Consider the following 54,771-nt stretch of genomic DNA (forward strand, 5'->3'; position numbering starts at 1 on the left):
CCCGCCCGTGGCGCGCTCGGCACCCGCCTGCACGCCCACGTCGAAAGCGGCCGCATCCGCCTGGTGACCGGCTTCTTCACCCACACCATCGAGCGCGACGGCCGGCAGGTACGGGTGCTCAGCCGCGACCCGTCCGGCGCCGAGCAGGCCATCGTCGCCGACCGCATCGTGGCCGCCACCGGCTACCGGCCCGACCACACCATCGCCGGCGAACTGCGCCTCGACCTCGATGCGGTCCTCGGCTCCACCCGCGCGCTGGCACCGCTGATCGACCCCAACGCGCACTCCTGCGGCACCGTCCCGCCGCACGGGGCCGACGAGCTGGCCCACCCCGAGCCCGGCTACTACGCCGTAGGCGTCAAGAGCTACGGCCGCGCCCCCACCTTCCTCATGGCCACCGGCTACGAGCAGGCCCGCTCGGTCGTCGCCGCCCTGGCCGGCGACTGGGCAGCCGCCCGCGATGTGCAGTTGGACCTGCCCGAGACCGGGGTGTGCTCATCCAACCTGGCCGAAGCCCAGGAACAGCGGGTCGGCCTGGCCACCGGCATCAGCGGCGGCCTGCTCGGCACTCCGCTCGCACTGGCCGACGTCTCCGCCTCCAGCGGCGGCAGCTGCTGCGGCTGACCACCAGCCGAACCCGAAAGGCCGAACATGTCCGACGGACACCCCACCGCGGCACAGAAGGAAGCCCTGCAGGTGATCTGCGACCATGAGCCGCTGCCCACCAACCAGCTGAGTGAACACCTGCTGGCCGCTCGCGCTCCCAGCACCAACCCCGGCTACGCTCCGGCGATCGCCCGCATGGCGGGAACGCTCGCCTGGCGGTTGCAGGCCCAGGGCTTCATCACCGAGACCCGCGCGGGCACCTGGACGACCACGACCGATGGCCGAACGCTGATCGCCTGCCCGGCATGAGGTCCGACACCGAGACCGCCGCCCCCGGCATCGAGGGCGGCGGTCGGCCGCGTCCCGGCCATGGATGGCAGGTGGTGGCCGCGCTGGCCGTCACCCAGACCATCGGCTACGGCGTGCTCTACTACGCCTTCTCCGTCTTCCTGGCCCCCATGTCCGCCGACCTGCACGCCTCCAACGCGCAGATCGCCGCCGCACTCACGCTGTCCATCCTGATCGCCGCCCTGTGCGCGCCGCTGGTCGGCCGCTGGCTGGACGCCCGCGGCGGGCGGGCCCTGATGACGACCGGATCGGTGGTGGGCGCCGTGGCAGTGCTGGCCTGGTCGCGAGTGGAGAGCCTGCCGCAGCTGTACGCGGTGTTCGCGATCGTCGGCGTGGCCTGCTCCATGGTGCTGTACGAGGCCGCCTTCGCCGTCATCGTCTCCCTCAACGCCGGCAACGAGCGGGGCCGGGCAAGCGGGCTGCTGGCGCTGACCATCGTGGCCGGGTTCGCCTCCTCGATCTTCCTGCCGCTCACCGGGCTGCTGGTGGACCGGTACGGCTGGCGCACGGCGCTGGTGATCCTGGCCGTGGTCTACGGGACGGCGGCGATCCCGCTGCACGCCCTCGTGGTGCGCCGCCGCGCCGCCACGGCGAAGTCGGTGGCCGAAGAGCGGGCCGGGATCGTCAAAGCGGCCACCCGTCGGCGGCCGTTCTGGTTGCTGGTGATCGCCTTCACCGCCAACGGCGGCGCGGTCGCCACCGTGGCGGTACTGCTCATCACCTACCTGATCCACCTCGGCCACCCGCCCGTGCTGGCCGCCACGTTGGCCGGGCTGCTGGGCGTGCTGTCGGTGACCGGAAGGCTGATCACCACCGGTCTGCAGACCCGGCTGCCCGCCGCCCTCATCGCCGCCGCCATCTTCGCCCTGCAAGGGGTGGCCGTCCTGCTGCTGCCACTGATCGGGCGCAGTGCAGCGGGCGCGATCGGCGCGGTGCTGCTGTTCGGGCTCGGCTTCGGCATCGCCTCCATCACCCTGCCCCACCTGCTCGTCGGCCGCTACGGCACCGCCGCCTACGCCTCGCTGGCCGGCCGCATCGCCGTCTTCTCCGTCGCCGACAAAGCCCTGGCCCCGCTGGGGGCGGTCGCGCTCGCCCAGGCCGCCGGCTACAGCTGGGTGATGGGCGCGGTGGCCGCCGCGTGCGCGATCTCCGCGTTCGCGCTGGTGGCCTACCACCGCCTATAATTTAGACAGACTTCGAATCAGGAGAGGTTGTCATGACCGTCCCAACCGGCCAGTGCTGCGCCCCGATCGCCCGCGAACCGCTCGCCGAGGAGACCGCCGCCGAGCTGGCCGGCATGCTCAAGGCAGTCGCCGACCCGGTACGGCTGCGCCTGCTGTCCATGATCGGCTCTCACGCCGGTGGCGAGGCGTGCGTCTGCGACCTGACCGGCACCTTCGACCTGACCGCGCCCACCATCTCCCACCACCTCAAAGTGCTGCGCACGGCGGGACTGATCGACGGCGAGCGGCGCGGCACCTGGATCTACTACCGCATCATCCCCGAGGCGGTTAACAGGCTCGGCGCCCTGTTCACCCCGCTCACCGAGTCCGCTCCCCAGCCTGCTGCAGGACGCACTGAGCTGGAGTTGCTCCCCGCATGACGGCCGCCCCCCGGCCGGTCGACGTCCTGGTGATCGGCGGCGGGCAGGCGGGCCTGGCGGCCGGCTACTACCTGCGCCGCGCGAAAGCCGACTTCGTCATCCTCGACGGCCAGGAGGCTCCTGGTGGCGCCTGGCAGCATGCCTGGCCGTCGCTGCGCCTGTTCTCACCCGCCCAATACAGTTCGCTGCCCGGCCGGATGATGCCCATCCCGCCCGGCGGCGGCTACCCGAGCGCCGCCGACACGGTCGCTTACCTGGCCGACTACGAACGCCGCTACGACCTGCCGATCCTGCGCCCGGTGACGGTGCGTGCGGTGCGGCGCGGCGAGGGCCACCTCCTGGTCGAGACCGGCCACGGCATCTGGCAGGCCAAGGCCGTGATCAGCGCCACCGGCACCTGGTCGCGCCCCTACATCCCGCACTCCCCCGGCATCGGCGACTTCGGCGGCGAGCACCTGCACGCCGCCGGCTACCGCGGCCCCGAGCCGCTGCGCGGCAAGCGGGTGGTCGTCGTCGGCGGCGGCAACTCCGCCGCCCAGCTCCTGGCCGAGGTGTCCACCGTCGCCGACACCATCTGGGTCGCCCGCCGCCCGCCCCGCCTGCTCCCGGACGAGATCGACGGCCGCGCCCTGTTCGACCTGGCCACCCGCCGCCACCGCGCCGCGCAGGCGGGCGAGCGGGCCGAAGGCATCGCCGACCTGGGCGACATCGTCGCGGTGCCGCCCGTGCGGGAGGCCCGCGACCGTGGCGCGCTCAAGGCCGAGCCCATGTTCGCCCGCGTCACCTCCCGTGGCGTTGCCTGGGTCGACGGCAGCACGCTGGCCTGCGACGTCATCGTGTGGTGCACCGGCTTCCGGGCCGCCCTAAGCCACCTGGCCCTCTTGCGCCTGCGCGGCCGGGACGGGCCCATCCCCACCCGCGGCACCCAGGCCATCGGCGAGCCCCGCCTGCACCTGCTCGGCTACGGCGACTGGACCGGACCCGCCTCGGCCACCCTCATCGGCGCCGGCCGTACCGCCCGGCAGCTGGCCGCCGAGATCACCGCCCAGCTGTAGTGCGATTCGCTGCGTACCCGGACACAACCTCGCCCTAATTAGACTCTCGTCTATCTTGACGAGCGTCGAATCAGCGTGAGATCGTGGCAGCTGCTTAGACATCCATCTAATTTTGAAGCGGGGTGGGCCATCCGCTCTGCTCGGTAGGGAAACACGATGACGAACCAGATCAGCGGCGGCTTCCTCGGCGACCTGGACGAGGCCTTCACCCCGCCCGCCGCCGGAGGCTGCTGCGGCGCCCCCTCCACCTCCGCCGGGGAGCCGTCGGACGTCGCCGGGCAGGCCACGGAGCTGACCGCTGCGGCGACGGCCTGCTGCGGCAGCACGGATGCCGCCAGCCAGGCCGCCCAGCGCGGTTGCTGCGGCCAAGCCCCGGCTCCGGCCACCACCCAGGCCGACGTCCAGAACGCCACTGGATGCTGCGGATGACCACCGCGACACCCCACTCCCACCAGGCCCGGCCGGACCTGGCAACCCTCGTGGAAGCGGTGTCCGCCGCCCGCATGCAGGCCACGGTGCGCGAGCTGGCCGACGAGCGCTACGCCGGGCGGCGCGTGGGCTCGCCCGGCGGCCGCGCCGCCGCCACCTGGCTGGCTGAGCAACTTGGCGCGCTGGGCGCCGAGGTGCAGCCGTCGGAGTTCGAGGTGGCGGGCGTGCGCGAGCTGTATGAGACGCCCGTGCTGGAATGGGCCGGTGTCGGGCAGACGCGGCGCCTGGAGCACCGCCGCGACTTCGTCGAACACCTGGCCTCCGCCGAACTGCCGCACCCGCGCTCCGCTCACCTGGTCAAGGTCCCCGAGACCGGCTCCCCGGCCGGCTCGGGGAGTGGCCTGCGCGACCGGTGGATCCTGGCCGACGCCCCGAACTGGGCACGAGCATGCGAGCTGGCCGAGGCACATGCCGCTGCCGGAGTGCTGACCGTGCGCGGCACCGACGCGGAAGGCTGGATGCCCAAAATGATCGCTGGGCCACCCGTCCGCACGGCGCCCATCATCGCCGTGCACCCCGAGGTGCACCGGCACCTGGCCGAAGCGCTGGACGGCGGCCCGGTCCAGGTGACCGGCTCGATGCCGCTGCGGCAGATCGCCACCCGAGGCCGCAATGTCTACGCCCGCTTCCCGCACCCCACCGGCGCAGACGGAGACGGGGACGAGGGCCGGGTGCGGGTGCTGCTGACCGCACACTACGACGGCGTCGGCGATGACCCCGGCCAGAGGCTGCCCGCAGCCGCAGACAACGCCTCCGGAGTAGCCGCGGTCCTGGAAGCGGCCCTTGTGCTGTCAGCCGCGCAACCGCATCCCGGGCTGGAGCTGGCGGTGGCGTTCCTGGACGCCGAGGAGGCCGGCGCGTGGGGCTCGGCCCACCACGCCGCCACGCTGCCGCCCGACACCCTGGTCATCAACCTGGACGGGGCGGCGCAGCTGCACCAGGCCGCCTCCGTCGAGGCGGGCGGCCCCGCCCATGCCCTGCTGGCCACCCTGGACCAGGCCGCCCGCCTGACCGGCGTGCCCCTGCGGGCGGGCGCGATGGCCTCCGACAACCGCCGCTACGCCGCCGCCGGGCTGGCCGCGATCGGCATCGGCATGGGCATGCCCGGCTACCAGACCCCCGCCGAGACACCCGACCGTGTCGAGGCGGACACCCTCAACGCCGCCGCCCGCCTGCTGGTGGCCACCGTCTGCGGGCTGTCACGCTCACTGAGGGCCTGACCTGGCCTCTGAGAGCGACCCGTTCCTCGCGGAGCTTGGCGCGATACTTCATCAAGGCACCGACGGGAGACGACGCCAGGCCGGGTATGCCTGCCGGGAGGCCGCCGCGTGATCCGCGCGGCGGCCTCCCGGCGGAGACCGGTTACCGCTCCCGAACGGCCTGCGGCGCGAGCTCGTCCAGCAGGTCACGGACCATCAGTGTCGGCGTGCTCGGCGCCCGGCAGCCGCTGCCGCCGAACGATCACCTCGGCGAACAGGGCAATGGCCTCGCGCGCCATCTTCTCCGCCGGGATGATGGCCGCGCGCGCCGCCGCTGACCGCGATGCGGGCGGCGGAGTCGGCGCGGTCATGGCGGCTCACAGATCGCCATCGGGTGACTCGCACGGGACGTCGGTACGGGCACCACGGCGGTGGTCTCCCCCCAAGGCAGCTACTGCGAGGGCAGCAACTCGTCGAGCAGCCTGTCGATCCGGGTGCGGATCTCCTCGCGGATCGGCCGCACCGCCTCGATGCCCTGCCCGGCGGGGTCGTCCAGCTTCCAGTCCTCATACCGCTTGCCGGGGAAGATCGGGCAGGCGTCGCCGCAGCCCATGGTGATGACCACGTCGGAGGCCTCGACCGCGTCGACGGTGAGGATCTTGGGCTGCTGATCGGTGATGTCGATGCCGACCTCGCGCATCGCCTCGACCGCGACCGGGTTGACCTGCTCGGCGGGCGCCGATCCGGCGGAGCGGACCTCGATGCGGTCCCCCGCCAGCTGGGTGAGCCAGCCGGCGGCCATCTGGGAGCGGCCGGCGTTGTGCACGCAGACGAACAGCACACTGGGCTTCTCATTCATATGACGACCCTTTTCTCAACGGCATGATCAGGCGCCGGGCGGTGGCGGTGAAGGCAGGGAGGTTGCGGAAACGGCGCCGAAAGCGGCACCGCAGAGCAGGGCGATCAGTATGTTGCGGACGAGCAGATAGACGATCATCGTCCACAGTACGGCGGCGATCACACCCCAGGCGAGCCGGTGTCCACTCGCCCAGCGCAAGAAGGCCACCAGCGGTCTCACCGTGCCGGCTCCTTGGGTGCGTTGGTGAACAGACGGCGGCCGGCCAGGCTGACGTAGACCAGAGCGACCAGGACGGGTACCTCGATCAGCGGGCCGACCACCCCGGCCAGCGCCTGGCCGGAGGTGACACCGAAGACGCCGATCGCCACGGCGATGGCCAGTTCGAAGTTGTTGCCGGCGGCGGTGAAAGCGAGCGTGGTAGAGCGCTCGTAGCCCAGGCCGATCGCCTTCCCGGCCAGGAACGAGCCGCCCCACATGAGAGCGAAGTAGACCAGGAGCGGCAGCGCGATGCGGGCCACGTCTCCGGGCTGGGAGGTGATCGTGTGGCCCTGCAGGGCGAACAGGACGACGATGGTGAACAGCAGCCCGTACAGGGCCAGCGGGCCGATGCGGGGCAGGAACCGGCTCTCATACCACTCGCGGCCCTTCCTGCGCTCACCGAGCCGACGTGACAGGTATCCGGCGGCGAGGGGGACGCCAAGGAAGATGAGCACGTACTGGGCGATGTCCCAGGCCGACACCTCCAGCGCGGCCTGCTGCAGGCCAAGCCACCCCGGAAGCACCTGAAGGTAGAACCAGCCCAAGGCGCCGAACGCGACCACCTGGAAGATCGAGTTGAGCGCGACCAGAACGGCGGCGGCCTCGCGGTCGCCGCAGGCCAGATCGTTCCAGATGAGCACCATGGCGATGCAGCGCGCCAACCCGACGATGATCAGTCCCGTGCGATACTCGGGCAGATCCGGCAGGAGCAGCCACGCCAGCGCGAACATGATGGCCGGGCCGAGGACCCAGTTCAGCACCAGCGACGCGACCAGCAGGCGCCGGTCCCCGGTCACCGTGCCCAGACGGTCGTAGCGGACCTTGGCCAGCACCGGATACATCATGAGCAGCAGGCCGAGCGCGATCGGCAGCGAGATCTCACCGATCTTCACTGCTTCCAGTGCCGTGTCCAGGCCCGATACCAGCCGGCCGAGCAGCAGCCCGGCGGCCATCGCCGCGATGATCCAGACCGGCAGGAATCGATCGAGCGTCGACAGCGCGCCGAGCACACCAGGAGCGGCAGGGGCGGCAGGGGCGGCCTCGACGGGGCGAGCGGACATGCGGTCGTTCTCTCTCACGCGGTGACAGGCACGGTCAGCAGGGCCGACAGCTCACCGAGCGTCTCGGGCACCAGCCGGTAGTACACCCACGAGGCACGCCGCTCTGAGGTGAGCAGCCCGACCTCCTTCAAGACCTTCAGGTGATGGCTGATGGTCGGCTGGGACAACTCGAACGCGCCGGTGATATCGCACACGCACACCTCCCCGCCCGCACGGCTGGCCACGATCGACAGGACGCGCAGCCGCACCGGATCACCCAGCGCCTTGAACACCCGCGCCACACCGGCGGCCTGCTCGGCGTCCAGCGGTTCACGGGCCAGCGGCGGACTGCACTCCAAGATCTCCAGCAGTTCCATCAGCTCTCCTGGTATAGATACATGTCGAACTCGACTCCCATCTATATTGACACACATCTAAGCGTGCTTCGGGCGCGTACCCGTGGAGCCGCTCATCTCTTCCAGGCGAACCCGCCCTATGGGGCACGCGTACCTGCCTGGAGCGATATCGGGGCCTCACCGCCGCATGGTCGGCCATCAGCCGCTCAGACAGTGCGGGCCGTCGGGCCTGTGATGAGCCCCACCCTCGCCGCCCTCGCCTGGCGAGACCGGCGCGTAGGCGCACGGACGCTTGAACGGCCGCAGGAGGCGGACCCGGAACGCCAAAGGCTCATCAGGCGTGAACGGAGGTGCTCCGCCGTTCGATGAACAAGACATCCCACCACCGGCCGCAGTGCTGCCCCACACGCTCGCGCGTACCGACCACCCGGAAGCCGAGGGCTTGATGGAGACACAGGCTGACAGCGTTCTCCGGGAAGATGCCGGACTGGATCGTCCACATGCCCGCGTCCTCGCTGGCGGCGATGAACGCCGACAGCAGCGCCTTGCCGATGCCGTGGGCCTGGCAGCCGGGGTGGACGTAGATGCTGTGCTCAACCACGCCCACATACACCGGACGGGACGACACCGCCGAAGCCGCCACCCAGCCGAGCACCTCTCCGGAGTCGCCATCGGTCGCCACATACCGCAGATGCGGCAACCGGCTCGCGGTGAAGCCCTCCCAGCTGGGCGCGGTGGTCTCGAAGCTGGCCTGGCCGGTGTCCAACCCGGCCTGGTAGATGGCCAGCACTTCGGCGGCGTCGCTCTCGCGCATCGGCCGGATCTCCAGGCCGGGCCCGATGGCTGGCTTGACGGCCTGGACGATCGCCGAGTGCACCCCGTCGCCGTGATCGGCGCTCAACGTGATGGCGATCTTAACAAAGCCGGCCGCGGCCAGCAGGTCCCGGTACTCCTGCACGGCGAGCGACCCGGCCGCGCAGCCAATGCGCTGCTCGGCCCGCTGCCGCGCCTGCTCGTCCAGGACGTGCGCGGTGACGACGTCACTGACACCGAACCGGCCACCGGGCCGCAGCACCCTGAACGCCTCGACCAGCACCGCCGCCTTGTCATCCGACAGGTTGATCACGCAGTTGGAGATGACCACGTCGACCGCGTGGCCGGGCAGCGGGATCTCCTCGATCGTGCCGCGCAGGAACCGCACGTTGGACACGCCCGCCTGCTCGGCGTTGCGCCGGGCCAGCTCCACCATCGCCGGGCTGGCGTCCAGGCCGAAGACGGTGCCGTGCGGGCCGACGCGGCGGGCTGACAGCAGCACGTCGATGCCGCCACCGGAGCCGAGGTCGAGTACCGTCTCACCGGCGCGCAACTCGGCGACGGCGACCGGGTTTCCACACCCCAGGCTGGCCCGAACTGCCCCGTCGGGAAGCGCCGCGGTGTCGTCGTATCCGGTCGGGCCGAAGCCACCGTCTGCGAAGGCCGCGGGGTCGCAGTCGGTGATGCGCTGCCCGGTGAGCGCGGTGCGGGCCAGGGCGGAGTAGTGGTCGACGATCTCGTCGTGGGCCATGAGATCTCCTCAGTCGCAGACCGGCGCGGCCGGCACGGGGTTGCCCATCACCACGTCCGCGGCGGTGGGAAAGCAGCTCACGCAGCTCTCGTTGATCCGGTACAGGCTGGAGGTGCCCCGCTTCTCGACCAGCACGAACCGCACATCGGCCAGGATCTTCAGGTGGTGGGAGACGGTGGACTGACCCACGCCGGAGGCGGTCACGATCTCGCCCACGCTCATCGGCGCCCGCCGTCGCGCCAGCAGCGACACGATCTGGATCCGGGTGGCGTCGGCCAGGGCTTTGAACCAGCTGGCGTACTCCTCGGCCTCCGCGCGCGGCAGCGGCCCCTGCTTCTCATCCATCGTCAATCGACGATATTCGATGATTCGGGAAGACGGAAGCCCATCGTTCGTGATGGCACAGGGTCGGCATCCGTGCGCCGAAGGGTCCACAGCCGGAGCCTCGCCGTGAGGTGGCGTGGCGCCGCTACGGCACGTCTGTCGCGGCGCCGCGGCTCGGGCCAGGGAGGTCCGACCGTGAGCTGTTGCTCGACCCGGACGTGATCGATGATCCGTATCCGTTCTACCAGCGGCTGCGCACCCAGGCACCGGTGTGGCAGGTTCCCGGTACCGGGGTGTTCACGGTCAGCACCTATGAGCTGGTGACCGAGGCGGCGACCCGGGTCGAGGACTTCTCCTCCAACATGAAGTGCCTGCTCTACCGAGACGACGCAGGGCTCCCGGCCACTTTGGCCTTCGGTGATGTCGGTGTTCAGACGCTCGCCACCGCCGACCCGCCGTTGCACGCCCTGCACCGCAAGACCGTCTTCCCCGAACTGGTCGCCAAGCGCATGGCCGCCCTCGAACCCGGCATCGCCGGCCTCGCTCACACCCTCGTGACCCAGGCCCTGGAGCGCCCGGCCGTCGAGTTCATGACCGAGATCGCCAACATCGTGCCGATCACCATGATCAGCCGTCTCATCGGCTTCCCCGACGCCGACACCGGCCGGCTCCTGAACGCCGCGTTCGACTCCACCGCGATGCTCGGATCGACCCTGTCCCACGCCGAGCTCCTGGAGCGCATCGGCCGCACCGGGCAGATCCAGACCTGGCTGACCGGGCAGCTCACCCAGGCGATGCGGCAGCCGGGCGAGGACCTGCTCGGCGCGGTCGCCCGCGGTGTCAACGAGCAGGTGTTCGGCACCTTCGAGGCCACCGTCATCCTGCACACCCTGCTCAGCGCCGGCGGCGAGTCGACCATCAGCCTGCTCGGCAACGCCGTCCGCCTGCTGGCAGAACACCCCGGCCTGCAACGGCAGCTACGCGAAAACCCGACCAGGTCGCCACGTTCGTCGAAGAGGCGCTCCGCCTCGAACCCCCGTTCCGGCACTTCATGCGCTCGGTGCCGCACGACACCACCCTCGGCGGAGCCGACATCCCGGCCGGCTCGACGGTCCTGCTGCTGTGGGGCGCCGCCAACCGCGACCCCGCCGAGTTCCCGCGGCCGGACGACATCGACCTCACCCGACAGGTGCCACGCCTGCACCTGTCGTTCGGGCGCGGCATCCACCACTGTGTCGGCGCACCCCTGGCACGGGTCGAAGCACACACCGTCCTGACCGTGCTCCTGGAACACACCAGCGACATCACCCTCGACCCCGACCACCCGCCCTGCTGGGTCAACAGCCTCATGATCCGCCGCCACCAGCGGCTCCCCGTGCGCCTCACCGCCCGGTGACCCGCACCCCGGAACCCAGCGCCCATGGCACTGACCACATCGGAAGCCCTCATGAGTGAGCTGGAAAGACCACAGAACGTTGTTGTCGTCATCGGCGCCGGCGGCATGGGCCTGGCCATCGCGCGCCGTCTCACCGCCGGCCGGCGGCTGCTGCTCGCCGACCACTCCGGCACCGCCTTGCAAGCAGCCGTGAGTGTCCTTCGCGATGAGGGGCACCTGGTCGAAGGCCATGCGGTGGACGTCTCCGACCGGGACGCGGTCGAGAAACTGGCCCGCGCGGCCGGGGCCGCGGGCCGTATCGACGCCGTGATCCACACCGCCGGTGTCTCGCCCGTCAGCGCGACCAGCCAGCAGATCTACGACGTGGACCTGCTCGGCACCGCCCACGTCATCGATGCCTTCCACACCGTCGCCACCCCTGGCACCTGCCTGGTCTGCATCGCCAGTATGGCCGGCCACCTCGCAACGCCGACCGCGGATCTGGAACGGCACCTCGCGACCGCACCCACCGACCAGCTCCTCCAGCACAAGGAACTCAACCCTCAAGACCCTCCCGAAATGGCCTACATCACCGCCAAGCGCGGCAACCAGCTGCGTGTCCAAGCCGCCGCCCACGCCTGGGGACGCCGAGGCGCACGACTGAACACCATCAGCCCCGGCCTGATCTCCACCCCGATGGGCGCGCAAGAACTCCAAGGTCCCGTGGGCGCCTACATCCAGTCGATGATCGACCTGTCCGGCGCCCGCCGCACCGGCACCCCAGACGACATCGCCGCCGCAGTGGCCTTCCTGACCAGCCCGGACTCCTCCTTCATCACCGGCAACGACCTCCTGATCGACGGCGGAGCGATCGCCGCGCAACGATGGAACAGCCATGACCGGCCTTCAGGGTCGGGGCTCATCTAGCTGTGGCGAGCCGCGAAACAGGCAGTGATCCCGCGTTCTACCTGGGACTTTCTGGACCGTGGATGATGCGGTGGATGGTGGAGCGGATGAAGCGGCGTACGGGTTCGGGCAGTTTGGGCTGCTTGTTCTTGAGCTTGCCGTTCTTGCTGGCCAAGGCCGGGCACAGATGGCCCGGGTGGCGTGCTGGCCGGTGGCTTCGAACGTGTCTTCTGGCCCCAAGGGAACGAGTCCTCTGGCCCCAGTACGCGATCTTAAGCACGGGCGGCGCCGAAAGCCGATGGAACATCGTCCCCAGGCGCATGGCCGCGAAGTCGGGATCGTGCGCGGCGAGCGAGGTGGCGGCGTCCGGACGTATGTCCGCCTCCAGCAGGCGGATCAGCACGACGTGGGTGTGGCCCAGGAGATAGAGCCGAGCTGGGGTCAGGACGAGGACGACGCTGACCGCGAGTCTGGGGCGGCGCCGAACCGCGGGCGCATCAGTCGAGGACGTGATGCGTCGATGGGGGCGGCAGGGTGGTCGGAGCCGGACGCAAACCGTCGATGAGGAGTGCGAGGTATCGCTTGCGGTCGGCGCCGTCGGGATCATCGGGATGCACCGTGGCGAGGGTCATGACGACGACCGCGGCCAGGTCGCGGGCCCGCAGCTCCGGCCGTACGAGGCCGGCGTCGATGGCACGGCGCAACAGCCGTTCCGTCGAGTGGGCGCAGCGGTGAAAGCTCTCGACACCGATCGCGTGCGTCTCGCGGGCGAGCGCGAGTATCACCTGCCGTCCGGCGAATACGTCGACGGTGGCCTCGAGCGAGCCGATGAGATCCAGCCACGGGTTGTCGGTCTCCACTGCGGTGACCGGCTCGATCTCAGAGGTGAGGATGTGCTCAAAGACAGCGCGCACAAGCTGGTCACGATTGCGGAAGCGCCGGTAGAGCGTTGCCACGCCGATGTCGGCACGCCGCGCGACCTCTTCGAGGGTCACGGTCGGCCCGGCTTCCTCAAAGGCCCGGCCGGCCGCGACAATGATCCGCTCGTAATTACGCGCGGCGTCTACTCGCAAGCCCTGGCCTCCTGTTATCGCCATTTACGCACGTTAACAGCTGCGTCGTCCAGCTCGCGTTCTCGATCATTCACCACGCGCAGTGCCGCATACGGGCACTGCGCGACGGCCCTGACGCAGGTATCACGCTCAGCCGCGACCTTGATTTCCGTCTCACCAGGTGACGGGAAGTGTGTGCAATCCATAGATGACGTGGGAGGAGCGAAACTCGACTGCCTCGTACGGCACGGCCAGGGCGAGTGCGGGAAAGCGTCGCAGCAACGCCGGGAAGGCGATCCGCATCTCCATCCGGGCCAAGGGCGCTCCCAGGCAATGGTGCACGCCGTGGCCGAACGCGACGTGGCCGGGCGCACCACGGGTGATGTCGAGCCGGTCGGGGTTGTCGACGAGTGCCGGGTCGCGGTTGGCACCGGGCAGCGCCACTACCACGCGCTCGCCCGCGGGAATGGTGTGGCCGGCGATCTCCACCTCGGTCGTGGTGGTCCGGGGCACCCCCGCGGGCACGATCGACAGCCATCGCAGCAGCTCTTCAACCGCGGGTTCCACCTGTGCCGGATCGTCGCGCATCATGGCCAGCTGCTCCGGATGGCGCAGCAGCGCCAGGGTGCCGAGGCCGAGCATGTTCGCTGTCGTCTCGTGCCCGGCGACCAGCAGCAGCGAGGCGATGCCGGCAAGCTCGGCGGTGCTCAGATCGTCGCCGTGCTCGCGCACCAGCATGCCCAGCATGTCCTCGCCGGGTGCCGATTGGGCCTGTGTGACCAGGCCGGTCATGTATGCGCGGCTCTCACGTTGCAACGCCGGCCGCTGCTCCATCGGCAACGAGGTGTCGAGCAGGCGGGCGGTGCGGTGCTGGAACTCCGCGCGGTCGGCATAGGGCACGCCCAGCAGCTCACAGATCACCAGTGACGGCACCGGCAGAGCGAAGGCCGACACCAGATCGGCGGGCTTGCCGGACCGCTCGAGATCGTCGAGAGCGGCGTCGACGATCTCGACGATCCGGGGCTCTAGCCGGCGCATCCGGCGCACGGTGAACTCGGGGGTGAGCATCCGGCGCAGCCGCGTGTGGTCGGGTGGGTCGAACGCGAGCAGCTGCCCGGCCCGCATCTCGGCGAGCTCCTCGTCACTCAGGGTGGGGCCGCCCGGCCGCGCGAACGGTTGTGTGCCGGCGTTGCTGAACCGGGCCGAGTCCGAAAGCACCTCGCGGACGTCCTCGTACCGGCTCACCATGTAGGCGGGCATGCCGAAGGCCGTCGTCACGCGACTGACGCCCTCGGTGTCCCGGATTCGGTTGAACTCCTCAACGGGATCGAACTGCTCCCGCCGCATGTGCAGGGGGATTTCCGGTGTTTCGGTCATCGTCTGTCTCGCCTTCCCCAGCCGGGTTGGATGAACCCACGCTACGCAGCGAATCGATAGATGTCTATCACTTGATAGCTGACTATCAAATGGATCGGTGGTTGCTCTTGTGGACGGACCGTGTATCGCGGTAGATCATTTAGACCGCCACCCTCACCTCAGACCCCGGAGACGACCATTCGAAGATCAACTAGAAGGTTTACACCGCGCCGCTGGACAACAGCAGCCCGACGCGCGGTCCGTCAACGGCCAAGTGCGTGTGGCCCTGGTGCGGGTCGCGTGAAGCGCGGGCTTGGTAGCAGCTCCGGCATCATCTAGGCTGAGGTCGAAAGAGAGCACTCTTTCACCCTTCGCACCATCTGGGGATTGCGCGTATCGCGATCTTCGTACCGTCCTGACCCTGCGGTGCCAAGGTGACGCGGCCCGGCAGCCGGCCAGGCGTCAACGTCTGTGGTCGGGGGCCCGTCTGGTTCGCCTCAAATCTTCATGTGATGCCTGCTGAAAGTGGGCGACATGACAAGGCTCGACATCAGCACCGTGCACCATCCCGGCCACTTCGCTCACCCCGGCCATACCGTCTTGTCCATGGTGGGCGAGCTGGACGCCATGTCCAGGGCCGAGCTGGAACGCCTTCTGGACCGGTTGTGCAAGGACGGTCACCATCGCATCATCGTCGACGTCTCGGAGCTGACCTTTTGCGACAGCGGCGGACTGCGGCTGCTCCTGCTCAGCACGCAACGCTTCTTCGCGACCGGCGGCTGGTTCCGGTTGCGCGGCCTCAGCTCGGTGTTGACTCGCCTGGCAGGCCTCCTGCGGGTGCGCCGGCAGGCCGTCGCCGACGGACCGTCCACCTACATCCTCGCCAGCGACATCCTGGCCGGCTATGTCCTGGGCAGCACAGACGCCGAGGCGCGGTGCGACTCGGCCAGGTAAGCGGTGCCGTGCAGACGGGCGGTGGTGTGCTTGGCCGGCATCCAGCCTGATGCGGATCAGCTGGCCCCCGCCCCTGACCGTCGCCGGCGCGCAGACGGTGAGGGCCGATGAACACGCAGCGTTCCGCGGCGGTGTGGGAATCGATCATCACCTCTGCTCGCGGTCATGGCGCACCGGTCACCCTGGAGACGGTCTGCGTGGTCTGCGCCAGGACACTGGATGCGCACGGGGTCGCGATAGCCCTGGCTGGTCCGCCGATGGACTATGAGCCGTTGTGTGGAAGCAGCCCGGCCGCCTATGAGTTGATGGTCGCCCATGCCACCCTGGGCGAGGGTCCAGCCGTCGCTGCCCTGGCCGATCAGCGTCCCATTCTGGCGCCGGACCTGGCCGAGCCGGAGATCCAGCGACGCTGGCCGATGTTCGCCCCGGCCGCACTGCGCGCGGGCGCACCTGCGCTCTTCGCCTTTCCGCTGCTGCTGGGCGCGATCTCGGTCGGTGTGCTGGAAATCAGCCGAGCCCGGGCGGGGTGGATGACCGCCGGTGATCTCGCCGACGCGCTGATCTTCGCCGATGCTGCCCTGCTCGTGCACATCCAGCAAACGGGCCTGGGCACCGGACCGGCCGGGGCGTCCGCCGATGGCGCGGAGATCGATGGGGCCGGCGTGGACATGGGCGGCTTCTGGCACGGCAGTGTGGAGCGGTGGGCGCAGGTGCATCAGGCCACCGGAATGATCGCCGTCCAGGCGGGCGTGGATCTGCGCACCGCGTTTGTGCGGTTGCGCGCGCACGCGTTCGCTGCCGAGCGGACCCTGCTCGATGTGGCCGACGACGTGGTGGGGCGGCGTCTGCGTTTTGTTCCGGAGCGGAGATGAAGCTCCTCATGTGCAGCTGTGAGTCTGTCGTCGGCGCCGTCGCTCTGGGCGGTATGCCATGCTGACTTCGAGGTGAGGCCGGTGCTCGATCGCAAAACCGTCCAGACGTTCGTGGAGCTGGCCGACACTCTGGTCGTCGGCTTCGATGTCATCGACTTCCTGCAGATGCTGGCCGAGCGTTGTGTGGAACTGCTGGAGGTCGACGCCGCCGGCATCCTGCTGGCTGATGCGCGCGGCTCGCTCACCCTGGTCGCGGCCTCCAGTGAGCAGGTGCGCCTGCTGGAGCTGTTCCAGCTGCAGGACGAGGAAGGGCCCTGTCTGGACTGCCACCGCGGCGGTCAGGTGGTCACCTGCGCGGATCTGCGCGCCGAGCCGCGGGTGTGGCCGCGCTTCGCCCAGGCGGCGCAGCGGGCCGGGTATGTCTCGGTGCAGGCCTTCCCGTTGCGCTTGCGTGAGCAGGTGCTGGGCGCGATGAACCTGTTCAGCCACGCGCCCGGTGCCCCATCCGCCGATACCAGCGCGGTGGCCCAGGCGCTGGCCGACGTGGCCACCATCGGCGTCACCCACGAGCGCACCCTGCGCCAGCATCAGCTGGTCACCGAGCAACTGCAGTACGCCCTCAACACCCGCGTCATCATCGAGCAGGCCAAAGGCATGCTGGCCGAACGCGCGCAGATCAGCCCGGCCGAGGCCTTCACGCTGATGCGTGGCTACGCCCGCAATCACAACGAGAAGCTGTCGGGGGTCGCCACCCGGATCATCGATCAGGACCCGCAGCTGGCCGGACTCATCCAGGCCGGTCTCAGCAGCAGCACTGGCGGCTCTGACACCTGACCCGATCGCAGCCACCTGATGAGGACGGCCCCGAGCTCGGCCCATCTACGGCGAAAGGCAAGGCCACCGGTAGCGAAGGATCAGATGTGCCGCCGTGACGGTCCCAGATGTGGCACACCGACGAGAAGGCCGGGGCACCGGAACCTGGCCGTGTCGGTCGAAGTCACCCGCCACAAAGAGCATCGATGCATGCTCATGGGAAGCCGTCTGAGCTGAGATTGATGCCTCGACCTTGGTGAACCAGGACGGCGACTGATTGCGAACGAGATGGGCGCAGCCAGCTGGAAGACGACGGCCTGGAACGCCGCCTGGACATCGCCATCGGACACGCCTCCCAGGCCCCGGCAGAGGTGACCGCCAAGCTCATCAGACTGGATCCACTCGGCGTGCTGGTGCCCGACCACCCCTTCGCCGACCTCGACGGCGTACCCGTCGCCGCCCTGGCCGGCCAACCCTTGCTGCTCGGCGAGGAGGCCCAGACACCGGAGCTCAACCAGTTCGTCCTCGCGCTGTGCCGCTCGGGCGGGTTCGCGCCCACCATCTACGAGGGCACCGTTCAGAGCACCCGCGCCGCCGCCGACCTCGTACTCCAGCACCGCTGCGTGCATTGCATCCCTTCCTCCTTCCGCACCTCCAACCGGCCCGGCACCACCTGGCGGCCTCTGACCGAACCTGCCACGCACTACCCCTGGTCACTGCTGTGGCACGCCGCCAACCCCTCCCCCACATCGCCACCGTCATCAACAGCGCCCGGCACCTGGCCCAACGGCTCGGCTGGCTGGAACCCGCCACCCGGCGGTCAGTGGCATGGGCCGGCCGGTGCCCTGACTAGCCGCGCCGTCCGGGGGTTGGGTCGCGGTCTTCGTCCAGGACGTCGGCGGCCGTCCGGATGATGAGCGGATCGGGTACGCCGACCACCTCGTGGTCCTTGTTGTCGTAGTCGAATCGGGTCAGCACGTGGCGGATGGCTTCGATGCGGGCGCGTTTCTTGTCGTTGCTCTTGATGACCGTCCAGGGTGCGTGGACGGTGTCGGTGTGCTGGAACATGTCCTCTTTGGCGTCGGTGTACTCGTCCCACTTTTGGCGGGAGGCCAGATCCATCGGGGACAACTTCCAGCGCCGGACCGGGTCGACGGTGCGGATGATGAAGCGGGTGAGCTGCTCGCTGCGGGACACCGAGAACCAGAACTTGATCAGGTGGATGCCGTCCTCGACCAGCATCTGTTCGAGCATCGGCGCCTGCCGCAGAAACTGCAGGTACTCCGGCGCGGTGCAGAACTCCATCACCCGCTCGACACCGGTTCGGTTGTACCAGGAGCGGTCGAAGAAGACCATCTCGCCGGCCGCGGGCAGGTGGGCGATGTAGCGCTGGAAGTACCACTGGGTGCTCTCCCGCTCACCGGGCTTTTCCAGAGCCACGACAGCGGAGCCGCGAGGGTTGAGATGTTCGCGGAAGCGCTTGATCGTCCCACCTTTGCCCGCCGCGTCACGCCCTTCGAAGAGGATCACCAACCGAACTCCGGTTTCCTTGATCCAATACTGCAGCTTCACCAGCTCGATCTGGAGTAACCGCTTGGTTCGGTCGTATTCCTGCCGGTCCATCTTGGTCGTGTACGGATAGTGCTCCCGCCAGGTGTCAACGGAGTGACCATGACGATCCACCAGAATCGGGTCGTCATCGTCGTTGTCGACTACGCGGAGGTTGGGAAGATCGTTGAGGAGCTCGCTAGGGGCCACCGTGTCATCCCCGCGCGGGCCGGCAGTCAGGAGCTGGTTCGCGAGGGTGTCGCCCGTGTCGTTGCTCGTGTTGTCCACGCCGCGCGCCCTACCCCGAGCCCACCGCCCGACACGCGGGAGACACGCTCTACACACCCGGCGATGAGCTGCATCGGCTCTTTCCGCCCTGCACGCCCTGCACGCCCTCCACGCCCTGCTGCATGATCGATTCATCGCCGTAATCAGGCCAATAGTCCCTGGCCAAGGTCTTCATGCTGCCTGGTCCGGGCAGCGTGCTCAGGCCGGCGGCGCGTAGTCGCTCTATGGCCGATGGCCTTCCCGGCCTGGCCCCGGGCACGGCCGGCAGTCGCCGGTGGAGTGGTGGCACATGCGCAACCTCAGGCGGGAGCCCTGCTCGCTCTGCTCGAGCTCGACGTGGTCGCACAGATGCTGGATCACCCACAGGCCAAAGCCTCCTGAGCTGGTGGGATCGACCTTGGCCGCGGCCAGATGCTCATCGCTCAGCCGTCCGGCGAAGTCGACGATGTCCACGACGATGGCGTCGGCGCCACTGCGGACGATCACCATCCCGACGGCGGCGCCGTGGTCGAGCACGTTGGTGACCGCCTCATTGACCGCGATCACCAGATCCTCCAACCGCTCATCCCGCAGACCGCCACGGTGGGCATGAGCACGGACCAGGCCGCGCATGAGCTCCAGATCGGCACTGATGGGACACCGGAGCTCGAATTCCATGCTCATGATCATTCAGCCCGCTCAAGCGGTAGTGGGAGGAACTCGAACCGTACCCGCTATCCCCGCACGAGGCGATCTGACAGCGGCGCGCCGCCGATCGACTCGCTGTCCCGGTCGTGGCAGGTTCGAGCTCGTACAGAGACGGCGGCGGGTGTGTTCCCCTTCCATCTATCGCGCATACGATGACGCCGTGATGAGCCCTCCCGGCGACGACCCGGAAGCTGCGACCGTCCTCCCGAACGTGTTGCCAGTCCCGGCCTGCGTTGATCAGACCGCGTTCGCTGCGGCGGCTGCTGCGCGGCGCATGACGGGGTGGGCACCCCGGAAGCGCCGGACACAGGGGCGCCGTCCGACATCACCTCAACGACCGCATCGACGGTGCCGTGCGAGAACTTCTTCGTCAGCTCCGGAATCTGGCCGAACGGATCGAGTTCCTCGACGGGCTCATCGAATCGCCGGCCTTCCCGGTGCATCACCGCCCGGCGTGGTGAAGGAGCCTTCGGGCACGTTCTGGCTCGGACCCGCCGACAGCGGCAGCGAGGTCTCCATGGAGGATCTCGAGGCGTTGCCGACGGACCCCGAGGCGTTGCGGCAGAAGGTCACCGCGATGCAGAAGGGTGGTCCCGTCGGCGAGCGCTGGATCAGGTAGCGCGGTCAGTCTCCGAAGGCCGTGTGGTGGGCCGCGGCGCAGGCGCGCGGAAGGTCCTGCGGCACGATGACGCTGCCGATGACCGTCGTCAGCGGTGCCAGGGGGATCGCCCGCACGCGGGCCGAGCGGATCTCGGCGACCTGGTCGGCGGGCAGCACCGTCCAGCCGCGCGGATCCGAGCCCACTTCGACGAGGGTGTCCTGGACCGTCCCCGACGGGCGGCCGCGCGGCGGTTCGATCCCGGCCTCGCGCAGCGAGGCGGACACGGAGTCCGGCGACGGGATCCACAGGTCGCCGCCGGCCAGGTCGGCGACGCCCACGGCCGCGCGCCCGGCAGCGGGGTGCCGCGCGGACACGACCGCGAACAGCGGCTCGGTCCAGGTCGGCAGCACCCGCACCCCGGGTGCCGACCGCACGCCCCTGGCCAGCGCGAGGTCGACGTCCCCCTGCCGCACGGCGTTCAGGCGCGCGGTCAGCGGCAGGTCTACGAGTACGACGCCGAAGCCCGGGGCCCGCTCGCGCAGCGCGTCGATCCCGCGTTCCAGCCGGGCGGTGAACTGCCCGGTGCCCGTCCCGATGCGCATCACCCCGCCCTGCTCGCTCGCCGTGGCCCGGACCCGGTCGACGGCGGCGAGAGCCTCCCTCGCCGTCTCGAGCACGCGGTGCCCGGCCGCGGTGAGCCGAACCCGGCGTGGTGACCGGTCGAACAGCCGGACCCCCAGCTCGCGTTCCAGCCGGGCGATCGTCCTGCTGACCGCCGGCTGGGCGATGCTCAGCCGGTCGGCGGCTCGGCCGAAGTGCAGTTCCTCGGCGACGGTGACGAAGTACCGCAACGCCCGTAGTTCCATCGGCCCGCCTCCTGTCCTGCGACGATGCCCCCAGGTTATCGCTGCGCGTCCGGACCGGGCCTGGTTCGCGGCGGACGCTCCTGGTGTACTCGCCGCATGAGCATCGATCTTGGACTTCTCGGCGCCCACCTGCGCGAGCACGAAGTGACCCCGGACTGGGCGGCGGACCTCGAGCGCGCCGGCTACGGCACGCTCTGGCTGGACGCCTCTCCCCCGGCCGACCTCGCCCTGGCGGAACGGCTGCTGGACGCGACCACCCGGCTGGTGATCGGGACGAGCGTGGTGAACGCGTGGACCGCGGACGCGGAGACCGTCGCCGCCTCGTACCACCGGCTTGAGGCGAAGCACCCCAGCCGGTTCCTGCTCGGGGTCGGGATCGGGCACCGCGAGGTCCACGCCGAGTACACCTCGCCGTACGCCACCCTGATGTCCTATGTGGATCGGTTGACGCGGGCCGGCGTGCCCGCCGGCCGGATCGTGCTGGCCGCGCTCGGGCCGCGGATGCTGCGCCTGGCGCGCGACCGCACGGCCGGGACCCTCACGGGCCTGATCACCCCCGAGCACACCCGGCGGGCCCGCGCGGCGCTCGGCGCGGGGAAACTGGTGCTGCCCGGGCATTTCGCGCTCCCGGAACCCGACGCCGATCGGGCTCGCGCGATCGCTCGGTCCGCCCCGCCCGGCACCGCATTGGGCGTGACGAACTACGCGAACAACCTCCGGCGGCTGGGGTACACCGAAGCGGACCTCTCCGGCTCCGGGAGCGACCGCTTGATCGACGAGCTCGTCGCCCACGGCACCCCGGACGCCGTGGCGAAGGGTCTGCTCGCGCACCTGGACGCGGGCGCGGATCAGGTCGGGGTGTACCCCCTCGGCAACGACCCGATCGATACCCTGCTCGTGGTCGCCGACGCGGTGCGCGACGCCGGGCGCGGGTGACGGTCAGCCGTGTGGGCGCCAAGAACTCGGCCGCCCTATGCGACCTGACGCCCACCCCTCGGTCAGCGGCCACCAGGGCAGATACGAGATGCGCGAGGGATGGGTCGGCGACACCGCCAAGATGTGGCCCGAAGCCGCCCCCGCACTCTGGCCGAGATGGTCCTCATCGCATTCGGCGACCTGTCGTCTGTGACAGCGCGGTCCTGTGACCATCGCCACCGAGCGGTCATCTCCACCGATCGGTTGATTCGCTCCACCGCGTGGACGACCGCCCGAATCCACCGCCCGCCCGGAAGATCGGGCGATCCGCACTGGGTGCCTCCGTTGCGACGCTGGTTCCCTTCGGCGAACGGAAAGGATGGAGGCAGTGGAGATGCGTAATGTGGTCTGGCTGATCAGAGGGTACGCCGCGGTCAGCCTGCTGACACTGGTGACGATGATCGTGTTCAGGAACGATGGGGCGATGGTCACCGACTCGGTCTGGGTCCGCGGCATTATTGTCGCCGCCGCCTCGCTGGTCACGCTGTTCTTCGCGGTCCAGGCGGCCCGCGGCGAGCGGAAGATGCTGCTGCGGCTGCGGATCGTCACCGCGATCATGATGGTCGCGATCGTGGTGATCATCGCGTTGCCCGGCCTGTTCCCACTCTGGTTCAAGCTGGAGCAGGGCGTCTGCGGCCTGCTCCTGCTGCCCGTGGTCGTACAGCTCAACCGGCGACCGGCGGGCCGGCAATGAGCGCGGCGATCGAAAGGGAGAAGCGCACCAGGCGGACGGCCCTGCGGGACGCCACGAACGCACCAGACGGGTGGGCGGCGGGGGCCGCCGTGGCAGCGGCTAGATTGTTCGGCTGGAAGTAGGTGGGCGATGCGCGATTGGCAGCTGGCTGGGCCGGTGGGCTGGGAACGACGACTCCAGCCCATGGTCACCGTGGTCCCGTACGTGCTGCTGGCCGTCATGGCCGCCCTGACCATCGCAATCAAGCACGACCAGCCGGGCCCCCTCGCCATCGATCTCGCGCTCTGCGCGGCGGCCGCGGTGTGGAGCCTGGCGCTGTTCACGCTGCGCCCGGCGTGGCGTGGCCGGATCGGCGTGATGAGCGTCTTCCTGACGGGGCTGATCCTGTTCGTGCTGGTCATGGTCGTGCGCAATCCGTGGTTCGGCTTCTACACGCCGGCGCTGTACTTCTACGCGTACCGGATCATCGGCTGGCCCCGCGAGCTGTACTTCATCGTCGGCGCCGCGGTCGTGGCGGGTACGGCGCAGTCGGCCGGCCTGGACATCGGCACCTGGCTCGGCCTCCTGGAGTACCTGGGGGTCCTGGCCGTCAACATCGCGCCGATGTGCCTGCTGGCCTGGCTCGGCGAGATCGGCGCGCGGTACTACGAGGCCAGGGAGACGGCGCTGCGCGAGACCAGGGAGGCCAACGGGCGGCTGGCCGGCGCCCTGGCCGAGAACGCGGCGCTGCAGGAACGGCTGGTCGAGCAGGCCCGCGCCGCCGGGGTCCTGGACGAGCGGGCCCGGATGGCGCGGGAGATCCACGACACGCTGGCCCAGGGCCTGACCGGAATCGTCACCCAGTTGCGGGCGGCCGAGCAAGCGGCCGACGACCCGGACGCGTGGCGCCGGCATCACGCGGCGGCGACCGCGCTGGCCAGGGAGAGCCTGACCGAGGCGCGGCGCTCGGTGAACGAGCTGCGCCCCGAACCGCTGGAGACCGGCCGGCTGGCCGACGCGATCACCGAGGTGGCTGCCAAATGGTCGGCCCGCCACAACCTTCCGGCCCAGGTGGCCGTCACCGGCGAAACCCGTACGATGCGCCCGGAGGCCGAGGTCGTCCTGCTGCGGGTCGCTCAGGAGGCGCTGGCCAACGTCGCCAAGCACGCCGGCACCGCCACTCGCGTCGGCCTCACCCTCTCCTACATGGACCGGCAGGTGGCACTCGACGTCCGCGACGACGGCCCCGGCTTCGACCCGGCCGCGCGGTTCGAGCGCGGCGCGAGCTTCGACCCGGCCGCACCGGTCGAACGTGGCGGGGGCTTCGGGCTGGTGGCGATGCTGCAGCGGATCGAGGCGCTGTCGGGCACGTTGCAGATCGAATCGGAGGTGGGCAGCGGGACCGGGATCTCGGCCTGCCTGCCCACGGAGGCGCTGGAGGTATGTCAGTGAGTGACCCGATCAAGCTGCTCGTCGCCGACGACCACCCGGTGGTACGCGACGGGCTGAGCAGCATGTTCGCCCGCGATCCCGAGTTCAGCGTGGTGGGTGAGGCGGCGGACGGGGCCGAGGCGGTCCGGCTGGCCGAGGCGCTCGGGCCGGACGTGATCCTGATGGACCTGCGGATGGCCGGCATGGACGGCGTCACCGCGATCGGCGAGCTGGCCAGGCGCGGCGTACCGGCCCGGGTGCTGGTGTTGACCACGTACGACACCGACAGCCACGTGCTGCCCGCGATCGAGGCCGGCGCAACCGGCTACCTGCTCAAGGACGCGCCACGGGAGGAGCTGCTGCGTGCCGTGCGCTCGGCCGCACGCGGCGAGGTCACGCTCTCGCCGTCGGTGGCCGCCCGCCTGATGAGCCGGTTCCGCACCCCGGCGCCTTCGACCGGGCCGTTGAGCCGGCGCGAGCTGGAGGTGCTGCGGCTGGTCGCGGCCGGCCACACCAACCGGGAGGCGGCGGCCCGGCTGTTCATCACCGAGGCCACGGTCAAGACGCACTTGCTCAACATCTACGCGAAGCTCGACGTCAAGGACCGTGCGGCGGCGGTGGCGGAAGGGTACAACCGCGGCCTGCTGGAGGCTCCCGAACGCCCGTAGGTCATCCGGGCGCGGCACCGTGGCTGACGGCGCTGGGCGACGCAGACATCACCACGTCAGGCAGCCGGTCGAGCAGCGTCTCCACCGCGATGTGCGTGATGATCTCGGCGATCTCCGGCGCGGGATGCGGGCAGCCGTGCGACCTGGGTGTCCATGATCGGCCACCGTCCGATGGCGATCTGCCCTGGGGCTTCCTTCCACAGCACCTCGTTCAGCGCCTGGCCGACGCTGCGCCGGCCACCCGACAGGGTCATGGCGAACCGGTCGTCGGTCAGCATGAGCTGGAGCGTGTTGCTGATCCAGGTGGCCGTCGGGTCGTGGCCCGCGGTCATGGTCAGCAGCAGGTCCTGGATGAGCTCCTCGTCGCTCAGCCCGGCGGGATGGGCCAGGAGCCGGGAGGGCAGGTCGGGGCCGCTCGCAGTTCGCGCGCAGCTCGAACTGGTCGGCCGCCGCCAGCGCGTCGCTGACCGCCCCCGCCCGGCGTTCGTGGGCCGCGCCCACCTCGAACAGCATGGAAGGCTGATAGCCGACGTACGCCATGAGGGGCCAGTCGGGCGGGATGTTGTCCCACTGGTTCCAATGGCGGGAGTCCCGGACGAACAGCGTGGGGTTGCTGAGCACGTAGCGCAGTTCGCGGTATCCGAGCACCAGCCAGCCCGGGATGTCGCCTTCCAGCAGGACCGGCACCACGGGCCCATGCCGGCGCATCTCATCGAAGGCGGCGGCGGGGTCCTGGTGGTAGGTCCTGCCGTACATACGGAAGGCGCCGTTGAACGCGCTCCGGTCCGGCCCTTCTGCCGGTACGGCGAACCAGGAGGCGGCGTCGGAGGATTGCGTGAAATCAGTCATGAGGTCACCTACCGGGCGGAGGACAGAGCATGGAGGTGGTTGACGAGCGTGATCAGCACGGCCTTGCTGGACTCCCGCCGCCGCGCGTCGCACGCGACGAGCGGCACGTCGGAGGAGAGGTCGAGCGCGTCGCGTATCTGGTCGAGGGAGTGCGTGGGGTCGCCGAACCGGTTATGGGCCACGACGAACGGCATGCGGTGGTGTTCGAGCCGGTCGATGGCGTACCAGGAGTCGGCCAGGCGCCGCGTGTCCACCAGCACGACGGCGCCGAGCGTTCCGGTGAACAGGCGGTCCCACAGGAACCAGAACCGTTCCTGACCCGGCGCCCCGAACAGGTAGAGCACCATCTCGGGGTTCAGACTGATCCGGCCGAAGTCGAACGCCACCGTGGTGGTGGACTTCCACTCCACGCCGCGCGCGTCGTCGACCTGCTCCCCCGCCCGGGTCAGCGTCTCCTCGGTGCTCAGCGGCCGGATCTCACTGACGACTTGACCATGGTCGTCTTTCCCACACCGAACCCACCGACGATCACGATCTTGAGTCCGGTGGTCGTGGAACCCGCCAAGGGAGTCCGCGCGACCGGGTCAAAGCTGTTCGAGTCCAACGAGCACCTGTCTGAGAAGTTCGGGGTCGGGCAGACGCGATTCTGCCGGCGCCGGGCGCGGGTTCCTGGCGGTGATGCGTCCCATGTCGAGCAGGTCGCAGAGCAGTGTGCGCACCACGATGACCGGCAGCCGCAGCTCGGATGCGATCTCCACGACGGCCATCGGGCTCGTGCAGAGCCGGAGGATCCGGACATGCTCGGACTGCATGCCCGGAGTCGGGTCGCACTCGCTCACGATGATCGTGACCATGTCGAGGCCGTCGTCGGCCACGCCGCTGCGTCCGCCGGTCACCATGTAGAGGCGGTCCGGGTTCTCGTCCTCCAGGCGCGGTGCCATCAGGGCCGGCTGCTCGTCTGTGGCGCACGAGGTGGCGCGGTCAGGTGTTCACCGATCTGCTCGACCAGTTCGTTCATGTTGTGACCGATGACGCCCGGGTCGGCGTCGTCGCCGGCCACCACGGCGAGGTGCGCTCCCTCTCCCGCCTCCACGATGAACAACAACCCGCCGTGGAACTCGGTCATGGACTGACGCAGGCCGCCCGTGCCGTCGCCGAACTCGATGGAGGCGCCGTACGACAAGCTTTGGATCCCGGAGGCGATCGCGGCGAGCTGGTCGGCGCGGTCGACGGACAGCGCGGCGGTATGGGACATCCGCAGGCCGTCTCGCGACAACACCACGGCGTACCTGGCCTGCGGAGTCCTCTCCAGGAGGTTCTCGAGCAACCAGGCGAGTTCCTGAGCCGATGTACTCATCGAGTTTCTTCCTCACCCATCTGATGTGCTTCGCTCGCCGGATTCTTGCGTGCCCTGCTTGCTTGGTGGAAGGCGCTGAACTTGCTTCCGGTGTCCGACGGCCTCCGCGTGGGCCTCGGTTCCGGCCCGGCCGCGGGCTGAGGCGGCGTCTGCGCGGACGAGGTGGCCGCGAACGTCTGTCCCCGGCGGCGGCGCGGCAGGCCGTGCAACTCCCCGTCCCCCTCAGGGGTCTCGCGCGCAGGGGCCTCCTGCCTGGCCGGGGCCTGCCTGGGAGATCGCGCCTGCGGCGGCACCGAGGCGTTCTGGCTGATGAGCCGCTGCGGGATCATGACCACCACGCCGGTGCCGCCACGGGAGGACGGGCGGAAGGAGACGGTGAGCCCGTGCTTGCGGGCCAGACAGCCGACGACCGCCAGGCCGAGCCGGGAACCGGACAACGTTGTGAAGTCCAGCGGTTCAGCGGAGACGGCCCGTTCCGCCCGGGCCGGCGCGGCCGGGCTCATCACCAGCCCGCAGTCCTCGATCGTGATCACGACACCCGCGGTGATCTCCTCCACGTACACGTGGACCTCTTCGGTGGGTGGGGAGAAGCTGGTGGCGTTGTCCATCAACTCCGCGAGCGAGTGCATGACGCCCTCCGCGGCATGCCCCGCGATCGCGAACGTGCTGGAGGAGTGGACCCGGACCCGCTGGTAGGCGCTGATCCGGCCGATCGCCCCGCGCAGGATGCTCTCCATCACGATCGGCTTGGTCCAGCGCCGTCCCGAGCGGGCCCCGGTCAGGACGGCGATGCTGTCGGCGAGCCGTCCGGCCTGGGCGGTCGTGTGGTCCAGCTTCAGCAGGTCGCCGAGGGTGATCCGGTCGTGCCGGTCCTCCATCTTGCGCAGATCGGCCAGCGTGCTCGTGGCCAGGGCCTGCACCCGGCCGGCGGCGCTGGCACAGGCCGCGGTCGTGGCGGCGCGGATCCGCCCCTGCCTGCTGACCTCGCTGACGAAGGAGTACAGGATCTGCTGCTGGGCCTTGCCGGCGGGCCGCGGAACCTTGGCGAGGACCGACTCGGCCGACACCCCGTTGTGGACGAGCCGCACCGCTTCCTGCATCGTCTCACCGGCCAGCCTGGCGAGCTCGGCGTCGCCGCCGGTGAGCCGGCCCCGCAGTTGCCGGACCTGCTGCCTGCTCGACGCCGCGAACGTGAGCGCGCCGCACACCAGGACGGCCGCGACGCCGAGGGCCCAGGTCAGGATGGTCCGCGTGGCGGGCGGGGCGATGAGCACGGCCGTCAGCGCCGCGGCCCCCGTGACGGCGGCCGTGGCCGTCAGGACGATCAGAGGTTCGCTCAGCCGTGAGTGTGCCGCGCGATGGCGAGTACGTACCGATGCTGACATCTCGAGTTCCTCGTCGGCGAGTGGATCACGGTCACCGCGCACGCCACAGGGCCGAACGCGCAGCGACGACCTGTTCTGGCCGACCGCCTGGCTCTGCTCCGACGCCGCGTCCTTCGTGACCGGCCTGCCGATGGCGGTGGACGGCGCCATGACGGCACGCTGAGCGTCACGGGACGGTCGCGGCGATGCGGCCTGAGCGGGACGCCGTGACCCCAAAGCCTGGAGATCCATCGGTCTCTCCAGCAGGCATGACTTCGGCCCGCAAGGTCGCGTTGCCGAGACCCTTGCTGGTGCTGGTGAAGCCGCGCCAGCCATGGGCGGCGCGGTCCAGAACGGCCCAGGCCAGGCTGACGCAGGAGGTCTCGCCGGGGAAGCGGCCGATGACCTTTGCGGCAGCACCGAGACGTAGGTGTCGGCGGTCGGCACGATGCTGGCATGCCCCAGCGTGCCTTGTCCGACCTTCAGTTCCGTGCCCGACGGCCAGCGCCAATGTCGCAGCTCCGTGGCGCAGGTCATGCAACCGGACCGGCGGCCACCAGCCTATGGAAGCGATAGGTGAGATAGCTCGGCTGTACCCATTCTCCTAGTCCCTTATCGGTTCACAGAATGCAGTGTCGGAGGCGCACTTCATGTTGACGTTCGCCACATACAGCGCCTTGCTGACGCAGAGCGCACCGCCCCTGCTCGCCGAGCAAGGTCGCGGCCTGGCACTGGTCCGGGAGTTGTCCCAGGGCCACTGCCGCGCCTACCCGACCATGATCACCACATGCGCCGCCGCCGGACGGCACTCGACCATGAGCTGTGGCGAAGGTCAGGCCAGGGTTGAGAAGTCCTGTGAGGTGGAGATGGTGATGATGGCGCCGACCGCCGTGATCGTCGCCGGTCCGACCAACCTCAGCCAGTAAAGATCCGGCAGGCCGTCGAACCGGGTCACCAGAGCGTCCGCTTCGGCGGGCCAGGTCGCGGCCGTGCGCAGCAGTGGCGTGAGGGTGACCTCGTCGACGAGCGACGATTCGAGGTCGGGGCCTTTGCCGAGGGCGACGTGCCGCACGTCCTCCAGCAGCAGGCTCACCATCGGCCATCTCTGCGTCTGTACGATCTTGATGTCGAGATGGTCGCGCTCGCCGAGAGCCGCGAAGCTCACCGTGTCGAGGAAGCCGCCGGCGCAGTCCGCAAGCACCGCGCCGGCTCGCTCGCAGGTCGTCTCGACCGTGTTACCTACCATGAGTCGCTCAGCATCGCAGGTTCTCGCCTGTGTCGTGGGACAGGGTCTTGAGTCATCTTCTGGCGACGTACAACTGTGTGCCCGCGAAGATGTATGCCGTGCAGGTCACGCGGCTTACCTGCTCCTCCTGACGGGTGTGCCCAGTCCGACAGCGACCCCTCTCTGTCACCCATCTGAGGGCTGGAGGAGCGGTCTCCGTACCGGTCGCCGACACGTGCCGAGAACATGCGGCGGATCGGGCTTTACTGCGGCGGCGGCGCTGTGGCGGGCCGCCGATCGGTGACCCGCCCGCGTCGCGCCGCCGCCGGTCACGGTGTGGCCGTGCCCCCGTCCACGCGGATCGCCGGGAGCGGCCGCTCCGCCCTGGTCGCCGCCCCCGCGTCAGGCCCGCACGCCGCCTCCAGCAGGTGGTTCCCGATCGCGAAGTCGATGGCGTGCGCGACAGGACTACCGTTCTCGTCGAGCTGCTGATAGTTCCTCAGGTTGGTGCCGAAGGCGAACTGGTGGTCGCCGCCGGCGGTGGAGAACGCGAAGGTTTCCATGCCGGGGACGCTCCCGTCGTGCCCCCAGAATCTGCCGCACGGCAGGTCGAGGGGGTAGATCCCGAGGCCGTAGTCGATCACGGCGCCCGAGAAGGCCCGGATGGGCACGGTCTTCTGCATCTCGGCGAGCAGAGTCGCGTCGAGCAGCTCACCGCGCAGCAGCAGCCGGAAGAAGCGGTTGAGGTCCTCCATCGTCGAGGCGACCGCACCCGACGTCCAGGCCCAGGACATGTCGTAGACGCTGTAGTCCTTGGGCGGGTCGATGAGCCCGAACAACGCCTCGTACGCCTTGGAGCTCGGCCCAGGAAGGTACGGCGTACGCGGGAACGACGTGTGCCGCAGCCCGGCCTTCCGGAAGACATGGTCGGTGATGTACCGCTCGGCACTCGTTCCCGTCACCTTCTCCAGCAGCAGGCCGGCGATGACGTAGTTCGTGTTCGAGTACGCCCCGGGCGTCACCCCCGGCTGCCCGGTCGCGGGGGCGCCGAGCCCCGCCCGCGCCAGCTCCTCCGGCGGGAAGGCGCGGAAGCGGTTGGCGTCCAGGCTCTCGATCGTCGGGAAGAGAACGTCGGTGTGGTTGGCGATGTGGCTGGTGTGGTTGAGCAGCATGCGTACGGTGATCTGCTGCCCGCGCTCACCCGGGATCAGGTCGGGCAGGTAGCGGCCGATGGGGGCGTCGAGCTCGATCGTGCCCTTGCCGACCTGCTGTAACACGGCCACGGCGACGAACGACTTGGTGATGCTGCCGGCTCGGTGCACCATCTCGGGACGCATCGGGCGGCGAGTCTCGACGTCGGCGACGCCGGCGGCGCCCTTCCAGCTCCGCCGGCCGTCCACGACGTTCGCATAGGTGCCGTACAGGCCGGCCTCATGCACGGCGTCCAACGTCTGGCGCAGCCGCTGCCGGTCGAGGCCGCCGTCATCGGCGGCGGCCACGGGTCCGGCCGCGAGCAGCGCGGCGGCCAGGGTCGCGGCTCCCAGCCGCGAGGCGAACGTGCTCCATCGACGAATGGTCATGGCGTCAGCATGAGTCTTCCGCTCGGCGGAGGTCAGTGCGCTGTGTCACAGGTCCCGCATGACAGAAGTCAGCCCTCGCTCCAAACCGGCGGCGGGAGTGCGTCACTCCCAGGCCGGTGATCGCGACCGGGACACGGGATCACCACACGTCGACGTCCACGCCGATCGCGACGGTCCGCAGGGCGCTGAGCGCGACCCAGGTGCGGTCGTTGCTGCCCAGCCCGTAATCGCCGGAATCCTCCGTCCCGGGTAGCAGGTCGAGCACGGCGCTGACGTGGCCGTACTCCGCCGCGTTCCGAGCCACATGCGCGGACTCGCGGCGCTTCGTCGCCTTGGGGAGTTTCGCGAGCCCGGCGTGCTGGGCGGTGAGATCGATCCACTGGTCGTCGGTCGGGCCGGTGGGCCTGCCCTCGGCTGCGATCCGTTCGGCGTCCGGCAGGTCGCGCCGCACCGAGGCCCGGTTGATGTCGCCCCACAGCCGGAGCAGATCCGGCTGCCCGTAGACGGTGAGCGCGCGGGCTGCCGTCCAGTCGTCGAACCAGCGCACGCCGGAGGCGTGCGGCTTGTTCGGGTCCTTCGGCTCGCTGCGCTCCCCGATCAGCTCGCGCACCAGCTCGGTCTCGCCCCGCCGCAGCAGGTACACCAGCCAGGGCACGCCGTGGTGCCGGTCCCCCGGCGCGCCCACGCCCTCGTCCAGCACGACGCGGGCCTGCTGTTCGCGGCCGCACTCGGTGAGCGCCCAGACCAGCGGCAGACGCACTTCCCAATTCGAACGGTGGGCGTCGGCGGCCTCGCGCGCGGAGGCGAACCACCGTTCGGAGCGTTCATGCCGCCCCAGGACCGCGCACGCCCCGGCGACCGCCGCCATGTCCGCCGCCATGTCCGCCGCATCGTGCACGTCCCCGAGATCAGCGTCGGCATAGGGGAAGACGGCGGCGGCTTCGGCGTCGAAACCGGCCGCGCCGAGCGCGAGCGCGATCCGCGCGAGCTGTCCGAGACGTCGCCGGTGTTCCGGGATCGCGAGGGCCGGCTCACGGGCATCCGCGGCATCGCCTCGCCGGACGCGGATCATCGCGAGCTGCTGGAGCGTGTCGACGGTCCACTCGCCGTAGGCGAACGAGTCCGGCCGCGTCAGGTCGACGAGCGTGCCCCGGACCACCGTGATCAGATCGGAGACGGTGGCGGTATCGGGTGGCGGCCACGTCCCCGTCGTCTCCGCCGTGCTGCCGCGTCCCCGGAACGGCGCCAACAGCCGCTCGGTCTCCGGCGCGGCCGTCCCCGCTCCCGCGTGGGCGGCGTCGGGGAAGACGCTCTGCTCTCCCCAGCGGAACGGCCAGGCGAAGCGGCGGGCGATGGACCAGCAGAGCCGGCCGTCGAGATCGTCGTCCCGGCCGGGCGGCGCGATGACCGTGCCGTCCTCGAACGCCACCGACCAGGTCTCCTCGTCCAGCGCGAACGCCGGGTTGAGCCGGAGCCGGTCGCCGAGGTCACGGCCGGCGAACAAGAGCGGGCGACGGGCGGCCGGGGCGTGGTGGAAGGGGTGGTCGGCCACGATCTCGCCGGTCTCGGGGCGCAGGAAGCGCACCGCGTGCGAGCCGATCGCGATCAGCACGTCGTCGGCGGGCCATTCCAGGCCGAACCCGTGATCCCCCTGGCCGATGGTGCGCCGGATACCGTCCAGGACGCGCAGCCGTTCGGGGCGTCCACCGAGCGACCAGATCTCGATCCGCCCCTCGCCAGTGACACAGGCCGCCTGCTCGCCGTCCGGCGACCAGGCCCACGACCGGGCGTCCCAGCCGCGCGGGTTGGACGTGTCCGCCTGAACGTCCAGGTCGTACCGGTGCTCGCCGGTCGTCCCGTCGATGATCCCGACGGTCCCGCCCGCCGGATCCACCACCGCCAGCCGGCCGCCCGGCCCCCAGCTCAGGACATCGGCGCCCGGGTAGCCCGCGAGCTCCGCCGCCGTCTCACCCGTCAACGCGTCGGCGATGATGAGCTTTGCGCCACGCTGGTAGGCCAGGAGCCGTTCATCCACGCTCCACTCGGGCGGAGCCGCATCCTGGTCCTCTTCCAGGCCCAGCATCCAGGAGACCCGCCGTTTCTCCACGTCGAGCGAGATCGCCGCGTACTCGTCCCCCGCCTGTCCGTAGACACGGGAGCCGTCGCGCGACCAGAACGCCCGGCCGAGGATGAGCTCGGGCTCCTCGCTCCAGGTTTCCCGGAACTCCTCCGGCAACGGTCCGCTGAACTCGATCGGCTCCGTTCCCTCCGGATGAGCGTCCGGTGGCCCGGCGACCGAGCCCTCGTGCATCGCCACGATGACGTTGCGCAGGAAGTCCGACTCGCCTCCGTAGACGAACGCGCGCCTGCCGTCGGGGGCGAAGGCCATGCCCAGCGGTCTGCCGGAGGCGAGGAAGAACGCGTCGGCGATCGGCTCGCGGGCGGTGCCGAACGGGTCCCACACCCCGGTCGCGTTGGTGTTGTACTCCAGCGCGATCCGCGTGCCATCCGCCGACCACTGGAGGCTGCGCGTGTGGTCCGGGAAGCCGATGCCGCCCATGATGCCGTCGATCGCGTGGACGCAGCGGCCGGTGGCAACCTCGAAGATTTGCAGGACACCGCCCCGGTCGTAGTCGTCGCCGGTCCCGCTTCCGACCGCGAGGTGGTGGCCGCCCGGGCTGAACGCGTGGCCGTTCACCTCACCGTGGTGCACGTCGGAGTGGCGCAGCAGCGCGCTCGCCGCGCGCAACCGGGCGGTCGCGAGGCGATGCGCGTCAGTGACCCCGTGAGCGCGCTCCAGAGTTCGGAGGGCGTCCCGCAGCGGCACGGTGTCGCGCTCCGGGCAGAACGCGGACCAGTCGGCGCTCTTGAGGGTATCGAGGGCCTCGTCGGGTCCCATCCGCTCGTCCGGGACGCCGGTGAACAGCGGGGACGGCGGCGCGGTGCCGGGCTTCCGGCCTGCGAGCACGGCCACCAGCGCGTCCTCGTCGTAGATCGGAACGCCGCGCGCCGCCGCCGGACCGGCCTTGGCCCCCGACTTCGCCCCGGCGAAGACCAGGTCCGTCTTCGCCGAGACCGACGCGGCCACCTTCGCGCCCAACGCCTCCAGGCCGCGCTTGGCCTCATCCTTCGAAAGCCGCCCGAACCGCCCGGCCAGCACGACCGTACTGCCATTGATGATCACGCCAAGAGACCGTAGCGGAGGTGACCGACACATCACCTCTTGTTTCCGTCCGGATCCGAGCCTGGGCGACCAGGGTCCCTGATCCCCTTCTCGGCCCCCGGCTCCCGCCATCGGATGTTCGGCAGCTATCAGTTCTGCCGATGAATTGTTCGCTTGTCGCCCGTTTCCCCCCGGTGCAGGCGGGCGTTGAGTCAAAGGGCAGGCGTTCGGCCAGCGGCGCCGGCGGAATCCGCACCGAACGGCGGCCGTGGGACGACCACGCGGTGAGCGAAATCGCCTGGCCGCCGTCACCATCCCGGACGGGGCGCTGAACCCGCCACAAGAACGCGCGCAACGCCACCGCCCGGCTGCTGACCGCAGCTGATTTCGAGAAGACGTGAGGGAAGACATGGAAACAGGACACGACCAAGGCGCCGGTCGCCCTGCCCGGCAGAAGGTCTGCATCGTCGGGGCTTCTGGGAAGCTCGGGCAGTACATGGTGCGGCACGCGCTGGATCGGGGTTACGAGGTGGCCGGCGTGTGCCGAGAGGCGAGCGTGTCCAAACTCGACGCGTTCAAGGGACGCATCACCCTCTTCCCGGGGGCGACCGACGATCGCGGCGTCATCGAACGGGCGGTCGACGGCTGCGATGGGGTGCTGACCGTGCTGGTCCCGCGCGGGGTCCACGGCTACGCGTCGAAAACGGCCCAGGCGGTGCTCGACCAGGCACAGCCTGGCGCACGCCTGCTGTTCTCCTGCGGCTGGCACATCACGCTCGACGGCCTGGATGTGTACTCGTGGAAGATCAAGGCACTGGTCAAGGTCGCCGGCCCGCTCGCGCGGCTGGCTCGCTACGCCGACCTCGACGACCAGGTGGAAGCCTGCCGGCGGGTGTTTGCCAGCGACACACGATGGACCGTCGTTCGCGGCAGCGACCTGGAGGAAGGCGACAGCCAGGGTCTGCCCGTATGGAGCCGGCACGTCGGCGACCCCATCCTCAAGAGCAACCTCACCCGCCGCATCGACTTCGCCTTGTTCATGGTCGAGGCCCTCAACAACGACGAACTCGTTCATAGGGCACCGGCGATAGTCGGCTGCCAGACCCCCTCGGCACTTGCCAACGCCTCCGCCACCCCGGCACCGTGATCCCCTCACGCCGCGCACCTGCCCAGGCCGGCGGGGATGCGGAGCGGGCCGCCCCGGTCGGCGTGCCTTCTCCCGTGACTGGAGCTCTCCTTCAGGAGCCTGGGCCGGATCGGCCGACCCGCTCTGGCGCCCCTTCACCGCCTCATGGATGCCCGAGCCAGGGTGGACGACCGCGGGCGAACGCACGACAGTGAGCCGAATCTCGCCCCCCGGGGTGAGGCCGACAGAGCCATCTGCCGATCGCGATGAGGACCTCGACCGCGGCGGGTTACCGGGCTGACCAGCGTGCGAGCGGCGGGCTCCGGAGAGCCCGCCGCCGCCTGCTGGATCAGATGATGAAGAATTCGTTGCTGCGTGCGGTGGATACGCTGCCGTCGCCCATGCGTAGCGCGGCGACGAACTCGTACAGACCGTTGGCCTGGAAGTCGGCGGCGTCGATCGCGTAGGTCGTCTGCTTGACGTAGCCGTTGTTGCCCGCCTGCGGGCCCACCGAGCTCCAGCCGTCGCCGGGGACGCCAGCCTGCTCGTTGAGGACTCTGGCAGCGAAGGTGGTGGTGTTGCCAGAGGTGGAACGAGCGCTGACGATGAGCCGGTAGTTGCTCTTGTTGTCGCCTGCCGAGTCGCTCGCGTCAGCCTGCAGCATCAGGTGGAACTGGGGGCGGGGGTTCCCGCCGACCTCGTTGGGGGTGTCGTCCATCGTGCCGTTGGCGACGCTGGAGACATAGAGTCGTACGATCTTCACATCCGTGGCCATAGCCGGCCTCCTCGGGCTGGAGCGTCAAACCTCGTGTCTCACTTGCCGGCAGGACACTCGGAATAGCCATGGGTCGAGGCGACCGTCCTTGGCCAAAGGCCGCATGGCGATTCCATCAAGAGTCGAGCCAGTTAAATGAATCGGCAGATCATCGGGATCTGCCCGACTCTGGGACCTATCGCCCCCATGAGGCCGATGGGTTCCAGTGACCGAGTTCGAACGCGTGCCTTACCGCCCGTAATTTGTAAGACTCGCTCTATGCATACACCCTTGACAACAGATATGCCAACTCCCGATAAATCCCTATGCCCCAGGCGTCACCACCGTGCAGCACCAAAACCCCTGCCAAGCTGCGGCGACAGCCATAACGCCAGGTCAAGGTCGCAAGACTCAACTATTTGTCAATGCGACCGAAATTCTCACAACCACTCGTACTCGCGAAGGGCGAGAAGCGCCATCCTGTTGGGCGCCGAAATCGATAGCTCATGGTCACTCGTGCACGTTCGATCATCTTATGGTCTTCGCAAAACCGGGACTCGCCACCCTCGGCTCGCCGAAGCCGTACCCAGCGACTGCGTCACTGACGCATCTCATGACCGTCCGCTATTTCGGAATCGCGATATCTCGGAAATCGGCCTGTGCGAGGTATAATAAAAATACCGAGGACATTTCGAGCGTTGACATCAAGGTCGGCGTCGCCCACGGCGATAGATCATCCGTGGACCCTTCTGGGCCAGGGTAGGTCAGGCGACCATGACGCCAGCAAAGCGCTTCGCCGGCAACTGCTGGACACCCTGCGCCACAGCACGAACCTGCTCATCCTCGACCTGTCCCAGGTGTCGTTCTGCGACTCCTCGGGCCTGGCCGTGCTGGTCGGCATCCAGCACCGCGCCCGAATCCAAGGCATCACCCTCACCCTGGCGAATCTCCGCCCGTACACCTCCCATGTCCTGCGCCTCACCGGCCTGGACCGGAGCCTGCAGATGATGGTCTGAGGTCGCCTGGCCTGTGCGCGTCGAGGCGGCGTCGTACATCAGGACAACGCGTATGCCACAGCACCAGGTCGAGCCTTTCGCGTCGTTCAGCTGATGGTCAGCTCACGTCGCGAACCACATCGCAGTCAATGCAGTATTTACTGCGGAAACTCGGCCAGAGTGCGATGGTGGTGGTGGCAGCGACATCGTGCGAGACGACGCCCTCGGGTGGTGAGGTGGTGATCGCCCGTTGGCGGTCCATGGCCAAAGCCGGGCGGCGCGGGCGGCGCGAGCGTGGGCGGCGATCACGGGATGCGCAGACGGAAAGCCGGTGACGGCAGGGCACGTGTGCCGGGCAGCGCATGTCGCCGTGGGCGTGGACGGGTCTGCGTTGTCGCTCTCGACAGGGATGGCCAGCCAGAGCTTGGTGTATGCCACCGATGAGGTGGCCCGGCAGGTGGCGGAGCTGCAGTTCTCCCTGGGTGAGGGCCCGGGGGTGGAGGCGTGGACGTACGGCGGCGCGTCGCTGGCCCCCGATCTGAGCTCGGCGGCGACGGCTGAGCGCTGGCCGTGGTTCGCTCCGGCCTCGGTGCAGGCGGGGGCGCGGGCGGTGTTCGCCTTTCCGCTGCAGGCCGGGGCGATCCGGCTGGGCACCTTGGACCTGTACCGGTCCACCGGCGGCCCGCTGACACCGGAGCAGTTGGCCGACGCGCTCACCTTCGCCGCGGCCGCGCTCGGCGTCATGCTGCACACCGCCCACCCCCAGACGAGCCCGGCCCTGGACGTGCAGCCCTTCGCCGTGATGGAAGAGAGCCGGGCGGAGGTCTACCAGGCCACCGGGATGATCACCGTGCAACTGGGCGTGAGCCTGGCGGAGGCATTCCTCCGGCTGCGCGCCTACGCCTTCACCCATGGGGTGGGGGTGGCCGAGATCGCCCGCCTGGTCGTGGCCCGCACCCTGCGCTTCGACCTCGACGACCCGGCCGCCGATACCGGCGACTGAACCGAACACCATGTGCGCGAAAGCCCTGCGAACACGCAGGGCCTGAATGTGAGAAAGGGAGTGAAACCATGCCGCGCGAACAACTTCTGGCACGGGTCTTCGTCGAGTTGGCCGACACCCTGGTGGCCGACTTCGACGTGATCGAGTTCCTGCACCTGCTCACCGAGCGATGCGTGCAAGTGCTGGAGGTGGACGCGGCCGGGCTTCTCCTCACCGACCAGGCCGGCCACCTGCAGCTCATGGCCGCCTCCAGCGAGCAGTCGCGAATCCTGGAGCTGTTCCAGCTGCAGGCCGACCAGGGCCCCTGTCTGGACTGCTACGCCACCGCAACCCCGATCGCCGTCGCCGACCTGGCCGCCGAAACCGCGCGCTGGCCGGAATTCGCCGGAGCCGCCCACGAGTGGGGCTTCGCCGCCGTACACGCCATGCCGATGAGACTACGCGACCAGGTCATCGGCGCCCTCAACCTGTTCAGCGCCACTCCAGGAGGCCTGGACGCCAACACCGCCGCGCTGGGCCAGGCCTTCGCCGACGTGGCCACGATCGGCCTGCTCGGCGAACGAGCCGCCCGCGAACAGACACTGCTGTCGCAGCAACTACAGATCGCGCTGAACACCCGAGTCCTGATCGAGCAGGCCAAGGGCATGCTCGCCGAACGCGGCGGCGAGTCGATGGAGGCGGCGTTCACCGCGATGCGCACCTACGCCCGCGACCACAACCGCAAGCTCACCGACGTCGCCCACGCCGTCATCAACGGCAACATCCTGCTGCCCGACCCCGCCCGCACCCGCCGCCCACCGGCCTGACCGCTTCCCAGCGGAAGGGGCTCACTCCCCGGTGAGCGCCGCGGTCATGCGAACCCCGCGCGCAATTGTGGCGAGGGCGGTGTGGGTCGGACCCTGAACGCGTATGCTGCACTACGTGTATAACTGATCGCAGAAAGTGGCGATCGGTTATGGTGCGCCACCTTGTCGTGGCGACCGTGCCGTCCAGACCTCGCGACACACGCATCGACGCGGACTCGACGAGGGCGCACAGCAGGGCCAGGTGAGGGCCCTGGAGAGGATGCCCCGCCCGGCTCGCCTGACGCCTGGTCTGGAGCGGCGATGGACGCCTTGGTGGTCTCAATAACGCGCCTGCACGGATACGTGGTCGTGAGGGTGGCCGGGGAATTGGACCTGGTGACCAAACCGCTGCTGTACGGGTCCGTCGAGGCCGCCGTGCGCGCCTACCGTGAGGGGCTGCTGGTCATCGAGCTGTCGGCGGTGTCGTTCATGGACGCCCAGGGACTGTCCGCGCTGGTGATGAGCAGACGGCACGCCATCGAACACCAGCGGGAGCTGGCGCTGGCAGGGGCCTCGGCTGCGGTCCGGCGGCTTCTGCACATCACCGCGCTGAGCAGCAGCTTCACCCTGATGGCGGCCATAGACACGCGGCCGGGACACCCAGGGGAGCAGGGACACCCTGCCTCGCCCGCCTCGAAATCGCCTTGACCGCCTGACCGGAATTGGCCCACCAGGGTCAGTCGCTGCTTTGGGTTGGACGCTCGATGCGCATGGCGTCACGAGGTCACGCAGGAATCATGCGGAGAACGCTATGCTCCGGACCGTCTTCGGCCGGCCATAGGTTTTGTGATCATGCGTACGTGGCGGGGATGGCGTTCGCGGGGGACGACCCCTCGCAGGCCGTGTGCAACCCCTCCGACGACGAGTTCCTTGTGGACAGTCAGAGCACGGTGGAGCACCTCGAGGTGTTCGCGGGCAGCCCTTAGCTTGCCGTCAATTGCGTTACGCCGTCGGGTCGGGTGACGTCGGTCCGGGTCCGGCCGGGAGTCCCTCTGTGCCAAGCTCACGTGAGACAAGACTCCCGAAAGCTATCGCGCCGGTCTCCATCTATGCGAAGCCATCTGGTGGATCCGGAGCCTCCAACCCATCTGAAGATCCGAAGTGCGTGCACACCCCAGTGCTTGTCCGGTCAGGACGAGCAAGACGCCTTATGGCCGCACCACCGCGACGGAGTTGCGCGCATGGTTCAGAACGCCGAGGCTGACGGATCCGAGCATCACGGTGCCGATCGCGCCTCGGCCCTGGGAGCCCACGACGACCAGATCCGCCTTCTCCGAAGCGGTGGCGAGCGCGTCGACAGGGTGGGCCCGCCGGACGTCCTCGATCACCGGCACCTGCGGATATTCCTGCCGCCATCCTCGCAGGACGCCGGCTACTGCCCGGCACTGGGCGGCGTGGATCTCGTCCAGGTCATGGATGCTTTCGGGGATGTGAGCATGCGCCGGCGGTTGCCACGCGTGAACGGCGCGCAGCGTGCTCGCGCGACTCCTCGCCTGCTCGAAAGCGTAGGCGAGGGCGGGCTCGCAGGCGCCATAGTCGTCGAACCCGACGACGATCTCCCCATGGACGGCGTCGGGGCCGGAGCGGACGACGACCACCGTGCCGCGGGCATGCCCCGCCACATGGGTGCTCACCGAGCCCAGCATGGCCCCGGGAAAGCCGCCAAGACCGCCGCCGCCGATCACGATCTCGGCGACGACGTCGTCGTCGGCCTGTTCGCGTAACATCGCCGCGGCAGCACCTCGAAGGAGCGCGGTGGTGATGCCGATTTCGGGCTGTCGCTTGCGCGCGGCCGCCTCGGCGTCGGCGAGGACGCTCTCCGCACTGCGGTCGACGACATCGCCCAGCCCGAGAGCGGGGAACCGCGCCATCTCGTACGGCGAGCGGTCGACTACGTGAACGATGCGTAGCCGGGCCGCCGCGCGCGCGGCGTCGTCGGCCGCCCACTCGACGGCCGCGGTCGCGGCGGCCGAGCCGTCGGCGCCTACAACGATGACACGGGCCATGGTCCCTCCAGATTGTGCCGGCCATTACTCATCGCTGGATCCCGGAAATATGCCGACCCCAGACGGCTGACAATCGGGCGTCAGCTGTGGATGCCACGGTCAACGCTAGACGGTGCCTTTGGTCTTCCCGTCACCACGCTGCCGCGGATTATTTTCTGGTCGGCCGGCCATGCCTTTCGATTCCAGTTGCTGATTTCCGGTCGCGCGGCCGAAGTAGAGCATGATCCAGCCCTTGATGACCAGTGCCCTGGCCTTGATCTTCCTTTTCAGACTCACAGCGCTCCCCCTTGGTGCCACTCGGGCTTCCTCTTGACGAACGGCCGCGACGTGGGCCTGAACCCGAGTGTCCTCTTCTGGACTGAGAACGGACACAAACAATTACTGGTCCGGTTATCACCGCAATCGATAACTGCGCCGATTCCGCCGACGACGCCTCTGCCTGACGGAATGAGGTAGAATAAGTGCACCGAGGACATTTCGTGCGTTGGCATACAGGTTGGCGTCGCCCGCGGCGATAGACCACTTTCGGTCCTTCTTGAGGGCCTGGACAGGCCAGGCGACGATGACGACGCCCCGCTCTTCTGCCACACCGCCAGGCGGCGGCGCCGCCGTCCCTGCGGCCCACCTCGTGCGCCGGCTCACCCTGAATCCCGTCCTGGATCGGAGAGGCACCATCGACGGGGCCTGGTGGCCCCGCACCCGTGACGCCACCACCGAGCTGCCCGCCCTCATCTCGGCCGTTGACCGGCAGCTCGGCAGGACCGTCCTGCGTGTCGGCCTGCATCTGGACGCATGGGACCACATCCCGCGCCGCATCCCAGCCCGCGGTCGCCAGGTCAGAGTGGGCTGGTTCCGCAGCGCCGACCCGAATCTGATCACCCTGAGCATCGCGGGCAGCGCGCCCATCGCCCTGCTGATCATTCCACCCGGCACCGCCGGTGGCCCCGCCGCGGCCGCCCTCACGCTCGCCGCCGCAGGTACGGTCGGCATCCGTCCCAGCGACATCCTCCACCCCACCGTCCCGGTCCAAGGCATAGCCAGCCAAGACAGCTCAGCCTCCTGGGAGAACGAGGGCGGCCACATCGCCGATCACCGCCCCGAGCAGCGGGCCTTCCGCCCGCACCGGCGCTGACAGCGGCTGAGCGACCGCCCTGGTCCTGACCACGATGGGTGCGCGCATCGCGATCGTCGGCAGAGACCGAGGACGCACCGAGGGCGCGGCTCGCGAGATCCGCGAGCCGGTGGCGGGCAGGCGGACGTGTTCGTCGCGGACCTGTCGTCCCAGTCGCAGGTGCGACGGCTGGTCGGCGAAGTGCTCGAACACCTTGTCCGGCGCCAACTCTCGCCCATAACGCTGGCCTGCGGTTTCGCGCGTCGTCAAGCTACTCTGCGACACTCCTGGATCAGACCGCAGATGGCGCTTCGCCGTTGTCTTCGAGCCGTCCAGTTTCTGACCCATGGCCTGTTCCGTGACGTCGTAGCTGGTCTCGAGGGTGCCGTCAGATTCGATGCGGATCGCGTCTTTACCCAGCACACACATCGCCAGCTGAGCCGATATGCGTACTTTTCTCTTATGTGGCTGCCTTTGGTCGCACATGATGGACTTGGACTCATCGATGACCAGATTTCTTGTCACGATAAGGAAGGCATCATGCCCCCTGTCATCGTCGGACACGACGGCCCCCTCACCGACCGCCGCTTCCCGCTCGGTGACACGCCGACCATCTTCGGCCGCAGGCAAGACTGCAGCGTGGTGATCTCCAGCGGGCGAGCTTCGCGCCGCCACGCAGAGGTACGCCACGAGGCCGGGCAGTACATCCTGCACGACCTGGGAAGCCGCAACGGCACGCTGATCAACGGCAAGCGCGTCACCTCACACGTGCTCCAACCGGGCGACCTGATCACGATCGGCGACGAGCAGTTCCGCTTCCTGCCCTCCGACGACGATGCGACGGTCCATGGCGCATCCCCATTGCCGCAGACGAGCGGATCCGCCCCGCCGGTCGCCCCGGGACCGGTACTCCGGGTGACCGTTTCCGGCGGGGGGCCCGTCGGGCTAAGCCTCGCACTCCTCCTGGAGCACCTCATGGGCCCACGGGTCGCCGTCACCGTCTACGACGGCCGCTGGACCCAGGACGGTTCTCAGGTCGTGTGGAAGGGGCAAGATCAGGGCAATGTACGGCGCCAGCAGGTCGTCACCGTCCAGAGCCGCCAGTACTTGAACCTCCCCGGCCCGGTGCAGGCTCGGCTGTTCAAGCCCGGGGCGTACTCCGAGATGTGGCCGCCTGGCCCCGACTCCATCCGCGGCCACGCTCCGCGCAACCTCCGCATCGCCTACATCGAGGACACGCTGCTGGAGATGGCCGGCGAGAAGTCCGGCCGCATCCGGCTCGTCCCCACCCGCTTCAATCCCGACGAGCATGGCGACAGCGCGAAGCAGGACCATGTGCTCGCCATCTGCGAGGGCGGCCGTTCGCGCACGCGGGAGCACTTCACCGGCAAGTTCGGCACCGCCGACAGCTCGATCTACTCCCTGAACGGCCGGCACCTGTTGGATGTCGTGCTGGGCTTACGCGTCAAGTCCGACCTGCCTGACGCCATGTCGGTCCTGCTGACCGTGGCCCAGAACCGCTACCTGCTCAACGCCCTGGGCGGCGAGGGTTTCCTCAATATGCGACTCACCGACGAGGAGGCCGCGGAGGTCATCGGCATCGATCCCGTCCGTCGCGTGTTCGAGGAGTGCGTCGCCGCCAACCCGTGCATGATGGGCCGCACCGACCACGGCGACTTCCACTGCTCCACCCACGGCACCCTGTTCCTGCCCGCCCTGATCAAGGGGTCTCCCCTGTGGCGGCGGGTGCAGGAAGGGCTGGCGATGTTCGGCGTGGCCGAGTACAACCTCAGCGCCGTCACCGCCTTCCGGCTCGACATGGTGCAGCGGCCGCGCTTCACCGCGCGCCTGCACGCCCCGACGTCCGCCACCCCGGGCACCTACGGCTTCCTGCTCGGCGACGCCGCCAACGCCATCCACTTCTGGCCGGGTCGCGGACTCAACAGCGGGCTGGCCTCGGTCATCTCTCTGACCCGCTCGCTCAGCCAGGCCTGGCGCGGGCGAGCCTTCCGCGACGCGGACTTCATCCGCCACGAGGCGGCCATGGCGATGCTCCAGTACCGGCACAAGAGCCGTGCCTGGCAGGCGATGGTCACTACCGACAAGGATGGAGTCACCCAGGCCATCAAGGACAACATCGCCAAGGGCTGCGCCGGCGCGCAGGCCGCTCCGGGTTCCGACGCGCAGGCCGCGGCGGACATCGACACACTGATGGACCGGCTCGGGCTCATCCGGGGCCGTCTGTCGCAGCGCGTCTCCGGTCTGCCCGACGACGCCTCCCTGCGAGCCCACCTCGGCCGACTGTCGGCTGAGACCCTGCGTATCCTGGTCATCAGCGACGTGTGGGACACAGTGGTCATGGGCGGCGAGGAGGTCGACATCGACATCTTCTACCGCGAGGAGCCCGCGGCCGCTCCAGGTGGGGAACCTGTGTGGGCTCCACAACTCGCCAGCGAACGCGAACAGCACACCCGGGTGATCTCCAGATCGACAGGCCGATCGCCACGGCCAACGGCGCAGGCCCCCCGGTAGATCCCGGCCCGGCGCACCGAGGAGGTGGATCGGGTTCGGCCTGATCACCGCGGGACCGCCGGTAGATCCGCTTCCCGCCCCCGACAGCCCGGCCGGCCAAACCCGATTGGCGTTGGGCGCACCTCCATGAGGTTCCGAGCAGGCCGCCGCGATCACTGCCTTCGTGGATACCGCAGCCCCTCCACCAGAAAGGCAACCGACCGCTCATTTCCTCTTCGGCACACGCCTTCACTCCGGCCAGCTTCGTGCAGACGGAAGAGCAGTCGTCGCCCCCGGTGACGATGCCATCGCACGCACCATGCTGCTACTGCTCATACCCTGCTGCACCGCGCATCCGAATCCCCCCGGGCAGGGTCGTCGCGCAGTCGTACTGTCCGGCGGCTACGGGCCCGATGCGCCACGCGGATACGTCAACCCCCGCCTAACTTCGAAGAGCCGGCTTTCGAAGTCATGTTTCCTCAAAGTGGTTCTGGCGATGTTGACGCTGCCGTTCGGCGCCAAGTGGCGCGAGCGACAACGTCGGCATGCGGACGTCTAAGCGGATCCGTATCGCGTCCACCGAACCTGTGACTGTACGCCTTGATGCGCGTTCAGCGCGAATTCAGCCCGTGTACGATCAGTAATCGGGGATGTCGATGCCCACCCTCAAGGACATAAGGATCGGGTCACAGTGAAATCTATGGTCCGGATTTTGCGCAGAGCGGTGGTCATGGCATCCGCGTGCGCCTTCTGGAGTGCGACCACGTTGATCCTGGCCATCACGGTGTCCGACCTCCGGGGGTGGGTGACACGGCTGCTGATCGGTGGAGCACTGCTCGCTAACTCCTTGGGGCGCTGCTCGCCGCCATCGAGCAGCGAACGGTATCCAAGGAGAAGTCGGATTGACCGGCCCTATTACTTCTTCCTTGTTTCCGGCCCTCTGAATGAGCCGCGAAGCTGGTACGCTCCGGGACTGCTGTAGATCATGCGATCAGGGTGCCCCAAGTTCGATCTGCGCCGGAGGACGACTCAATGCGCCGTTCATCAGCTCTCTTATCCGCCGTACTCATCGGCCCGGTGGCGGCGCTCGCCGTTCCGGCCGCGGCGGAGGCCGCGGTCCCGGATGTGGTGCGCGCCGTCCGCGACCAGCTCGCCAAGGGCGCGAGCGTGAAGTTCACGCAATACGGCTCCGTTGAAATCAACAACAGGAACAAATACGACAATCACACTGCTCGGGTGTTCCGCTATCAGCCGATGCAGAAAGGAACGCTGGCTCTCGGCGGGAGTGGAGTCGTCGCGGCGAGTCTCACTCGCTGGGTGGACTTCAACCGTCACCTGCTTCCGCTCGCCAAGGAGCGCGCGGCCGAAGGAGACCTCGTCTCCCGGAGCCTGATCGCACAGACCCGGCCGCACCGCTGGATCAACACCAAGGGCCGGTTCTACAGCACGGGGCGCCTGTGGACCGCGGACCTGCCCACGGGAAAGACGTGGGCACAGCGCGACAAGACCAGCGCCGGCGCGACGGCCTTCAGCGACCACATCATCAACATCTTCGAGATCGCGACGCTCAAGGCGCTCATCGCCAGTGCCGATGAGAAGAAGTTCAACCTGCCGAACCCCGCCGGGAAAACCCCCGACCGCAAGCGGACCGGATTTTACAAAGGCACCCTTACGTTCGCCGAGCTGTACGACCTTTCACCCACGTTCCGGTCCGTGGCCGGTAAGCGGCCGGACGCGAGTTATGCGAACACGGTTGTGGAATGGACTCTCATGTTCGACGCGAAAGGACTTCCCTTCAAGTTCGGCTCTGGCTTCAGCACGCAGGGCAAGGAGAAGTATTACACCCAAGCGGGTGCCACCGTCGATATCGTGAGCTGGGGCCCGGCCAAGACGATTACGGGGCCCAGGCCGGCGCAGGTCGGCGTCGTCCGCGCTCCAGCCGATGGCCTACCCGAATTCGACGACCTCGCGGAGCTCGCGCAGGTGAAGCCGCCGGCTCCGGGAACGGGTTGATGCATTGGAGCCGCGATTCGCAGGAGCCAACACGATATTCATGATCCGTGGGTCGTGGGTTACATCCCACACGCCCTGCTTCTCCGGACCAGCCAAAGCGGCCACCTCTAGGTTCGGCAGCTGATCTCCATGCCGTCCTCCACGGGGAAGGCGATGGTGACGTACCCGTGTGCGGGGTCGCGGACGTAAGCGAGATAGTCGGCCATGCTCGCGAACGTGGTGTCGTCGGCGACGATGAGGGCGGCCGGGGCGAGGCGGTCTTCGAGCAGCCGCAGCACCGGCAGGCAGAGGTCTTTCCAGCCGTCGAGCAGCAGCAGGCCGATGGGTCCGCGAACCTCGGCCAGCGTCACGAGAGCGTCGCCCGCCAGGATCGTCACGTGCTGGGCCACGCCGGCCTGCTCCAGGTTGTTTCGCGCGGCCTCGACCTTGGCCTGGCTGAGTTCGGTCGTCCACACGTGCCCGACGCCATTGTCGGCGACCGCGGCGGCCAGGTGGATCGTGGAGGTGGCGTAGGAGGTGCCGAACTCGACGATCGTCTCGGGGCGGCCGTTGCGCACGAGCGCGTAGAGCAGTTGACCGCCTGACCTGGAGATCGGCATGTACTCCCCCGCCAGCGCGTCGGCGCGCTGTTGCGCCGAGGCGTCGGCATAGGGCGTGTCCAGCGGCCACGGCGCGGGGTTCGCCTCTTCGAGGTCGGCGGCCGCGAACAGCCGATCGAGCACGGCGGCGGCGGTCGTCGTCAGTGTGTTCATGGTCGCTACCGTAGACGCACCGTTGCGTCTAGACAAGGTGCTAAGGTCACGTCGTCGAAGGGAACGGACCTATGGGCGCTGACGCCGGCGACACCACGAGCAGGCACCGCGGGAACAGGCACGGACGCAGCGAAGAAGCACGCCAGAGCGTGCTGGAAGCCGCCGACGACCTGCTGGTGGAGGTCGGATACACGCGGCTGACCATCGAAGGGATCGCCGGCCGCGCGGGCGTGGCCAAGCAGACGATCTACCGCTGGTGGTCATCGAAGAACGCCATTCTCATGGACGCCTTCCTCCAGGACGCCGCCGAAGCCCTCATCCCCTCGGACACCGCAGACCTTCGGCAGGATCTGCGCACCCACGCCCGCAAGATCGCCCGCTTCCTGGCCGAGTCCGACGCCGGCGCGGTATTCCGCGCCCTCACCGCCCAAGCCCAGCACGACCCCGCGCTCGCCACCCGGTTGCGCTTCGAGCACCTCACCAAGCAACGCGGCTACGACCGGCTCCCCTTCGAACGCGCACTCGCCCGCGGCGCGCTCGGCCCCGACGTCGACATCGACCTCGCCGTCGACCAGATCGTCGGGCCCATCTACTACCGCGTCCTCGTCACCGGTCAGAGCGTGTCCCCGCAGTTCACCGACACGCTCGTCGACACCGTCCTCACCCACCTGCCGCCGGGGCACACCGGTGTCTTTCATTGCTTGACGTAGTGACCTTCTTCGATGTCTGCGGGGTTTCGGGGGATGGCGATGATGGCGCGGAGGTCGTTCCACGTGATCGACATGGCCAAAGGTGGCACGGGCGGGACGGGTGCGGAAGACTGCCTCGATGGCTGCTGAGTACGCCCAGAGCGACCAGTTCCGTGGTGCCCGCATCCACCTGTGCGACCTTGCCGGTCTCGAGATCCGCGATTGCGAGGTCAGCGGCCTGAAGAGGCCAAGCTGCACGAGCAGGTCAACGGCGAGTGGTCGTTGGTCGAGACCCAACGGCACCTGCTGTTCGCCGGCGATGCCTGGCTCGGCAATGCCGTGCTGGAGGAGGAAGCGCCGTACCACCCGTGGGGCTTCCCTTACGGCGGGATGCCGCCCGACGCGACGGCGAAGCTCGGTCTCACCCTCGAAGCCACCCCGACGCTCGACGAGGTGCTCGCGCCGCGGCTCGCCCGCATGGCCACGATGCGGCGTGTCGTCGACGGGCTCACCGAGGCCGAGGTCGGTGCCGCCTACCAAGCCCTGGTGAACGGCGCGGTCTGCGCCATGCTCGGCAAGCCCATCCCCACGACGGCTCCTTCGTCCCCGACCGGCTGACACACCACCAGGTGAATGCGGCCGGCAGGTGCCGTCACGATCTCAGGGCTGGGCCAGGCACGGGGCGGCGGCGATTCCCACGGACAGTTCCTTGCCCGAAGCGCCCAGTACGCGGATGGAGTTGGTGTCCCCGGAGTAGGCCACCTCGGCCGCGGAGTCACAGATCTTCTTGGCCGCGTCCGACTCCTCGTCACCGAGGCTGGTCTCGATCGTCAGGGACGTGCACTGGCCGGCGATGGTGACCGAGCGGATCTGCGCCTGCCCGACCTTCTTCTTGACGTTCTCGGCGTTCGCGCCGCAGGGATCCTGTCCGGCCGTGCTCTGGCCGTCCTGGGAGGACAGGCTCTGCGGCGGCGGGCCGGAGCCGTCCTGACCGCAGCCGGACAGGACGAGCAGGGCAGCGGCGGCGAGCAGGATCTTGCCGGCGTTCGGTGTCATCGCGCGGTCACCGACACTGTCCAGCCGTGCTTGCAGCCGGCTTTGAAGACGCCGACGTCGCAGCCCTGGACGTAGAACCGGTAACCGCTGCTGGTCACCACGCGCACCCGCATCCGCCCGCTGTCTCCGCCGCCGACCTCCCGCTCCGTGCCGCCGGAGTCGGCCGCGCTGACCCAGCGGATGAGGAAACGGTCGTAGACGCGCGGCAGGGTGGAGCGCCAATCAACGTAGGCGTAGCCGCCGATCGACCACGCCGACACCACCAGTTTGGGACCCTCCCCGGGCGACCACACCATCTGCCCGCGGGCGAAACGCTGCCTGTGCCCGGCCCAGACGCCCTCGCGGTAGACGTCCCCCTCAACGGCGGCCGGGCAGCCCAGACCACTCGCCTCGCCTCCCAGTTCGTTCCATCGGGCGCCGATCAGGCCATAGGGCTTGATGCCGCAGACACTCGTCGTCGCGGCGGCCTGGGCGGCCTGCGCCGGCAGGGCGGTGCACAACGTCGCCAGCACGGCGCTCACGGACAGTGCCTGGCGTAAGAAACCGGTCTTCATCCTGGATCTCGATCCTGTCGGTGTGGCTTTCACAGGGTGATGTGCGCGGACAGGCGTGCGCCCGGGCGCCGCGGGCGGCGGATCGTCGCGCAGCCCGCCAGCGGGTCGGCCAACGCGAGGTTGCGGGCCCTGAGCATGTCGGCTCCGGCCATCAGAACGGCATCTCGGCGCCGTCGACGCTCACCGAGCGGAAACCGGCGGCCTTGCCGGCATCGAAGCCCTCTTCCTGGGCGGCCAGGCCGGCCGCGCGGATCAGCCGCTCGGACTGAAAGCGGCGGAAGGCCTCCTCGTCCTGCCAGATGTTGATGATCCGCCACCCGCCCTCGGCCGGTCCGGCGACGTGGGCGAGCAGCCCTGGCGGCCGATCCGGGCCAAGGTGCCGCTCCACCTGCCGGTACTCCTGCTCGCTGACGCCTGGCATCTCCTGCAGCACTCCGAACGGCATGACATCCACCTTCAACTAGAGCAAAACTCTATCCAATAGAGCACTACACTACCTAAGTGCTTGTCAAGAGCAAAGGGCCGCAGGTAGGTCCAGGCCCGCCGGACTCGCCGGGCGATCCCGGTGGCGACAGGGCGACTCTTCGTCGAACCCGGCTACGCCGCCACCCTCTGACGGCCGTGATGATCGCCCTGGCCGGCGCCGCGACCGCCGACCCCGTGGCATGCCGAGACTGTGGCCGTTTCCCTCCTCGGCCCCGCACCGCCGCAGCTCCCGCAGGCGCGCGAGCTCATCGAGAGGGGCCGCTACTTCGTGCTGCAGGCGCCCCGGCAGACTGGGAAGACGACCGCGCGGTACACGCTGGCGTCCGAGCTGAACGCCGAGGGCGACATCGCCGCGCGTCCTCTACCGCATTCCCCAGGGCGCCTGGCCCAGCTCTCTCGGGTGAGCCTTTCCATCGTGATCACGCAGGCCGGTCATCATCGGTGGGTCGTGAGTTCAAGTCCCATCCGCGGACCCTCGGCCCTACTCGGCCCGGCCTGTCGGAACGGCGTCGAGCAACGCTTCCATCCGGGCCCGGATCGGGGCGGCGTTGTCGGGGGCCGTGAGGATGTAGGGCCGGTCGTGGATGATCGCGTCGACGACGAGCTCGCCCACGACCGATGGCTGAACGCCCTGCTCGCGCACCATGTTCTGCGCGGCTTCCAGGATCGTCTCGATCTTGGCCGAGTGCTCAGGCGCGTCCGCCGGACGGAGGCGCCGGGCGTTGTCCACCCCATCGGTGGCCACCGGTCCTGGGCACAGGACGCTCACGCCGATGCCGTGGTGGGCCAGCTCCACGCGCAGCGATTCGCTCAGGCCGACCACCGCGAACTTCGACGCGTGGTAGAGGAAGCCTGACCGGTAGAGAAGTGACTCACCGTCGACGAAGAGACCGGCGGCTGAGGCGGTGTTGACGATGTGTCCACCGAGCCCGCGCTCGATCATGCGCGGCACGAACGCCTGAAGGCCGTTGTAGACGCCATTCGCGTTGACCCCCATGACGTAGTCCCACAGGGTGTGGTCCATGCGCGACGGCGAGACGGAATCGAGGATGCCGGCGTTGTTGACGACGATGCTCACCGGGCCGAGCTCCGCCTCCACGGCGTCCGCGACGTCGGCATACCCTTGCCGATCGCGGACGTCGAGCTTGTAGGACCGAGCGCTCGTCACCGCCGACAACTCGTCCTCGGCTCGTTCCAGGGCCGGAGCGTCGAGGTCGGCCACCGCGACCGAGACGCCCCGGCCGGCGAGCGAGCGCGCGATGGCCAGCCCGATGCCGCGCGCTCCACCGGTGACGAAGGCCGTGCGGCCTGAGAGGGAATCCACCGTCTCCTCCTGACTCGGAGCTGCTCGCTTCCGCAGGTGGCCGCCATAGCCTTGCGCCACCGTAGGCGTATCAGCATAGTGTACACACATACGTGATAAAGGAGTTCGTTCATGAGGATCCTCACCTGCCTTTCCGGGTCCCTGCTGGTCCTCGCGCTCACCGTCACCGGCTGCGGCGGCGGCGGCGACGCGGGCGAGAATGCGAAGGACACCTCGCCCGCGACCCCGAGCGGAAAGCCCGCGGCGGCGGGGGTGGACGTCTGCGAGCTGCTGACCCCCGGCGGCCTGGAGGCGGCGTTCGGCAGCCCGTTCGGCGACGGCGAGTTGACCCACCAGGAGGACACCGGTGCCGACGTGTGCGCCTGGACGAGTACGGACGCCGCGTCGGAGGCGACCTTCTCGATCACCGTACTGACCCAGGACCGCCTCGCCGGCGCGTTCAAGAGCAACGGCTCGCGGGTGGCCGAGCTGTTCGAGCAGACCAAGCTCGCCTACCCGAACGCCAAGGCCGTCGAGCTCGGCGACGAAGCTTTCGCCTCCGCCGGCGAGGTGCAGGTGCTGGACCGCGACACCTGGTACTCGCTCTCGTTCCACCGCGCCGGCGCCGGCGACGGCGCGGTCGAGGGACTGAAGAAGCTGGCCACACAGGTGATCGGCCGCCCCTGACCATCTCCGACGGAAAACGTCGAAGGGTCTTGCCATTCTAAGGCGTACATCCATAGTGTACGCACATACGTGATCGTGCTCGGCACCTCGCCGGCGGCCCCGGCCGGTCACACGTGGTGGAACACCCGGCGACTACCCGCCGGTGCTCGAGATTGAGGGAGTCGGGATCGATGATGCGTATTCGGATGACCGTTCTTGCGGTCTGCGGCGCTGTTGCCCTGGCCGCTTGCGGCGGCGGCAGCGGCGGCAGTGACAGCGGAAAAGATCCCCAGGCCGGCGGTTCGGCCTTCAAGCTGACCACCTCCGGTCCGATCGAGATCGGGCTGCTGATCACCGACACCCGCGCCGAGACCGCGCGGAACGGCGTCGGGATCGTGAACCCGTACCGCGACTCGGCACATGCCATGTTCGCCAAGATCAATGCGAGCGGCGGCATCAAGGGCCGGGAGATCAAGGTCGTTGACGAAGCCATCGATTTCAGCGCCCCCAACCACGACACGGCCTTCGAAGCGATCTGCCAGCGGTTCACGAAGGACAACAACGTCCAGGCCGTGGTCTACGACGGCACCATCTACAACGGGAGCTTCAACGGCTGCCTCTCCAAGGCAGGCGTTCCGATCCTGTACATGGGCACGACCGGATCAGCCGTAGGCGACAGTGACGACCTCAAGAAGAACCCCGGCTTGATCGCGGTCAACTCGGTGAGCCTTGACCGCCGCGTCAAGAGCATCATGACCAAGGCCATCGCGGCCGGCTCGCTGCGCTCCGGCAGCAAGATCGGCGTCTTCATCGAGGACTGCCCCTACAACGAGCGCGCCTACGACAACACCCTCAAGCCCATCGCCGACAAGATCGGCATCACCCTCGTCAAGGCGGGCGTCAAGTGCGCCCACGGCTACGCCGACAACGGGCCGACCCTCGCCCTGGTCCAGTCGCTCGCGCTGAAGTTCAAGTCCCAGGACGTCGACAGCGTCATGTTCCTGACGTTGTACGAGAACGGGCTCGTCTACTACTTCGCGCAAGGTGCGCACGCGCAGAAGTGGTCGCCGCAGTACCTGCTCTTCCACTCGCAGGGCGGCGCCCAGACGATGAAGATCTACTCGGCAGACCAGCTCACCAACATGCTCGGCTTCGGCGGCATGCCGGACATCGACGTGACCGAAGCGCCGGCGCCGTCCGCGGAGCAGGCCAAGGTGCGCGAGAGCTGCCTGGCGGATGCCCGCGCCGCGGGTCTGGCGGTCCAGAAGATCACCGACCAGCTCACCGTCTTCCAGGCGTGCGATGCTGTACGACTGCTGCAGCAGGGACTGACCAACAGCGGTGGCCTGGGCGGGACCGAGAAGCTCGTGCCGGGTATCGAGAAGATCGGGACGGGCTTCATCAGCGCCCTCACCCTGGACGGTGCCACCAAGTTCGGGCCCGACCGGCACGACGGCATGGAGCTGACGGCCGTGTCCGGCTTCGACGCGGGTTGCAAGTGCTTCAAGTACACAGCTCCGGCAGGTCCGATCGAGTAGCGACCGTCACTCGGGCCGAGTGCGTCGCCCGAACTGCCCGGACAACGCCAAGGAGGGACAGCATGAACACGAAGAGCGGGGCAGCAGTGAACGGACATGCCGAGGACGGCTGGGGCAAGGTCGCGGATGCCTTCCAGGCGAACTTCGAGGGGAGCCCCGGCGAGGTGGGCGCGTCGTGCTGCGTCTACGTCGGCGGCCGTCCCGTCGTGGACCTCTGGGGCGGGCTCGCCGACAGCGAGACCCGGCGCCCCTGGAAGAAGGACACCATCGCCCTGGTCGCCTCCACGTCGAAGGGCGCGACCGCGATCTGTGCGCACATGCTGGCCGAGCGCGGTGAGCTCGACCTCGACGCCCCGGTCGTGAAGTACTGGCCCGAGTTCGGCGCCGGCGGCAAGGAAGGAATCCCGGTGCGCTGGTTGCTCTCGCACCAGGCCGGCCTGCCGGTCGTCGACGGTCCGTTCACCTTCGAGGACGCGTGCGCCGGAGACCCGGTGATCCGCGCGCTGGAGGCGCAGAGGCCGGAGTGGGAGCCCGGCACCGAGCACGTCTACCACAGCATCACCTACGGCTACCTGGTCGGCGAGGTAGTGCGCCGGGTCTCCGGCAAGTCGCTCGGCACCTTCTTCGCCGACGAGGTGGCCGGTCCGCTCGGGCTGAGCGCCTGGATCGGGCTGCCGGAGGAACAGGAGGAGAACGTGGCCCGGATCGAGGCCGCTCCGCTCGTCCTGGAGGAGATGACCGCCGGGATGATCGAGAGCACCGGGCTCGATGCCGACACGGTCACCAGGTGGATCGCCGCCGTGTGGGGCGAGGACTCGATCCAGGCCCGCGCCGGCTCGCTCGGTGGCGCCTTCGACGACGCCGCCGAGTTCCTGCATGGGCGCGCCTACCACGCCGCCGAGTTCCCGGCCGCGAACATGCTCACGGACGCGCGATCGCTGGCGCGCATGTACGCCGCCACGGTGAGCGAGGTCGACGGCGTGCGACTGCTGAATCCGGCCACCGTCGAGCAGGCGATCGAGGTCCAGACCGACCGGACCCGGATGCACGGCCTGCCCG

Annotated in this window: 60 protein-coding genes and 3 pseudogenes (1 of these 63 only partly in view); 32 read left to right on the plus strand and 31 right to left on the minus strand. The window is 69.1% G+C overall.

The annotated features are described in order from the left end of the window. From ACWD0F_RS46745 to ACWD0F_RS46775, 7 genes and pseudogenes are all read left to right on the plus strand, one after another. Window positions 1-624: pseudogene (locus ACWD0F_RS46745) on the plus strand (flavoprotein); the annotation flags it as partial. A 27-nt stretch (window positions 625-651) separates the two neighbouring features. Further along, window positions 652-915, plus strand: coding sequence for a hypothetical protein (locus ACWD0F_RS46750; RefSeq protein WP_449888814.1), 264 nt, complete (start codon window positions 652-654; stop codon window positions 913-915). Next, entirely contained in the window at window positions 912-2,138 is a 1,227-nt protein-coding gene (locus ACWD0F_RS46755; protein WP_449888816.1) for an MFS transporter, read from the plus strand. Before ACWD0F_RS46750 ends, ACWD0F_RS46755 begins: the two co-directional genes overlap by 4 nt. A gap of 32 nt (window positions 2,139-2,170) precedes the next feature. Continuing rightward, window positions 2,171-2,557, plus strand: a complete 387-nt coding sequence (locus tag ACWD0F_RS46760; RefSeq protein WP_449888817.1) for a metalloregulator ArsR/SmtB family transcription factor — start codon at window positions 2,171-2,173, stop codon at window positions 2,555-2,557. Next, the gene (locus ACWD0F_RS46765) at window positions 2,554-3,612 is read left to right on the plus strand and encodes an ArsO family NAD(P)H-dependent flavin-containing monooxygenase (protein WP_449888819.1); all 1,059 of its coding nucleotides are present in this window, start codon (window positions 2,554-2,556) and stop codon (window positions 3,610-3,612) included. The genes ACWD0F_RS46760 and ACWD0F_RS46765 overlap by 4 nt, the downstream gene beginning before the upstream one ends. A gap of 156 nt (window positions 3,613-3,768) precedes the next feature. Next, window positions 3,769-4,041 carry a hypothetical protein gene (locus ACWD0F_RS46770; protein ID WP_449888821.1) on the plus strand — a complete coding sequence of 91 codons (273 nt, stop codon included), beginning with the start codon at window positions 3,769-3,771 and terminating at the stop codon, window positions 4,039-4,041. Continuing rightward, complete coding sequence (locus tag ACWD0F_RS46775; protein WP_449888823.1) at window positions 4,038-5,321, plus strand: M28 family metallopeptidase; 1,284 nt, start codon at window positions 4,038-4,040, stop codon at window positions 5,319-5,321. The genes ACWD0F_RS46770 and ACWD0F_RS46775 overlap by 4 nt, the downstream gene beginning before the upstream one ends. Before the next feature lie 185 nt (window positions 5,322-5,506). Here ACWD0F_RS46775 and ACWD0F_RS46780 read toward each other — a convergent pair whose 3' ends face one another. The 8 genes from ACWD0F_RS46780 to ACWD0F_RS46815 form a co-directional block, all read right to left on the minus strand. Then, a complete protein-coding gene (locus ACWD0F_RS46780) occupies window positions 5,507-5,671 on the minus strand; it encodes a hypothetical protein (protein ID WP_449888824.1) in 165 nt (54 codons plus the stop codon). Window positions 5,672-5,751: 80 nt separating this feature from the next. Continuing rightward, complete coding sequence (locus ACWD0F_RS46785; RefSeq protein WP_449888826.1) at window positions 5,752-6,159, minus strand: arsenate reductase ArsC; 408 nt, start codon at window positions 6,157-6,159, stop codon at window positions 5,752-5,754. 27 nt (window positions 6,160-6,186) lie between these two features. Beyond that, complete coding sequence (locus tag ACWD0F_RS46790) at window positions 6,187-6,378, minus strand: hypothetical protein (protein ID WP_449888827.1); 192 nt, start codon at window positions 6,376-6,378, stop codon at window positions 6,187-6,189. Beyond that, window positions 6,375-7,478, minus strand: a complete 1,104-nt coding sequence (gene arsB / locus ACWD0F_RS46795; RefSeq protein ID WP_449888828.1) for an ACR3 family arsenite efflux transporter — start codon at window positions 7,476-7,478, stop codon at window positions 6,375-6,377. The genes ACWD0F_RS46790 and arsB overlap by 4 nt, the downstream gene beginning before the upstream one ends. 14 nt (window positions 7,479-7,492) lie before the next feature. Next, on the minus strand, window positions 7,493-7,834 hold the full coding sequence (locus tag ACWD0F_RS46800) for an ArsR/SmtB family transcription factor (protein WP_449888830.1): 342 nt from the start codon (window positions 7,832-7,834) through the stop codon (window positions 7,493-7,495). Window positions 7,835-8,147: 313 nt separating this feature from the next. Further along, window positions 8,148-9,377 carry a GNAT family N-acetyltransferase gene (locus ACWD0F_RS46805; protein ID WP_449888831.1) on the minus strand — a complete coding sequence of 410 codons (1,230 nt, stop codon included), beginning with the start codon at window positions 9,375-9,377 and terminating at the stop codon, window positions 8,148-8,150. 9 nt (window positions 9,378-9,386) lie between these two features. Continuing rightward, window positions 9,387-9,722 (minus strand): ArsR/SmtB family transcription factor, encoded by a 336-nt coding sequence (locus ACWD0F_RS46810; RefSeq protein ID WP_449888833.1) that lies wholly within the window; start codon window positions 9,720-9,722, stop codon window positions 9,387-9,389. A gap of 2 nt (window positions 9,723-9,724) precedes the next feature. Beyond that, on the minus strand, window positions 9,725-10,672 hold the full coding sequence (locus ACWD0F_RS46815; RefSeq protein WP_449888835.1) for a hypothetical protein: 948 nt from the start codon (window positions 10,670-10,672) through the stop codon (window positions 9,725-9,727). An 80-nt stretch (window positions 10,673-10,752) separates the two neighbouring features. On the opposite strand from ACWD0F_RS46815, the pseudogene ACWD0F_RS46820 reads away from it, so the two are divergent. Together ACWD0F_RS46820 and ACWD0F_RS46825 are read left to right on the plus strand one after the other, a co-directional pair. Beyond that, window positions 10,753-10,935: pseudogene (locus ACWD0F_RS46820) on the plus strand (cytochrome P450); the annotation flags it as partial. Between the two features lie 213 nt (window positions 10,936-11,148). Then, on the plus strand, window positions 11,149-12,003 hold the full coding sequence (locus ACWD0F_RS46825; protein ID WP_449888837.1) for an SDR family oxidoreductase: 855 nt from the start codon (window positions 11,149-11,151) through the stop codon (window positions 12,001-12,003). A gap of 37 nt (window positions 12,004-12,040) precedes the next feature. Here the strand turns inward: ACWD0F_RS46825 and ACWD0F_RS46830 are convergent, their stop codons facing one another. The 3 genes from ACWD0F_RS46830 to ACWD0F_RS46840 form a co-directional block, all read right to left on the minus strand. Continuing rightward, window positions 12,041-12,385, minus strand: coding sequence for a hypothetical protein (locus tag ACWD0F_RS46830; protein WP_449888839.1), 345 nt, complete (start codon window positions 12,383-12,385; stop codon window positions 12,041-12,043). Window positions 12,386-12,479: 94 nt separating this feature from the next. Further along, window positions 12,480-13,055, minus strand: coding sequence for a TetR/AcrR family transcriptional regulator (locus ACWD0F_RS46835; RefSeq protein WP_449888840.1), 576 nt, complete (start codon window positions 13,053-13,055; stop codon window positions 12,480-12,482). Window positions 13,056-13,208: 153 nt separating this feature from the next. Beyond that, the gene (locus tag ACWD0F_RS46840) at window positions 13,209-14,381 is read right to left on the minus strand and encodes a cytochrome P450 (protein ID WP_449888841.1); all 1,173 of its coding nucleotides are present in this window, start codon (window positions 14,379-14,381) and stop codon (window positions 13,209-13,211) included. A gap of 543 nt (window positions 14,382-14,924) precedes the next feature. On the opposite strand from ACWD0F_RS46840, the gene ACWD0F_RS46845 reads away from it, so the two are divergent. The 4 genes from ACWD0F_RS46845 to ACWD0F_RS46860 all read left to right on the plus strand — a co-directional run bounded on the left by ACWD0F_RS46845 (window position 14,925) and on the right by ACWD0F_RS46860 (window position 17,943). Further along, a complete protein-coding gene (locus ACWD0F_RS46845; RefSeq protein ID WP_449888842.1) occupies window positions 14,925-15,344 on the plus strand; it encodes an STAS domain-containing protein in 420 nt (139 codons plus the stop codon). 107 nt (window positions 15,345-15,451) lie between these two features. Further along, window positions 15,452-16,216: a GAF and ANTAR domain-containing protein gene (locus ACWD0F_RS46850; protein ID WP_449888844.1), complete on the plus strand. Its 765-nt coding sequence runs from the start codon at window positions 15,452-15,454 to the stop codon at window positions 16,214-16,216. 81 nt (window positions 16,217-16,297) lie between these two features. Continuing rightward, window positions 16,298-17,050, plus strand: a complete 753-nt coding sequence (locus tag ACWD0F_RS46855; RefSeq protein ID WP_449888846.1) for a GAF and ANTAR domain-containing protein — start codon at window positions 16,298-16,300, stop codon at window positions 17,048-17,050. A 281-nt stretch (window positions 17,051-17,331) separates the two neighbouring features. Further along, window positions 17,332-17,943, plus strand: a complete 612-nt coding sequence (locus ACWD0F_RS46860) for a LysR family substrate-binding domain-containing protein (RefSeq protein WP_449888918.1) — start codon at window positions 17,332-17,334, stop codon at window positions 17,941-17,943. On the opposite strand, the gene ppk2 is transcribed toward ACWD0F_RS46860, so the two are convergent. Further along, window positions 17,879-18,865, minus strand: coding sequence for a polyphosphate kinase 2 (gene ppk2, locus ACWD0F_RS46865; RefSeq protein WP_449888848.1), 987 nt, complete (start codon window positions 18,863-18,865; stop codon window positions 17,879-17,881). The genes ACWD0F_RS46860 and ppk2 overlap by 65 nt on opposite strands. Before the next feature lie 222 nt (window positions 18,866-19,087). Further along, on the minus strand, window positions 19,088-19,522 hold the full coding sequence (locus tag ACWD0F_RS46870) for an ATP-binding protein (protein ID WP_449888850.1): 435 nt from the start codon (window positions 19,520-19,522) through the stop codon (window positions 19,088-19,090). 484 nt (window positions 19,523-20,006) lie between these two features. Between ACWD0F_RS46870 and ACWD0F_RS46875 the strand changes: the two genes are divergently transcribed. Next, complete coding sequence (locus tag ACWD0F_RS46875; RefSeq protein ID WP_449888852.1) at window positions 20,007-20,171, plus strand: hypothetical protein; 165 nt, start codon at window positions 20,007-20,009, stop codon at window positions 20,169-20,171. A 5-nt stretch (window positions 20,172-20,176) separates the two neighbouring features. Here the strand turns inward: ACWD0F_RS46875 and ACWD0F_RS46880 are convergent, their stop codons facing one another. Continuing rightward, on the minus strand, window positions 20,177-21,019 hold the full coding sequence (locus tag ACWD0F_RS46880) for a LysR family transcriptional regulator (protein WP_449888854.1): 843 nt from the start codon (window positions 21,017-21,019) through the stop codon (window positions 20,177-20,179). 96 nt (window positions 21,020-21,115) lie between these two features. Between ACWD0F_RS46880 and ACWD0F_RS46885 the strand changes: the two genes are divergently transcribed. The 4 genes from ACWD0F_RS46885 (at window position 21,116) to ACWD0F_RS46900 (ending at window position 24,766) form a co-directional block, all read left to right on the plus strand. Continuing rightward, window positions 21,116-21,955 (plus strand): TIGR03620 family F420-dependent LLM class oxidoreductase, encoded by an 840-nt coding sequence (locus ACWD0F_RS46885; protein ID WP_449888856.1) that lies wholly within the window; start codon window positions 21,116-21,118, stop codon window positions 21,953-21,955. Window positions 21,956-22,328: 373 nt separating this feature from the next. Next, a complete protein-coding gene (locus ACWD0F_RS46890; RefSeq protein WP_449888857.1) occupies window positions 22,329-22,688 on the plus strand; it encodes a hypothetical protein in 360 nt (119 codons plus the stop codon). Window positions 22,689-22,817: 129 nt separating this feature from the next. Further along, entirely contained in the window at window positions 22,818-24,119 is a 1,302-nt protein-coding gene (locus ACWD0F_RS46895) for a histidine kinase (protein ID WP_449888859.1), read from the plus strand. Continuing rightward, window positions 24,110-24,766 carry a response regulator gene (locus ACWD0F_RS46900; protein WP_449888861.1) on the plus strand — a complete coding sequence of 219 codons (657 nt, stop codon included), beginning with the start codon at window positions 24,110-24,112 and terminating at the stop codon, window positions 24,764-24,766. The genes ACWD0F_RS46895 and ACWD0F_RS46900 overlap by 10 nt, the downstream gene beginning before the upstream one ends. A 56-nt stretch (window positions 24,767-24,822) precedes the next feature. Here ACWD0F_RS46900 and ACWD0F_RS46905 read toward each other — a convergent pair whose 3' ends face one another. The 8 genes and pseudogenes from ACWD0F_RS46905 to ACWD0F_RS46940 form a co-directional block, all read right to left on the minus strand. Beyond that, window positions 24,823-25,098, minus strand: a complete 276-nt coding sequence (locus tag ACWD0F_RS46905; RefSeq protein WP_449888863.1) for a hypothetical protein — start codon at window positions 25,096-25,098, stop codon at window positions 24,823-24,825. 525 nt (window positions 25,099-25,623) lie between these two features. Beyond that, window positions 25,624-26,219, minus strand: a pseudogene (locus tag ACWD0F_RS46910) (GTP-binding protein). Continuing rightward, the gene (locus tag ACWD0F_RS46915) at window positions 26,200-26,556 is read right to left on the minus strand and encodes a DUF742 domain-containing protein (protein ID WP_449888865.1); all 357 of its coding nucleotides are present in this window, start codon (window positions 26,554-26,556) and stop codon (window positions 26,200-26,202) included. Before ACWD0F_RS46915 ends, ACWD0F_RS46910 begins: the two are co-directional and overlap by 20 nt. Continuing rightward, window positions 26,556-26,972, minus strand: a complete 417-nt coding sequence (locus tag ACWD0F_RS46920; RefSeq protein ID WP_449888867.1) for a roadblock/LC7 domain-containing protein — start codon at window positions 26,970-26,972, stop codon at window positions 26,556-26,558. The genes ACWD0F_RS46915 and ACWD0F_RS46920 overlap by 1 nt, the downstream gene beginning before the upstream one ends. After that, a complete protein-coding gene (locus ACWD0F_RS46925; protein ID WP_449888869.1) occupies window positions 26,969-28,507 on the minus strand; it encodes an ATP-binding protein in 1,539 nt (512 codons plus the stop codon). Before ACWD0F_RS46925 ends, ACWD0F_RS46920 begins: the two co-directional genes overlap by 4 nt. A 661-nt stretch (window positions 28,508-29,168) precedes the next feature. Next, window positions 29,169-29,582 carry a hypothetical protein gene (locus ACWD0F_RS46930; protein ID WP_449888871.1) on the minus strand — a complete coding sequence of 138 codons (414 nt, stop codon included), beginning with the start codon at window positions 29,580-29,582 and terminating at the stop codon, window positions 29,169-29,171. 308 nt (window positions 29,583-29,890) lie between these two features. Beyond that, window positions 29,891-31,141 carry a serine hydrolase domain-containing protein gene (locus tag ACWD0F_RS46935; protein WP_449888873.1) on the minus strand — a complete coding sequence of 417 codons (1,251 nt, stop codon included), beginning with the start codon at window positions 31,139-31,141 and terminating at the stop codon, window positions 29,891-29,893. Window positions 31,142-31,280: 139 nt separating this feature from the next. Continuing rightward, window positions 31,281-34,325 (minus strand): BRCT domain-containing protein, encoded by a 3,045-nt coding sequence (locus ACWD0F_RS46940; RefSeq protein ID WP_449888875.1) that lies wholly within the window; start codon window positions 34,323-34,325, stop codon window positions 31,281-31,283. A 376-nt stretch (window positions 34,326-34,701) separates the two neighbouring features. On the opposite strand from ACWD0F_RS46940, the gene ACWD0F_RS46945 reads away from it, so the two are divergent. Further along, entirely contained in the window at window positions 34,702-35,451 is a 750-nt protein-coding gene (locus ACWD0F_RS46945) for an NAD(P)-dependent oxidoreductase (RefSeq protein WP_449888876.1), read from the plus strand. A 328-nt stretch (window positions 35,452-35,779) separates the two neighbouring features. Here ACWD0F_RS46945 and ACWD0F_RS46950 read toward each other — a convergent pair whose 3' ends face one another. Further along, window positions 35,780-36,205, minus strand: a complete 426-nt coding sequence (locus tag ACWD0F_RS46950; protein WP_449888878.1) for a hypothetical protein — start codon at window positions 36,203-36,205, stop codon at window positions 35,780-35,782. 677 nt (window positions 36,206-36,882) lie between these two features. On the opposite strand from ACWD0F_RS46950, the gene ACWD0F_RS46955 reads away from it, so the two are divergent. The 5 genes from ACWD0F_RS46955 (at window position 36,883) to ACWD0F_RS46975 (ending at window position 39,953) form a co-directional block, all read left to right on the plus strand. After that, complete coding sequence (locus ACWD0F_RS46955) at window positions 36,883-37,200, plus strand: STAS domain-containing protein (protein ID WP_449888879.1); 318 nt, start codon at window positions 36,883-36,885, stop codon at window positions 37,198-37,200. A 406-nt stretch (window positions 37,201-37,606) separates the two neighbouring features. Further along, the gene (locus ACWD0F_RS46960) at window positions 37,607-38,182 is read left to right on the plus strand and encodes an ANTAR domain-containing protein (protein ID WP_449888881.1); all 576 of its coding nucleotides are present in this window, start codon (window positions 37,607-37,609) and stop codon (window positions 38,180-38,182) included. Window positions 38,183-38,250: 68 nt separating this feature from the next. Beyond that, window positions 38,251-38,988 (plus strand): GAF and ANTAR domain-containing protein, encoded by a 738-nt coding sequence (locus ACWD0F_RS46965; RefSeq protein ID WP_449888882.1) that lies wholly within the window; start codon window positions 38,251-38,253, stop codon window positions 38,986-38,988. Between the two features lie 300 nt (window positions 38,989-39,288). Beyond that, window positions 39,289-39,675 carry an STAS domain-containing protein gene (locus ACWD0F_RS46970; RefSeq protein ID WP_449888884.1) on the plus strand — a complete coding sequence of 129 codons (387 nt, stop codon included), beginning with the start codon at window positions 39,289-39,291 and terminating at the stop codon, window positions 39,673-39,675. A 152-nt stretch (window positions 39,676-39,827) separates the two neighbouring features. Then, entirely contained in the window at window positions 39,828-39,953 is a 126-nt protein-coding gene (locus ACWD0F_RS46975; RefSeq protein WP_449888886.1) for a hypothetical protein, read from the plus strand. Between the two features lie 222 nt (window positions 39,954-40,175). Here the strand turns inward: ACWD0F_RS46975 and ACWD0F_RS46980 are convergent, their stop codons facing one another. Then, window positions 40,176-41,033, minus strand: a complete 858-nt coding sequence (locus tag ACWD0F_RS46980) for a universal stress protein (protein WP_449888888.1) — start codon at window positions 41,031-41,033, stop codon at window positions 40,176-40,178. Between the two features lie 105 nt (window positions 41,034-41,138). After that, entirely contained in the window at window positions 41,139-41,309 is a 171-nt protein-coding gene (locus ACWD0F_RS46985; RefSeq protein ID WP_449888890.1) for a hypothetical protein, read from the minus strand. Between the two features lie 286 nt (window positions 41,310-41,595). Between ACWD0F_RS46985 and ACWD0F_RS46990 the strand changes: the two genes are divergently transcribed. Further along, complete coding sequence (locus tag ACWD0F_RS46990) at window positions 41,596-42,165, plus strand: DUF5994 family protein (protein ID WP_449888892.1); 570 nt, start codon at window positions 41,596-41,598, stop codon at window positions 42,163-42,165. On the opposite strand, the gene ACWD0F_RS46995 is transcribed toward ACWD0F_RS46990, so the two are convergent. Continuing rightward, window positions 42,085-42,708, minus strand: coding sequence for a hypothetical protein (locus tag ACWD0F_RS46995; protein ID WP_449888893.1), 624 nt, complete (start codon window positions 42,706-42,708; stop codon window positions 42,085-42,087). The genes ACWD0F_RS46990 and ACWD0F_RS46995 overlap by 81 nt on opposite strands. On the opposite strand from ACWD0F_RS46995, the gene ACWD0F_RS47000 reads away from it, so the two are divergent. Both ACWD0F_RS47000 and ACWD0F_RS47005 read left to right on the plus strand, forming a co-directional pair. Next, window positions 42,685-44,676, plus strand: a complete 1,992-nt coding sequence (locus ACWD0F_RS47000; RefSeq protein WP_449888895.1) for an FHA domain-containing protein — start codon at window positions 42,685-42,687, stop codon at window positions 44,674-44,676. The genes ACWD0F_RS46995 and ACWD0F_RS47000 overlap by 24 nt on opposite strands. A 1,011-nt stretch (window positions 44,677-45,687) precedes the next feature. Then, entirely contained in the window at window positions 45,688-46,668 is a 981-nt protein-coding gene (locus tag ACWD0F_RS47005) for a hypothetical protein (protein ID WP_449888896.1), read from the plus strand. 107 nt (window positions 46,669-46,775) lie between these two features. On the opposite strand, the gene ACWD0F_RS47010 is transcribed toward ACWD0F_RS47005, so the two are convergent. Then, entirely contained in the window at window positions 46,776-47,420 is a 645-nt protein-coding gene (locus ACWD0F_RS47010) for an O-methyltransferase (protein WP_449888897.1), read from the minus strand. 71 nt (window positions 47,421-47,491) lie between these two features. Here ACWD0F_RS47010 and ACWD0F_RS47015 point away from each other — a divergent pair, with 71 nt between their 5' ends. Next, a complete protein-coding gene (locus ACWD0F_RS47015) occupies window positions 47,492-48,130 on the plus strand; it encodes a TetR/AcrR family transcriptional regulator (RefSeq protein ID WP_449888899.1) in 639 nt (212 codons plus the stop codon). 201 nt (window positions 48,131-48,331) lie between these two features. After that, window positions 48,332-48,727, plus strand: coding sequence for a DinB family protein (locus tag ACWD0F_RS47020; RefSeq protein WP_449888900.1), 396 nt, complete (start codon window positions 48,332-48,334; stop codon window positions 48,725-48,727). A 42-nt stretch (window positions 48,728-48,769) separates the two neighbouring features. Here the strand turns inward: ACWD0F_RS47020 and ACWD0F_RS47025 are convergent, their stop codons facing one another. The 4 genes from ACWD0F_RS47025 to ACWD0F_RS47040 form a co-directional block, all read right to left on the minus strand. Then, window positions 48,770-49,165, minus strand: coding sequence for a hypothetical protein (locus ACWD0F_RS47025; protein WP_449888902.1), 396 nt, complete (start codon window positions 49,163-49,165; stop codon window positions 48,770-48,772). Beyond that, the gene (locus ACWD0F_RS47030) at window positions 49,162-49,719 is read right to left on the minus strand and encodes a hypothetical protein (protein ID WP_449888904.1); all 558 of its coding nucleotides are present in this window, start codon (window positions 49,717-49,719) and stop codon (window positions 49,162-49,164) included. The genes ACWD0F_RS47025 and ACWD0F_RS47030 overlap by 4 nt, the downstream gene beginning before the upstream one ends. A gap of 151 nt (window positions 49,720-49,870) precedes the next feature. Further along, window positions 49,871-50,164, minus strand: coding sequence for a hypothetical protein (locus ACWD0F_RS47035; protein WP_449888906.1), 294 nt, complete (start codon window positions 50,162-50,164; stop codon window positions 49,871-49,873). Window positions 50,165-50,686: 522 nt separating this feature from the next. Next, window positions 50,687-51,529 carry an SDR family oxidoreductase gene (locus tag ACWD0F_RS47040; RefSeq protein ID WP_449888908.1) on the minus strand — a complete coding sequence of 281 codons (843 nt, stop codon included), beginning with the start codon at window positions 51,527-51,529 and terminating at the stop codon, window positions 50,687-50,689. A 111-nt stretch (window positions 51,530-51,640) separates the two neighbouring features. On the opposite strand from ACWD0F_RS47040, the gene ACWD0F_RS47045 reads away from it, so the two are divergent. The 3 genes from ACWD0F_RS47045 to ACWD0F_RS47055 form a co-directional block, all read left to right on the plus strand. Beyond that, complete coding sequence (locus ACWD0F_RS47045; RefSeq protein ID WP_449888910.1) at window positions 51,641-52,195, plus strand: DUF3558 family protein; 555 nt, start codon at window positions 51,641-51,643, stop codon at window positions 52,193-52,195. A 185-nt stretch (window positions 52,196-52,380) separates the two neighbouring features. Further along, window positions 52,381-53,712: an ABC transporter substrate-binding protein gene (locus ACWD0F_RS47050; protein WP_449888911.1), complete on the plus strand. Its 1,332-nt coding sequence runs from the start codon at window positions 52,381-52,383 to the stop codon at window positions 53,710-53,712. Window positions 53,713-53,774: 62 nt separating this feature from the next. Then, window positions 53,775-54,771, plus strand: partial view of a serine hydrolase domain-containing protein gene (locus tag ACWD0F_RS47055; protein WP_449888913.1) — the 5' portion only. 242 nt of this gene lie beyond the right edge of the window; 997 of the gene's 1,239 nt are visible here — the first part of the coding sequence; its start codon is at window positions 53,775-53,777; its stop codon lies off the right edge, out of view.

Source organism: Nonomuraea sp. NPDC002799 (assembly GCF_053592075.1).

Coding starts and splice junctions, on each gene's coding strand:
- ACWD0F_RS46840 (WP_449888841.1), bottom strand. CDS start 14,381: ATGCGGCGGGAGCAGTTCGATCCCGTTGAGGAGTTCAACCGAATCCGG.
- ACWD0F_RS46825 (WP_449888837.1), top strand. CDS start 11,149: ATGAGTGAGCTGGAAAGACCACAGAACGTTGTTGTCGTCATCGGCGCC.
- ACWD0F_RS47035 (WP_449888906.1), bottom strand. CDS start 50,164: ATGCCGTTCGGAGTGCTGCAGGAGATGCCAGGCGTCAGCGAGCAGGAG.
- ACWD0F_RS46870 (WP_449888850.1), bottom strand. CDS start 19,522: ATGGAATTCGAGCTCCGGTGTCCCATCAGTGCCGATCTGGAGCTCATG.
- ACWD0F_RS46970 (WP_449888884.1), top strand. CDS start 39,289: ATGGACGCCTTGGTGGTCTCAATAACGCGCCTGCACGGATACGTGGTC.
- ACWD0F_RS46770 (WP_449888821.1), top strand. CDS start 3,769: ATGACGAACCAGATCAGCGGCGGCTTCCTCGGCGACCTGGACGAGGCC.
- ACWD0F_RS47010 (WP_449888897.1), bottom strand. CDS start 47,420: ATGAACACACTGACGACGACCGCCGCCGCCGTGCTCGATCGGCTGTTC.
- ACWD0F_RS46850 (WP_449888844.1), top strand. CDS start 15,452: ATGAACACGCAGCGTTCCGCGGCGGTGTGGGAATCGATCATCACCTCT.
- ACWD0F_RS46930 (WP_449888871.1), bottom strand. CDS start 29,582: ATGGTAGGTAACACGGTCGAGACGACCTGCGAGCGAGCCGGCGCGGTG.
- ACWD0F_RS47050 (WP_449888911.1), top strand. CDS start 52,381: ATGACCGTTCTTGCGGTCTGCGGCGCTGTTGCCCTGGCCGCTTGCGGC.
- ACWD0F_RS47000 (WP_449888895.1), top strand. CDS start 42,685: ATGCCCCCTGTCATCGTCGGACACGACGGCCCCCTCACCGACCGCCGC.
- ACWD0F_RS46950 (WP_449888878.1), bottom strand. CDS start 36,205: ATGGCCACGGATGTGAAGATCGTACGACTCTATGTCTCCAGCGTCGCC.
- ACWD0F_RS47015 (WP_449888899.1), top strand. CDS start 47,492: ATGGGCGCTGACGCCGGCGACACCACGAGCAGGCACCGCGGGAACAGG.
- ACWD0F_RS46890 (WP_449888857.1), top strand. CDS start 22,329: ATGCGTAATGTGGTCTGGCTGATCAGAGGGTACGCCGCGGTCAGCCTG.
- ACWD0F_RS46900 (WP_449888861.1), top strand. CDS start 24,110: ATGTCAGTGAGTGACCCGATCAAGCTGCTCGTCGCCGACGACCACCCG.
- ACWD0F_RS46750 (WP_449888814.1), top strand. CDS start 652: ATGTCCGACGGACACCCCACCGCGGCACAGAAGGAAGCCCTGCAGGTG.
- ACWD0F_RS46765 (WP_449888819.1), top strand. CDS start 2,554: ATGACGGCCGCCCCCCGGCCGGTCGACGTCCTGGTGATCGGCGGCGGG.
- ACWD0F_RS46775 (WP_449888823.1), top strand. CDS start 4,038: ATGACCACCGCGACACCCCACTCCCACCAGGCCCGGCCGGACCTGGCA.
- ACWD0F_RS46915 (WP_449888865.1), bottom strand. CDS start 26,556: ATGGCACCGCGCCTGGAGGACGAGAACCCGGACCGCCTCTACATGGTG.
- ACWD0F_RS46785 (WP_449888826.1), bottom strand. CDS start 6,159: ATGAATGAGAAGCCCAGTGTGCTGTTCGTCTGCGTGCACAACGCCGGC.
- ACWD0F_RS46805 (WP_449888831.1), bottom strand. CDS start 9,377: ATGGCCCACGACGAGATCGTCGACCACTACTCCGCCCTGGCCCGCACC.
- ACWD0F_RS46980 (WP_449888888.1), bottom strand. CDS start 41,033: ATGGCCCGTGTCATCGTTGTAGGCGCCGACGGCTCGGCCGCCGCGACC.
- ACWD0F_RS47030 (WP_449888904.1), bottom strand. CDS start 49,719: ATGAAGACCGGTTTCTTACGCCAGGCACTGTCCGTGAGCGCCGTGCTG.
- ACWD0F_RS47005 (WP_449888896.1), top strand. CDS start 45,688: ATGCGCCGTTCATCAGCTCTCTTATCCGCCGTACTCATCGGCCCGGTG.
- ACWD0F_RS47045 (WP_449888910.1), top strand. CDS start 51,641: ATGAGGATCCTCACCTGCCTTTCCGGGTCCCTGCTGGTCCTCGCGCTC.
- ACWD0F_RS46905 (WP_449888863.1), bottom strand. CDS start 25,098: ATGACCGCGGGCCACGACCCGACGGCCACCTGGATCAGCAACACGCTC.
- ACWD0F_RS46965 (WP_449888882.1), top strand. CDS start 38,251: ATGCCGCGCGAACAACTTCTGGCACGGGTCTTCGTCGAGTTGGCCGAC.
- ACWD0F_RS46895 (WP_449888859.1), top strand. CDS start 22,818: ATGCGCGATTGGCAGCTGGCTGGGCCGGTGGGCTGGGAACGACGACTC.
- ACWD0F_RS46920 (WP_449888867.1), bottom strand. CDS start 26,972: ATGAGTACATCGGCTCAGGAACTCGCCTGGTTGCTCGAGAACCTCCTG.
- ACWD0F_RS46755 (WP_449888816.1), top strand. CDS start 912: ATGAGGTCCGACACCGAGACCGCCGCCCCCGGCATCGAGGGCGGCGGT.
- ACWD0F_RS46925 (WP_449888869.1), bottom strand. CDS start 28,507: ATGGCGCCGTCCACCGCCATCGGCAGGCCGGTCACGAAGGACGCGGCG.
- ACWD0F_RS47025 (WP_449888902.1), bottom strand. CDS start 49,165: ATGACACCGAACGCCGGCAAGATCCTGCTCGCCGCCGCTGCCCTGCTC.
- arsB (WP_449888828.1), bottom strand. CDS start 7,478: ATGTCCGCTCGCCCCGTCGAGGCCGCCCCTGCCGCCCCTGCCGCTCCT.
- ACWD0F_RS46845 (WP_449888842.1), top strand. CDS start 14,925: ATGACAAGGCTCGACATCAGCACCGTGCACCATCCCGGCCACTTCGCT.
- ACWD0F_RS46885 (WP_449888856.1), top strand. CDS start 21,116: ATGAGCATCGATCTTGGACTTCTCGGCGCCCACCTGCGCGAGCACGAA.
- ACWD0F_RS46990 (WP_449888892.1), top strand. CDS start 41,596: ATGACGACGCCCCGCTCTTCTGCCACACCGCCAGGCGGCGGCGCCGCC.
- ACWD0F_RS46810 (WP_449888833.1), bottom strand. CDS start 9,722: ATGGATGAGAAGCAGGGGCCGCTGCCGCGCGCGGAGGCCGAGGAGTAC.
- ACWD0F_RS46880 (WP_449888854.1), bottom strand. CDS start 21,019: ATGGAACTACGGGCGTTGCGGTACTTCGTCACCGTCGCCGAGGAACTG.
- ACWD0F_RS46760 (WP_449888817.1), top strand. CDS start 2,171: ATGACCGTCCCAACCGGCCAGTGCTGCGCCCCGATCGCCCGCGAACCG.
- ACWD0F_RS46780 (WP_449888824.1), bottom strand. CDS start 5,671: ATGACCGCGCCGACTCCGCCGCCCGCATCGCGGTCAGCGGCGGCGCGC.
- ACWD0F_RS46935 (WP_449888873.1), bottom strand. CDS start 31,141: ATGACCATTCGTCGATGGAGCACGTTCGCCTCGCGGCTGGGAGCCGCG.
- ACWD0F_RS46800 (WP_449888830.1), bottom strand. CDS start 7,834: ATGGAACTGCTGGAGATCTTGGAGTGCAGTCCGCCGCTGGCCCGTGAA.